This is a genomic window from Plantactinospora solaniradicis (assembly GCF_042658085.1).
Classification (GTDB): Bacteria; Actinomycetota; Actinomycetes; order Mycobacteriales; family Micromonosporaceae; genus Plantactinospora; species Plantactinospora solaniradicis.
This window is the reverse complement of sequence record NZ_JBHSPR010000042.1, coordinates 57,672-114,843: the sequence shown is the minus strand read 5'-3', so window position 1 is coordinate 114,843 and position 57,172 is coordinate 57,672. Positions and strand designations below refer to the sequence as shown.

At 68.5% G+C, this 57,172-nt stretch carries 50 protein-coding genes and 3 pseudogenes (2 of these 53 only partly in view); 31 read left to right on the top strand and 22 right to left on the bottom strand.

The features are described from left to right. Positions 1-306, bottom strand: the beginning of a protein-coding gene (locus tag ACFP2T_RS35290; protein ID WP_377429569.1) for a hypothetical protein. The gene continues 2,856 nt to the left of window position 1, outside the view; 306 of the gene's 3,162 nt are visible here — the first part of the coding sequence; it begins with the start codon at positions 304-306; its stop codon lies off the left edge, out of view. A 471-nt stretch (positions 307-777) separates the two neighbouring features. On the opposite strand from ACFP2T_RS35290, the gene ACFP2T_RS35285 reads away from it, so the two are divergent. Then, positions 778-951 (top strand): hypothetical protein, encoded by a 174-nt coding sequence (locus tag ACFP2T_RS35285; RefSeq protein WP_377429567.1) that lies wholly within the window; start codon positions 778-780, stop codon positions 949-951. Here ACFP2T_RS35285 and ACFP2T_RS35280 read toward each other — a convergent pair. Then, positions 915-2,210: a hypothetical protein gene (locus tag ACFP2T_RS35280; RefSeq protein ID WP_377429565.1), complete on the bottom strand. Its 1,296-nt coding sequence runs from the start codon at positions 2,208-2,210 to the stop codon at positions 915-917. The two genes, ACFP2T_RS35285 and ACFP2T_RS35280, sit on opposite strands and share 37 nt — an antisense overlap. Before the next feature lie 530 nt (positions 2,211-2,740). Between ACFP2T_RS35280 and ACFP2T_RS35275 the strand changes: the two genes are divergently transcribed. Continuing rightward, positions 2,741-5,188 (top strand): Hsp70 family protein, encoded by a 2,448-nt coding sequence (locus ACFP2T_RS35275; RefSeq protein WP_377429563.1) that lies wholly within the window; start codon positions 2,741-2,743, stop codon positions 5,186-5,188. A gap of 140 nt (positions 5,189-5,328) precedes the next feature. On the opposite strand, the gene ACFP2T_RS35270 is transcribed toward ACFP2T_RS35275, so the two are convergent. Genes ACFP2T_RS35270 through ACFP2T_RS35265 form a run of 3 tightly spaced genes read right to left on the bottom strand, consistent with a single transcriptional unit; the run spans position 5,329 to position 6,377 of the window. Beyond that, positions 5,329-5,895 (bottom strand): low temperature requirement protein A, encoded by a 567-nt coding sequence (locus tag ACFP2T_RS35270; RefSeq protein ID WP_465264281.1) that lies wholly within the window; start codon positions 5,893-5,895, stop codon positions 5,329-5,331. After that, positions 5,826-6,104, bottom strand: coding sequence for a low temperature requirement protein A (locus ACFP2T_RS48180; protein ID WP_465264282.1), 279 nt, complete (start codon positions 6,102-6,104; stop codon positions 5,826-5,828). Before ACFP2T_RS48180 ends, ACFP2T_RS35270 begins: the two co-directional genes overlap by 70 nt. After that, positions 6,105-6,377, bottom strand: a complete 273-nt coding sequence (locus tag ACFP2T_RS35265; RefSeq protein ID WP_377429561.1) for a hypothetical protein — start codon at positions 6,375-6,377, stop codon at positions 6,105-6,107. On the opposite strand from ACFP2T_RS35265, the gene ACFP2T_RS35260 reads away from it, so the two are divergent. The 7 genes from ACFP2T_RS35260 (at position 6,372) to ACFP2T_RS35230 (ending at position 13,610) form a co-directional block, all read left to right on the top strand. Continuing rightward, entirely contained in the window at positions 6,372-6,578 is a 207-nt protein-coding gene (locus ACFP2T_RS35260; protein WP_377429559.1) for a hypothetical protein, read from the top strand. The genes ACFP2T_RS35265 and ACFP2T_RS35260 overlap by 6 nt on opposite strands. Before the next feature lie 499 nt (positions 6,579-7,077). Beyond that, positions 7,078-7,611: a Chromate resistance protein ChrB gene (locus ACFP2T_RS35255; protein WP_377429557.1), complete on the top strand. Its 534-nt coding sequence runs from the start codon at positions 7,078-7,080 to the stop codon at positions 7,609-7,611. Next, a complete protein-coding gene (locus tag ACFP2T_RS35250) occupies positions 7,608-8,042 on the top strand; it encodes a chromate resistance protein ChrB domain-containing protein (protein ID WP_377429555.1) in 435 nt (144 codons plus the stop codon). Before ACFP2T_RS35255 ends, ACFP2T_RS35250 begins: the two co-directional genes overlap by 4 nt. A 15-nt stretch (positions 8,043-8,057) precedes the next feature. Then, complete coding sequence (chrA, locus tag ACFP2T_RS35245) at positions 8,058-9,485, top strand: chromate efflux transporter (protein ID WP_377429553.1); 1,428 nt, start codon at positions 8,058-8,060, stop codon at positions 9,483-9,485. Between the two features lie 298 nt (positions 9,486-9,783). Continuing rightward, the gene (locus tag ACFP2T_RS35240; protein ID WP_377429551.1) at positions 9,784-10,608 is read left to right on the top strand and encodes a sulfite exporter TauE/SafE family protein; all 825 of its coding nucleotides are present in this window, start codon (positions 9,784-9,786) and stop codon (positions 10,606-10,608) included. Between the two features lie 502 nt (positions 10,609-11,110). Next, positions 11,111-12,160: an NAD(P)/FAD-dependent oxidoreductase gene (locus tag ACFP2T_RS35235; protein WP_377429549.1), complete on the top strand. Its 1,050-nt coding sequence runs from the start codon at positions 11,111-11,113 to the stop codon at positions 12,158-12,160. A 712-nt stretch (positions 12,161-12,872) separates the two neighbouring features. Then, a complete protein-coding gene (locus tag ACFP2T_RS35230) occupies positions 12,873-13,610 on the top strand; it encodes a hypothetical protein (protein WP_377429547.1) in 738 nt (245 codons plus the stop codon). Positions 13,611-13,656: 46 nt separating this feature from the next. Here ACFP2T_RS35230 and ACFP2T_RS35225 read toward each other — a convergent pair whose 3' ends face one another. Then, positions 13,657-14,088 (bottom strand): DDE-type integrase/transposase/recombinase, encoded by a 432-nt coding sequence (locus ACFP2T_RS35225; RefSeq protein ID WP_377429605.1) that lies wholly within the window; start codon positions 14,086-14,088, stop codon positions 13,657-13,659. Positions 14,089-14,899: 811 nt separating this feature from the next. On the opposite strand from ACFP2T_RS35225, the gene ACFP2T_RS35220 reads away from it, so the two are divergent. After that, positions 14,900-15,397 carry a hypothetical protein gene (locus tag ACFP2T_RS35220; RefSeq protein ID WP_377429546.1) on the top strand — a complete coding sequence of 166 codons (498 nt, stop codon included), beginning with the start codon at positions 14,900-14,902 and terminating at the stop codon, positions 15,395-15,397. Then, positions 15,394-16,338, top strand: a complete 945-nt coding sequence (locus ACFP2T_RS35215) for an acyltransferase domain-containing protein (protein ID WP_377429544.1) — start codon at positions 15,394-15,396, stop codon at positions 16,336-16,338. Before ACFP2T_RS35220 ends, ACFP2T_RS35215 begins: the two co-directional genes overlap by 4 nt. A 118-nt stretch (positions 16,339-16,456) precedes the next feature. On the opposite strand, the gene ACFP2T_RS35210 is transcribed toward ACFP2T_RS35215, so the two are convergent. After that, a complete protein-coding gene (locus ACFP2T_RS35210; protein ID WP_377429542.1) occupies positions 16,457-17,134 on the bottom strand; it encodes an HAD family hydrolase in 678 nt (225 codons plus the stop codon). A gap of 446 nt (positions 17,135-17,580) precedes the next feature. Between ACFP2T_RS35210 and ACFP2T_RS35205 the strand changes: the two genes are divergently transcribed. From ACFP2T_RS35205 to ACFP2T_RS35195, 3 genes and pseudogenes are all read left to right on the top strand, one after another. After that, positions 17,581-18,684: a DUF6183 family protein gene (locus tag ACFP2T_RS35205; RefSeq protein ID WP_377429540.1), complete on the top strand. Its 1,104-nt coding sequence runs from the start codon at positions 17,581-17,583 to the stop codon at positions 18,682-18,684. Between the two features lie 395 nt (positions 18,685-19,079). Then, positions 19,080-19,520, top strand: a complete 441-nt coding sequence (locus ACFP2T_RS35200; RefSeq protein ID WP_377429538.1) for a hypothetical protein — start codon at positions 19,080-19,082, stop codon at positions 19,518-19,520. A 126-nt stretch (positions 19,521-19,646) separates the two neighbouring features. Continuing rightward, a pseudogene (locus ACFP2T_RS35195) lies at positions 19,647-19,946 on the top strand (transposase); the annotation flags it as partial. Positions 19,947-20,024: 78 nt separating this feature from the next. Here the strand turns inward: ACFP2T_RS35195 and ACFP2T_RS35190 are convergent. Beyond that, a complete protein-coding gene (locus tag ACFP2T_RS35190; protein WP_377429536.1) occupies positions 20,025-20,498 on the bottom strand; it encodes a helix-turn-helix domain-containing protein in 474 nt (157 codons plus the stop codon). Positions 20,499-21,234: 736 nt separating this feature from the next. Then, positions 21,235-21,744, bottom strand: a complete 510-nt coding sequence (locus ACFP2T_RS35185; protein WP_377429534.1) for a 2-thiouracil desulfurase family protein — start codon at positions 21,742-21,744, stop codon at positions 21,235-21,237. Between the two features lie 182 nt (positions 21,745-21,926). On the opposite strand from ACFP2T_RS35185, the gene ACFP2T_RS35180 reads away from it, so the two are divergent. Then, a complete protein-coding gene (locus ACFP2T_RS35180; protein WP_377429532.1) occupies positions 21,927-22,259 on the top strand; it encodes a hypothetical protein in 333 nt (110 codons plus the stop codon). Positions 22,260-22,310: 51 nt separating this feature from the next. On the opposite strand, the gene ACFP2T_RS35175 is transcribed toward ACFP2T_RS35180, so the two are convergent. Next, complete coding sequence (locus tag ACFP2T_RS35175) at positions 22,311-22,487, bottom strand: hypothetical protein (RefSeq protein WP_377429530.1); 177 nt, start codon at positions 22,485-22,487, stop codon at positions 22,311-22,313. A gap of 38 nt (positions 22,488-22,525) precedes the next feature. Further along, the gene (locus ACFP2T_RS35170) at positions 22,526-23,536 is read right to left on the bottom strand and encodes an alpha/beta fold hydrolase (protein WP_377429528.1); all 1,011 of its coding nucleotides are present in this window, start codon (positions 23,534-23,536) and stop codon (positions 22,526-22,528) included. Between the two features lie 77 nt (positions 23,537-23,613). On the opposite strand from ACFP2T_RS35170, the gene ACFP2T_RS35165 reads away from it, so the two are divergent. Next, a complete protein-coding gene (locus tag ACFP2T_RS35165) occupies positions 23,614-24,516 on the top strand; it encodes a helix-turn-helix domain-containing protein (RefSeq protein ID WP_377429526.1) in 903 nt (300 codons plus the stop codon). A gap of 336 nt (positions 24,517-24,852) precedes the next feature. Here ACFP2T_RS35165 and ACFP2T_RS35160 read toward each other — a convergent pair whose 3' ends face one another. The 3 genes from ACFP2T_RS35160 to ACFP2T_RS35150 form a co-directional block, all read right to left on the bottom strand. Next, the gene (locus ACFP2T_RS35160; RefSeq protein WP_377429603.1) at positions 24,853-25,548 is read right to left on the bottom strand and encodes a hypothetical protein; all 696 of its coding nucleotides are present in this window, start codon (positions 25,546-25,548) and stop codon (positions 24,853-24,855) included. Between the two features lie 631 nt (positions 25,549-26,179). Beyond that, a complete protein-coding gene (locus ACFP2T_RS35155; RefSeq protein WP_377429525.1) occupies positions 26,180-26,821 on the bottom strand; it encodes a hypothetical protein in 642 nt (213 codons plus the stop codon). A 152-nt stretch (positions 26,822-26,973) separates the two neighbouring features. After that, positions 26,974-30,306, bottom strand: coding sequence for an AAA family ATPase (locus ACFP2T_RS35150; protein ID WP_377429523.1), 3,333 nt, complete (start codon positions 30,304-30,306; stop codon positions 26,974-26,976). A gap of 537 nt (positions 30,307-30,843) precedes the next feature. On the opposite strand from ACFP2T_RS35150, the gene ACFP2T_RS35145 reads away from it, so the two are divergent. Further along, complete coding sequence (locus tag ACFP2T_RS35145) at positions 30,844-31,566, top strand: alpha/beta fold hydrolase (RefSeq protein WP_377429522.1); 723 nt, start codon at positions 30,844-30,846, stop codon at positions 31,564-31,566. 550 nt (positions 31,567-32,116) lie between these two features. Here the strand turns inward: ACFP2T_RS35145 and ACFP2T_RS35140 are convergent. Next, positions 32,117-32,332: a 2TM domain-containing protein gene (locus ACFP2T_RS35140; RefSeq protein ID WP_377429521.1), complete on the bottom strand. Its 216-nt coding sequence runs from the start codon at positions 32,330-32,332 to the stop codon at positions 32,117-32,119. Between the two features lie 123 nt (positions 32,333-32,455). On the opposite strand from ACFP2T_RS35140, the gene ACFP2T_RS35135 reads away from it, so the two are divergent. The 7 genes from ACFP2T_RS35135 (at position 32,456) to ACFP2T_RS35105 (ending at position 40,334) form a co-directional block, all read left to right on the top strand. Beyond that, a complete protein-coding gene (locus tag ACFP2T_RS35135) occupies positions 32,456-33,235 on the top strand; it encodes an alpha/beta fold hydrolase (RefSeq protein ID WP_377429519.1) in 780 nt (259 codons plus the stop codon). Positions 33,236-33,336: 101 nt separating this feature from the next. Further along, positions 33,337-34,581, top strand: coding sequence for an MFS transporter (locus ACFP2T_RS35130; protein WP_377429517.1), 1,245 nt, complete (start codon positions 33,337-33,339; stop codon positions 34,579-34,581). 282 nt (positions 34,582-34,863) lie between these two features. Then, positions 34,864-35,385 carry a monooxygenase family protein gene (locus ACFP2T_RS35125; RefSeq protein WP_377429515.1) on the top strand — a complete coding sequence of 174 codons (522 nt, stop codon included), beginning with the start codon at positions 34,864-34,866 and terminating at the stop codon, positions 35,383-35,385. Between the two features lie 597 nt (positions 35,386-35,982). Further along, positions 35,983-37,056: a serine/threonine-protein kinase gene (locus ACFP2T_RS35120; protein WP_377429513.1), complete on the top strand. Its 1,074-nt coding sequence runs from the start codon at positions 35,983-35,985 to the stop codon at positions 37,054-37,056. Positions 37,057-37,477: 421 nt separating this feature from the next. Continuing rightward, positions 37,478-37,921, top strand: coding sequence for a hypothetical protein (locus tag ACFP2T_RS35115; RefSeq protein WP_377429511.1), 444 nt, complete (start codon positions 37,478-37,480; stop codon positions 37,919-37,921). Positions 37,922-38,116: 195 nt separating this feature from the next. Then, positions 38,117-39,280 (top strand): FG-GAP repeat domain-containing protein, encoded by a 1,164-nt coding sequence (locus ACFP2T_RS35110; protein ID WP_377429509.1) that lies wholly within the window; start codon positions 38,117-38,119, stop codon positions 39,278-39,280. A 97-nt stretch (positions 39,281-39,377) separates the two neighbouring features. Continuing rightward, positions 39,378-40,334 (top strand): hypothetical protein, encoded by a 957-nt coding sequence (locus ACFP2T_RS35105; RefSeq protein ID WP_377429507.1) that lies wholly within the window; start codon positions 39,378-39,380, stop codon positions 40,332-40,334. A 381-nt stretch (positions 40,335-40,715) separates the two neighbouring features. Here the strand turns inward: ACFP2T_RS35105 and ACFP2T_RS35100 are convergent, their stop codons facing one another. Next, positions 40,716-41,639 (bottom strand): hypothetical protein, encoded by a 924-nt coding sequence (locus ACFP2T_RS35100; protein WP_377429505.1) that lies wholly within the window; start codon positions 41,637-41,639, stop codon positions 40,716-40,718. Continuing rightward, the gene (locus tag ACFP2T_RS35095; RefSeq protein WP_377429503.1) at positions 41,632-42,777 is read right to left on the bottom strand and encodes a hypothetical protein; all 1,146 of its coding nucleotides are present in this window, start codon (positions 42,775-42,777) and stop codon (positions 41,632-41,634) included. The genes ACFP2T_RS35100 and ACFP2T_RS35095 overlap by 8 nt, the downstream gene beginning before the upstream one ends. Positions 42,778-42,803: 26 nt before the next feature. Between ACFP2T_RS35095 and ACFP2T_RS35090 the strand changes: the two are divergent. From ACFP2T_RS35090 to ACFP2T_RS35075, 4 genes and pseudogenes are all read left to right on the top strand, one after another. Then, a pseudogene (locus tag ACFP2T_RS35090) lies at positions 42,804-43,081 on the top strand (DDE-type integrase/transposase/recombinase); the annotation flags it as partial. A gap of 688 nt (positions 43,082-43,769) precedes the next feature. After that, a complete protein-coding gene (locus ACFP2T_RS35085) occupies positions 43,770-45,044 on the top strand; it encodes a glycosyltransferase (RefSeq protein WP_377429501.1) in 1,275 nt (424 codons plus the stop codon). 301 nt (positions 45,045-45,345) lie between these two features. Continuing rightward, the gene (locus ACFP2T_RS35080; RefSeq protein WP_377429499.1) at positions 45,346-46,545 is read left to right on the top strand and encodes a glycerophosphodiester phosphodiesterase; all 1,200 of its coding nucleotides are present in this window, start codon (positions 45,346-45,348) and stop codon (positions 46,543-46,545) included. Between the two features lie 80 nt (positions 46,546-46,625). After that, positions 46,626-46,805, top strand: a complete 180-nt coding sequence (locus ACFP2T_RS35075) for a hypothetical protein (RefSeq protein WP_377429497.1) — start codon at positions 46,626-46,628, stop codon at positions 46,803-46,805. Positions 46,806-46,949: 144 nt separating this feature from the next. Here the strand turns inward: ACFP2T_RS35075 and ACFP2T_RS35070 are convergent, their stop codons facing one another. Then, complete coding sequence (locus ACFP2T_RS35070) at positions 46,950-47,525, bottom strand: universal stress protein (RefSeq protein ID WP_377429495.1); 576 nt, start codon at positions 47,523-47,525, stop codon at positions 46,950-46,952. 49 nt (positions 47,526-47,574) lie between these two features. Between ACFP2T_RS35070 and ACFP2T_RS35065 the strand changes: the two genes are divergently transcribed. Continuing rightward, positions 47,575-48,969, top strand: a complete 1,395-nt coding sequence (locus tag ACFP2T_RS35065) for an APC family permease (RefSeq protein WP_377429493.1) — start codon at positions 47,575-47,577, stop codon at positions 48,967-48,969. A 193-nt stretch (positions 48,970-49,162) separates the two neighbouring features. On the opposite strand, the gene ACFP2T_RS35060 is transcribed toward ACFP2T_RS35065, so the two are convergent. The 3 genes and pseudogenes from ACFP2T_RS35060 to ACFP2T_RS35050 form a co-directional block, all read right to left on the bottom strand. After that, positions 49,163-50,038, bottom strand: coding sequence for an alpha/beta fold hydrolase (locus tag ACFP2T_RS35060; protein WP_377429491.1), 876 nt, complete (start codon positions 50,036-50,038; stop codon positions 49,163-49,165). A 158-nt stretch (positions 50,039-50,196) separates the two neighbouring features. Then, a pseudogene (locus ACFP2T_RS35055) lies at positions 50,197-50,370 on the bottom strand (CBS domain-containing protein); the annotation flags it as partial. Positions 50,371-50,540: 170 nt separating this feature from the next. After that, positions 50,541-53,534, bottom strand: coding sequence for a leucine-rich repeat domain-containing protein (locus ACFP2T_RS35050; protein WP_377429490.1), 2,994 nt, complete (start codon positions 53,532-53,534; stop codon positions 50,541-50,543). A 374-nt stretch (positions 53,535-53,908) separates the two neighbouring features. Here ACFP2T_RS35050 and ACFP2T_RS35045 point away from each other — a divergent pair, with 374 nt between their 5' ends. After that, a complete protein-coding gene (locus tag ACFP2T_RS35045) occupies positions 53,909-55,735 on the top strand; it encodes a bifunctional metallophosphatase/5'-nucleotidase (protein WP_377429488.1) in 1,827 nt (608 codons plus the stop codon). A 355-nt stretch (positions 55,736-56,090) separates the two neighbouring features. Further along, the gene (locus tag ACFP2T_RS35040) at positions 56,091-56,801 is read left to right on the top strand and encodes a helix-turn-helix domain-containing protein (protein ID WP_377429487.1); all 711 of its coding nucleotides are present in this window, start codon (positions 56,091-56,093) and stop codon (positions 56,799-56,801) included. On the opposite strand, the gene ACFP2T_RS35035 is transcribed toward ACFP2T_RS35040, so the two are convergent. After that, positions 56,783-57,172, bottom strand: partial view of a dihydrofolate reductase family protein gene (locus ACFP2T_RS35035; protein ID WP_377429485.1) — the 3' portion only. The gene runs 189 nt beyond the window's last position; only the last 390 of its 579 coding nucleotides appear in the window; its start codon lies beyond the right edge, outside the window — the gene reads right to left on this strand; the stop codon is at positions 56,783-56,785. The genes ACFP2T_RS35040 and ACFP2T_RS35035 overlap by 19 nt on opposite strands.

Genomic DNA, 57,172 nt, shown 5'->3' with positions numbered 1-57,172 from the left:
CTGTGCCTGTTCGGCCGTGGCGTTCGGGCGCAGCCGGTGCCACTGGAGGAACTCGGCCGACAGTACGGCGGCCTTGATCCGATTGGCACCCTGGATATGACTCTCGGTGACCTGGCCGAAGGCTCGGTCGGTGAGCGCCGATTGGGGGACGGGGACTGGATTGGCCGCCGCGGGTGTGCCGAACAGCACGCTTGCCGCTGTGACTGCGATCATGGTCGCGACAGCAGTTCCGCGTCTCGCTGGCCAGGAACGTTTAATTGTCATAACGCGAAAGTATTCGGTAAATGTATAACGGTACTGAAACAATGTTGATTGGCCAGCTCAACGGCCGGTGTCGGGGAACAAAACTCCCGTATCGACTCGGGCAAGCCAGCGAAATCAACCGGGGAGTGGGAGGGGTGGTCTATTTCCTCTCGAGTGGTAGAAGTTCGGCGAATTGGGGCGATCGGGGAAAATGATCTCGTCGCCGAACGATGCGCGACCCTCTCGTGGATGGCCTGTTCATGTCATGGTTGGCCCATCGGATGGCTTGGGTGAGGCTCGGTGTTATCCCCTTGCCGTACCGTGCCGCGATCGAGCTCCAGGTGACAACTCCCCTGAGGGTGGAGATGCCATCGTTGATAGACATGAATGTCTGAATTGAAGTTGTTTTCGGCCGGATTGATGTGGTGGGCGGGGTCAGCTGCTGTGATCGCGGAACGGACAGCGGCCTCTTGGATTTGTCTGGGTGTCTTGGCTTCGGGGGTACCTATACCAATTAGCGACAGGATGTACGACATGACTTTCAGTGATTCGTCCCGGCCGCCGGTGTCGCTGGAGGATGCCGCGACCCTCGTGGCCGCGGTGGCGCATGTGCTGCGGCTCGGGCTCGGCGCCGCTTCTCCAATCAGCAGCCGGCGACCCACGCCCACCGGTCAGGCCACCGCGCTCGTCCGGGAGCGGGCCAGATAGAGGCCGCGGCCAGGGACGGCGCCGTTCCACATAGTGAACGCCACGAGGAACGTCGCGGCTAACACAGCCATCGTCGGGTCGGCGTAGTACAAGGCGGTCGCGGCGACCAGCGTGACCGGCAGTGCGACGCCGAGGACGAGGCGCGTGACGGACCCTCCCGGCCGGGCGGCGGTGGAGTCGAACCGGCTGAGCGCGGAGGTGAAGGGCGGCGTCCGTCGGGCGGTGCTGCCGGGCCAGAGGCGGCCCACGCCGGGGACGTCCACCAGGTACATTCGCCGGAAGCCGAGGCAGCGGCGCAGCTCGATCGCGAACTCAAGCCCGGCCGGCCCGCCCGCCAGCCTCTCGACGAGACGGCGGTCCCAGAGGATCCGCTGGTGCCACCGCCCGCCCTGACTGTCCACAATCTCCAACCAGAGCCCCCACGGGCCGGACCCCCGCCCGAGCACGGGCGTGGCAACCTGGGCACGGGCGATGCCCGGCTCGGGCCGGCGCCGCAGGGCGCCGGTCGCCCAGCGGCCCAGCCGCCAGGTCCACACCACGCCGAGCGCGACGCCGAACAGGAACACGAACTGGCTCCAGGAGTCGCGTTCGGTCACCCACAGGACCTCGAAACGGCTCTCGTCGACCGGCAGCGCGAACCCCGGATCCCGCGGGTCGTACCGGAACGGCACGCGGGTGCCTTCCGCGTACGCGGCTGGATCAGTAGGGGTCACACGCACGGTCGCAGTGCGTCCGTCGGGGGCCGTCACCGTAACGCCGATACTGCGGTCGCCTCCCCATCGCACCCGGGTCACGACGCCGTCCCCGGTCTGGCTGAGTCGGCTCTCCTGCGTGGCGTTGTAGCGGTCGTACTCGGAGATCGCGACGGCCAGTGCGGCGAGCGGTAGCAGCCAGCCGACGACGACCGTCTTCCAGAGGACCCGGTTGGGACGGGGTGGCCCGGCCGCTGACTTGGCCGCACGCAGCCGGTCGACCATGTCCGCCGTCCGGACCGCCGGCACCTGACCCGCCGGCGCCAGGGACAGCCGCGTGGCCACCTCAGCCGCGGTGGCGGCCCCCGCACGAGCCGCGTCCCGTGTTCCGCTGCGGATGCGCAACAACACCATCCCGGAGACCACGAACCCCGCGAGCATGACGAGACCGACCCCGAGTGGTGCGGGGAACCGCTCGGACTTCAACCAGGCGGTGGTTCCGTCCGGGCCGCTCACCGACGCCCGCTCCGTGATCTCGCCAGGGTGGCGCCCCACATAGATCGGCATGATGTCGATCCCTACGATTCGGACAGCGCCGTCGTCGGAGACGAAGGTCCCGTCGCAGCTCCACTCGTCGGGATCGACCTCGTCGCACGTGCTGACCCGGACTTGTCCGCTGGTTCCCCCGTGGTGTGCGAGATAGCCGTCAAGGCCCCACACGGTCAAGGCGAGGCCAGCGACGAGGGTGACCACCGCAAAGGTGGCGGCCCGCACAACTCCCGTTTCCAATGACCGCCGCCTCCCCGCAGACACCGCAGCGACCACGATTGTGTCTGTGCGCCGCAAGGGATGGGCATCCGGCCGGCGCACTCCCGGCGTACGGTGCCCACCCATCGTTCGGCATCCGAGTTCGCGCGGGGTGCCTACGGTGGGGTCTTGATCACGTCGACGCCTTCGGCGGTGGACCCCGCGTCGAAGACGGCGGAGGCGATCAGCCCTCCGGGCGGAACACTCGGGTGATCGGTCCGTACGCGTGGACTGAGGCCACGGCCATCTTCGCATGGTCCCGGCCGACACCGGCGGCATAGAGTGACGGCGTGGCCGTCGATGGAGTACGAGTCGGCGTCGACTTCGGAACGTCGAGGACCGCCGCCGTGCTGGCCGGTCCGGGAGCACAGACCAGGGCGCTGCTGTTCGATGGCGCACCGCTGCTGCCGTCGGCGGTCTTCGTCGACTCGGCCGGCGGGCTGCTGACCGGTCGCGACGCGCTGCATGCGGCGCGTAGCCAGCCGGAGCGGTTCGAGCCGGCACCGAAACGGTGTGTGGACCACGGCACGGTGCTGCTGGGCGAGCGGAGCGTGCGGGTGGTCGACCTGATCGCCGGTGTGCTGCACCGGGTCGCGGCCGAGGCCGAATTGGTCGCCGGGCAGCGGGTACGCCGGGCCGTTCTCACCCACCCCGCCTCCTGGGGCTCGGTACGCCGGCAGACCCTCCTCGCCGCCGCGTCCGCCGCGTTCGCCGAGCCGGCCCTGGTTACCGAGCCGGTCGCGGCGGCGAACTACTTCCTCACCGTCGCCGGCCGCCGACTGCCGCCCAATTCCGCCGCCATGGTGTACGACCTGGGCGCCGGCACCTTCGACGCCACGGTGGTCCGGCGCGGGACGGGCGGCTTCGAGGTGCTGGCCAGCGGCGGGCTGGACGACGTCGGCGGACTGGACATCGACGCCGCTCTGGTGGCCAGCCTCGGCGAGGTCTACCGGACTCGGGACGAGGCGGCTTGGCTCCGGCTGCTCGGGCCGACCACCGCCGCCGACCGACGGATGTCCTGGCTGTTCTGGGAGGACGTCCGGGCCGGCAAGGAGATGCTCTCCCGCACCTCCGGCGCCACGCTGCACGTGCCGATCGTCGACGAGGAGGCGCTGCTGAGTCGGGAGCAGCTCGACCGGCTCGCCGAACCGATCCTGGACCGGACCGTGTCGGTGGCGGCCCGGGTACTCGCCGCCGCCGGGGTGGCGCCGACCGAGCTGGCCGGATTGTTCCTCGTCGGCGGGGCGAGCCGGATGCCGCTGGTCGGTACGCTGCTGCATCGGCGGCTCGGCGTGCCGCCGGTGCTGGTCGAACAGCCGGAACTGGTGGTGGCCGGCGGCAGCGTGCACGCACCGCTGCCGGCCCAGCTCGATCCGCCGGCACCGACCCTACCGCCGGTCCGGATCGAGGAGCCGGCGCGGACTCCACCACCACCACCGCCGGCCGCGCCGACGTCGGTTGTCGCGGTTCCGCCGGAGCCCGTTGTCGCGATTCCGCTGTCGACCACGCCGCCGTCGGGTACCGGTGCGGTGCCGGAGATCCGGTCCGCGACTCCCGACGTACCGGGAATCCATCGGGGTCGGCGACTCGTTCTCGTGGCCGGTGTCGTGGTGGTGCTGGCGCTGCTTGGGTACGCGGTGTGGAGCATCGTGCCGGTGGACCTCACCGGCCGGTCCGGTGGTGCGCCATCCGGGGCCCCGGCTACCTCGGCGTCGTCGCCGCTACAGCCGACCGTGCTGGAACTGCCGGCCGGGACCGAGGCGCACACCGTGGTGCTGAGCCCGGACGGCGGGCGCCTCGCCGCGGTCGACGAGTACACCATCCAGACGTTCACGTTTCCCGAGCTGGCGCCGGTCGGGCGGCCGTTGCGGGTCGGCACGGAGAGCTACGGAGTTCCGGGCGGTCCGGTTCCGCCGGACACCAGGGTGGACTTCGCGGCGGCGGTGTTCAGCCCGGACGGGCGGACGATGGCCACGTACGCCTCGGAGCCCTTCCGGCGCGTCCAGGTCTGGGACGTGGCAACCGGCCGGCAGTTGAAAACGCTCAGCGACGACTGGTGGGCCTTCTGCCTGGCGTTCAGTCCGCGGAACGAGCGGCTTGTCGCCTGCGCCGGCTCGTATGATTCTGCGGTGCTGTGGGGTGTCCCCGGCTGGAACCGGCTCGGCGGGGTACAGAGCGGATCTCCGGAATCGATGCGGCACGCGGTGTTCAGTCCGAACGGCCGGCTGCTGGCCACCGATGGCGGTGGGGGAGCCGTCGTGATCTGGGACGCACGTACGCTCCGGCGGCTGGGCAGTTTCGCGGCCAGCGCGGTTCCGTTGTTGAACATCGATCCGCAGGCCGAGCCCGGGGTGGCGATCGCGTTCAGCCCGGACGGTGCGACCCTGGCTACCGGCGGGCGGGACGGCACCGTCCGGCTGTTCGACGTCGGCAGCCGCCGTCAGGTCGCCGTACTCGGTCGGCACGTCGGCGTTGTTACCGCCGTGGCCTTCGCCCCGGACGGCACGCTGGCCAGCAGCAGCGGACCGGAACGGATGATCCGACTGTGGAACCCGACCGCGCGCCGGCAGGTCGGATGGGTTCCCTGGGGTGGGCCGACGGGGGTACGGGGAGCGGGGCTGTCGTTCAGCCCGGACAGCCGTACCGTGCTGTTCTGCGTCGGCGACAGGGTGCACCGGTGGGACGTGCCGAGCCTGCGGGCGTACGCCGCGGCGTCTCCCGAACCGAGCGGCCCATAGGTCTCCACATCGTTCAGAACATTTCTTGACGGGCAGGGCGAACGCCGCGAGGGCCCCGACGACACCGCTGCTGGTGAGGGTCCAGCCAATCCTGCGGTTCGTCGCCGTTCGTCTGGTCGTGTGGCTGGTTCGGTTGGGCATCATCGTCGGCCCCTCGCGCCGGACAGGACGACAGTGGCGAGGACTGCGGCAACGGCGGTAGCGGCCAGTAGTGGTGGGACGAACAGCAGCGGTGCCGACAGTACGAGCAGCGTGAGCAGGGCGATCGGACGGTTTGGCGACACACGACCGAACACCGTGTGTTGTAGTCGGGCTCGTCCCAGTATGAACAGCGCGGGTCCGCCGAGGAGGACAGCGACCCACGCCGGGTGGCGGTGGTCGAGCGGGTGGTTGATGACGAGTTCGTTGCCGACTGCGCTGACGACGATGCCGGTCACCATCGTCAGGTGGGCGAGTGCCATGGGACGGGTCAGTCGCACGGGATCAGTGGCGGCGGCGATGGCTTCGTCCAGTACTTCTCCAGCCCGGTATACGTAGATTCTCCAGAAGAGCATGCTGGTGAGGATCGAGGTTGCGAAGGCGCCGGCTCGGTCGGCGGTGAACTCCGTCCGGGTGAATGTGAGCCCCGTGACGGTGATCAGCTCGCCGAGGGCGATGATAAAAGCTGGCGGTGACGGTCCGCCAGATGCTCGGCGGCGACGGGCCATTCGGATGCGGTCACCCGTCCGAGCCGTGGTGTGGGATACCGGAGTGTGAATGCGGCGAAGTCGACAGTTGCGGCGAGGGTCCACAGCACCGCACGTGCGGTGCCGACGGTGACACCGCCGGCGAACCAGAGGGCGGCGGTGCCGGTGGACCAGAGGAGTAGTCGCCATGCGGTGCGCCTTGTTCCTTCCTTCGCAGCGCCGTTCTGGATCTACGGGTAGCCGGAGCTTTGCTGCTGCTGTTCGGCATTCACATGTCCCGGCTGGTGCAACTCGGCGTTGATGTGGTCGTCCGCCGCGATGACGTGGTCTACCTCCACGCTGGTCGCGTCCCCATCCGGATACCAACGCCACTCGACCGACTGCTGATCCGCCTGATCGCTGAACCCATCGACCCCAACCCCATCTCCGCAGCCGTAGGCCCACACCCGTTCCTCTTCCCAGGTGCCGCCCCCGGACAGCCGATCACAACGAGTGCCATGCACCAACGGCTCCGCCGCCACGGCATCACCCCTGAACCGGGTCGGCAGACCGCGCTGCTCACCCTCGCCGCCGACCTTCCCGCGCCCATTGTCGCGGACCTGCTCGGCATCAAGGTGGACACCGCCCTGCGCTGGGCCGACCACACCGCACCCGAGTGGGCGTCGTACCTCAATGCCCGCAGCAGCACACCCACCCCAGACTAGGGCCGGTGATCGCCACTGCGCCTAGGCCGGCGCAGCTCGATCCGCCGACTACGAGTGCGTCCTGTCCGAGCCGCTGGTTCTGCGCGTCAGGATAGGTAGTCGATCTACGACGTGCTCCCGCTGCTGACCGATTGACCGCCGGTGACGGCAGGCGCATCCGTATCTGTGGCATCAGAAAGATTGCGGTCGATGTGGTCGGCGTGGAACAGCGCCTGCCCGAGTAGTCTCGAGACGAGGTGTGGTGTAGCGCGGGATCCGTCAGGGCTGCTTCCGACTGAACCTGTGCCGCTGAGGAGCCAACGGAGCCGAGGCACGGCCGGAGTTAGCGATGGGCTGAGAGATCCGCTGGAACTTGGTCGCCGAGCAGCCCGAGCGGAGGACAAGTACGGCGATCCGGACTAACGCCACGTCGACCGAGGTCATTCTGGCTGCGCCCGACTGACTAGCCGATCCAACGCGGCGCTGGACTTGCCGATGTAACCACGGTTACATTGGCGGGGTGCGAGATGTCAGGAGCGGGTCCGGGCCTGTCGGCGAGTGGGTCTTGCTGGCATACCGAGTGCCGCGGGAGCCGTCGACACCCCGGATCGCGATCTGGCGCAAGCTCAAGAATCTCGGGGTGGCACAACTCGGCGACGGCCTGGTGGCACTGCCCGCCGACGCGCGCACCCGAGAGCAGTTGGAGTGGACGGCCGACGACGTGTTGGCCGCCGGCGGCACGGCCAGTGTGTGGCTTGCCCGGCCCGGCTCGGCGGCGGCGGAAAAGGACCTCGCCGCGCAGATGGCCGCCGCCCGCGCGGGCGAGTACACGGCTGTGACCGCCGCCGCCCACACCTCCGAGAACCTGACTGGCGCTGCCCGGGTGGCTGTGGTGCGAAAGCTGCGCAACGAGCTACGCCGCATCGGCCGGCGCGACTTTTTCCCACCGGCGGAACGCGACGCCGCCCATGCCGCGGTACGCCACCTGGCCGAGACTGGCACCGACGTGGCGCGGGCAATGACGAACGTTGACGCGGCGCAGGGCCTGCCGTGAGGTGGGCGACCCGGGCCGGGGTGCACATCGACCGGGCGGCGTGTGCGTGGCTGATCCGCCGCCACGTCGACCCGGACCCGGAGTTCATCTTCGTCACGGATCCGGCCGAGGTCCCGACGGACGCGACTCCGTTCGACATGCGCGGGGTGGACCTGTCGCACCACGGCAGCGACTGCACCTTCGAGACAGTCCTGCGCCGCTACGCCCTCGACGATCCGGTGCTGTGGAAAATCGCTGAGATCGTGCATGAGGCCGACATCGACGATGCCCGCTACGACGCCCCCGAGGCCCCGGGGCTGGACGTCGTGCTGCGCGGGCTGTCCATGGTCAATGCCAATGATTATCGCGTTCTGGAGCTGACCGGCCCGTTGTTCGACGGCTTGTACGAGTACCACCGCCGGGCGCTGCTGCTCGGCCGCCCACCCGCCTGACCCGGAGAGACTTCAATGACGACGACCGACCACGACATGAACGCCGAACCGATCGGCCCGCCGCCGTCGGCCTCGGCGCAGCGTGCGAGCGGTGATGTGGTGCCGTTCGGCGCTGCCACGCGGGCCTGGTTCGCCATCTCGTTGCAGACCTTCGGTGGCCCGGCCGGGCAGATCGCTGTCATGCAGCGCCACCTCGTCGACGAGCGCCGCTGGATCGGGCAAAACCGATTCCTGCACGCCCTCAACTACTGCATGCTGCTGCCCGGCCCGGAAGCGCAACAGCTCGCCATCTACGTGGGGTGGCTGCTCAACGGTCTGCGCGGCGGTCTGGTCGCCGGCACTCTGTTCGTCCTGCCCGGCCTCGTCGCGCTACTCGCCCTGTCGGTGATCTACGTCCGTTTCGGTGACACCACCGCCGTCACCGCACTGTTCGCCGGGCTCGCCCCGGCCGTGGTTGCCGTCATCGCCCAAGCCGTGTGGCGCGTCGGCACCCGCGCCCTGGCCAACCCGGTGCTGATCGGCTTCGCCGTCGCCGCGTTCACCGCTCTGGCCGTGTTCGGGGTGCCCTTCCCGGCCGTCGTCGCCCTCGCCGCTCTCGCCGGATGGGCGCTCTACCGCTGGCGCCCCAGCCTGGCCGCCTCCGGTGGCGAACGCAAGGCCAGCAAGGACGGCCCGGCGCCGCTGATCCCCGACGACGCCCTGCACCACGATCAGCCGTCAGCCCGCCGCACCGCCACCGTCCTCACCGTCGGCCTGATCGCCTGGTTCACACCGGTCGCCCTCGTCGCCGCGACCACCGGAATCGGCAGCGTCTACACCCAGCAGGGACTGTTCTTCTCCGGCACCGCCGTGGTCACCTTCGGCGGCGCCTACGCCGTCCTCGCCTACGTCGCTCAACGGGCCGTCGAGGACTACGGCTGGCTGTCCGCCGGCGACATGGTCCGCGGCCTAGCCCTGGCCGAGTCCACCCCCGGACCGCTGATCATGGTGGTGCAGTTCGTCGCGTTCCTCGGCGCCTACCACCACCCCGGCATCCTCAACCCGTGGACCGCAGGCGTCGTCGCGTCCCTGCTCACCACGTGGGTCACCTTTGTGCCCTGCTTCATCTTCATCCTGCTCGGAGCCCCCTACGTCGAACGCCTCCGGGGTAATCGATCGTTGTCCGCGGCCCTGACCGGCATCACCGCCGCCGTAGTCGGCGTGATCGCCAACCTCGGTCTCTACTTCGCCGTCCACACTCTCTTCGGCGTCAGCCGCACCCTGACCACCGGGCCACTGCACCTCGAACTGCCCGATCTCACTTCCCTACGGCCGGTGCCGGTCGCGATCGCCATCATCGCCAGCGTGCTCATCTTCGCGCTCAAGTGGTCCGTGCTGCGCGCTCTGGCTGTCAGCGCCGCCCTTGGCCTCGCCGCCACACTCATCGGGCTGCCCGTCACGTGACGGCCGAGCGACAAGCTACCTTCCACCGCGGCAAACCAGCTCAGAGGCGGCAGCCGCCTCGACGCCGTGGCGCGCCCGACCGCCCGATATACCCGACGAACGTGTCACCCGCAACAAGCGCGCCTCCTCTCGATGGGGGCCAACTGCACCTGCCCGCCGCCAGTTGGGCAAGACGGCGGGCGGACGTGCCATGTCGCGCCGGAATCGTCGTCAGGCCGCCGCAGGATGGTCCGCGCCTGTCTCGATGATGCCGCCGACCGATCGACGATTGCCCACTGCTGCGCCATAGGGTTCAACCGTGCAGACCTCGCCGGCGCCCGGCCGCCGCGCTGTCCGTTCCTCGCTGCCCCTGGCGTTCGTCGCTGGCGCGGCCGTCGGCGTGCTCGGCGGGATGATCGGTCTCGGCGGCGCTGAGTTCCGCCTGCCTCTGCTGATCATGCTGTTCGGGTTCGCCGCTCTGCAGGCCGTGATCCTCAACAAGGCCCTCAGCCTGGTCGTCGTTCTCACCGCCCTGCCCGCCCGGCTCGCCGCGGTCCCGCTGTCCACACTGCTCCCGCACTGGAGCGTGGTCGTTAACCTCCTGGTCGGCAGTCTCGCCGGCGCCTGGGTCGGGGCCTCCTGGGCGACCCGGATGCGCTCGTCGACGCTCTACCGGATCCTGGCGGTGCTGCTCGTGCTCATCTCCTTTGCCCTGATCGGCAACCACGTCGGCACGCTCCACCACATCAACCTGCCCCCGGCCACCATCCTGATCGTGGGCGTGATCGCCGGGTTCTTCATCGGCATCGTCGCCGCGATCATGGGCGTCGCCGGCGGTGAACTGCTCATCCCCACGATCGCGCTGCTGTTCGGCACCGACATCAAAGTTGCCGGCAGCCTGTCCCTGGTCGTCTCGCTGCCAACCATGCTCGTCGCCTTCGCCCGCTACAGCCGCGACGGCAGCTTCACCGTGCTGCGCCGCCATGCCCGCCTCACCGCGGTGCTCGCCGCCGGATCGGTCACTGGCACCGTCCTCGGCGGGCTGCTGCTCGGCGTGGTCCCGGAGACGGTGCTGGTTCCGTTCCTCGCACTCCTGCTGTTGCTCTCCTCGATCAAGGTCTGGCGGCACGCCACCTCCGAGTAACGCAACCACCAAGCAGGTGCCTCTACTCCGTAGTCCGGTAGAGCTGCAGCTAACGCCTTCGGGCGACGGCACCGGCATGCCCACAGCATCCGGGCCACCTCCGACCTCCCACCGCACAGGCACACCAGCGCGGCGACACTCGCATTCACCCGAAATCAAGATCCGGGAATACCGCGCATCCCAAATATTCCTGCTGCCGGCCCACGCGACGCGAATCCTCGCCCGCGCCCGGCTGCACGTGGTCTGGCGCTGCTGGCAAGACGGCGTACCACACCACCGGCTGAGGTCGTCACGCTAAGTGGTCGGCCCCCCGGTGTCGGCCGACGTCCGGACATGCCGATGTCCGCACATGTGATCGAGGCGGCGGCGGGACGCTCGGAACTGCCGTTGACAGGGCATCCGATCAACATCGCTGGGTGAGCGCAATGCACCCTCTCCATAGCAGTATTGCCCTAGCTCCTCGGGTCGAGTCGATTGCTGCCGCTCAGGAATGGATCACGCCATGCCTCACTCCCAGCTCGCCCAGTCTGGCGGTGGCGACACTTCGGAGGAAACGGTCATCGTGGTGGGCGCAGGCATCGTCGGCGCCTCGGTGGCCTATCACGCCGCCCGGGCCGGTGCCGTCGTGACCCTCGTCGACGCCGGGCGGCCGGGTGCCGGCGTGACGGCAGACTCGTTCGCCTGGGTCGGAGCGTCCGGCGTACGCACCGGTCCAGCCGCCGCGCTGCGGGCGACCGCGACGGAGGAGTACCGCCGGCTCGAGGCCGAACTCCCAGGACTTCCGGTGACCTGGTCCGGCTCTCTGTCCTGGGGCACGGCGGACGGCGCGCCGGAGGCGGGGCCCGGGCAGGAGATTGTGAACGCGGCCGCCGTGGCGACGCTCGAGCCCACCCTGCGGCAGCCCCCGGAGTGGGCCGTCTGGGCACCCGGTGACGGCTCCGTCGATTCGGTGGGCGTGACCGAGCGGCTGGTCGCGGGTGCCCGCGCCCACGGCGCCAGGGTCCATCCGGACACCCCGGTCACCGCGGTCCGCCGGGACGCCGCGGGTCGGGTCGTCGGGGTCGAGACGGCCGCAGGACCCCTGTCCGGTGCGACTGTGGTGCTCGCGGCAGGGGTGGCCACGGCCGCGCTGGGCGCGCCGCTCGGTATACGCGTCCCGGTCGACCCGTCGCCGGCGACGCTCTTTCGGCTCCGCGCTCCGGCCGGTCTAGTCCGCACCGTGGTCAACACTCCGGACTTCGATCTGCGGCAGGTCGCCGCGGACCGGCTACTCGCCGCCGCGGACTCGCCCGAACGGACTCTCGCCGCCGTCCGGTCCACCTTCCGCGGTGCCGCGAACGTCGAGCTGCTCAGCACCCGGGTCGGCGTACGCCCCATGCCGGTCGACGGCGAGCCGATCGTCGGCCCTGTCGCCCCGGTGTCCGGCCTCTACGTGGCGGTGCTGCACTCCGCGGTCACGCTCGCCCCGGCCGTGGGCCGCCTGGTCGCGCGGGAGCTGGTCGACGGCGCCGTCGAGCCGATACTGGCGGGCTGCCGTCTCGACCGCTTCTAGGCGGGGCTGACAGAGGTGTGTCTGTCTGGCTCGATGAAGACGCCGAGCCCTGCGCCAACTGGGTCAAGAGCTGAGGCGGGCCATCCGCTCCTGGTGAGCGCCGTTCGCAACCACGTCCGCCATTGAACGTCGGCGCCTGCCGCCGCATGGAGCGGATTGGAACACCGAGGGCCAAGGACGTGGGATCTTGACGCGCGCTCATACCGCGATCCGCCGCGTCCCGCAACGTGACGGCGCACCGCAGTCGCCCGGAACGCCGAACAGGGTGCGTCACCTGCGATCTTCCCCGCACGGCTGCCGCGTCCGCCGGACTGTTCCTGCCCGTCGGCCCTGATTCCCACGGCCGTCGCGACTCCACGTTCGCCGATGGCGATGTCCGAATACCGTTGTTTCTCCTGGAGCTCGCGTGGCGACAATTCCGTCTACCGGGCGACTGCCATATCCCTGTACCGGCGGTGATGTGTCCGGAGATCCTTGCCTTCGCCCTCTACAGTGGAACTTGCACCGATAGCGTCGACGGTGCGGTCCGATTACCAAGGACTCGAGCGAGGTGCCGGTGGGTGAAGCGTGTGAGTCGGTAGATTGGAATCCGCTTGGCTCGGCCGGGGCACACTCCCAGCTGGCCGGCGTGGTCGCTGGTCTCGTCTTCGCTGGCATAGTCATGCTAATCGATAGAGGGACGCCGAAACGTCCCTCGGCCGAGGCGTTGACCATGTTCATCGCCGGCCTGGTCACGTTCGCTCTAGACAGTTTTCTCTTTGGCGTCATCGCCGGTGAACGGACCTGCCCCCGGGTCTGGACGGAGACAACGGTGGCGGCCGGGATGCTTGGGGTAGGCTCGCTCACCCTGTTCACCGGCTTAGCATGGCTGATCGCCGGGCGCAGCGAGTTCGAATCCCCGCTCCAGTTCATCCGGGTGACTGCGTACGGTCTGTCCTTGGTGACGGTCGGGCAGTTGACGGTGACCGCGCACGACTATCTGAGGGATGTCCGGCCCGAGGGCACGTACCCCTGGCTCGACTGGCTGGTCCGGGCATGGTCGGCGCTGATCGCGCTGGTCGTCGTCGGGCACGCGTTTGCTCCCCGACTTCGTTACAAGGCGCATCGGGCGGTGAACCACGCGGCCTACCTCGGGATTGCCTACGTCCTCAGCTGTGCCCTCATCTTCGGTCTGTTGACCGCCGTCGACCGAAGCTACTGGGCGGACGGGGTCTCGCCAGGCGTATTCATCGCAGCCGCTCTCCTGTCGGTCATGCTGCCTGGCCTAGTGGTCGTCGTCCAGTTGATGGCCTTCCCGTCGGCGACGGTGGCGGTTCGACCGCCGGTCGCTCCGACGCTGCCCGCTTCCCGCGAGCCGTCGCCTCCGCATGGCAAGCCGCCGGCCGGGGAAGCCTCGGTTGGCTCCGAGTCGCCGTCGGCGGTTGGCCGACCTGCCGACAACATCGAGTGATCCGCCCAGGCAGCGGCGCCGTACAAGACGATCTGCCGGTCGCGAATCAGATCGCGCGGGCGAGTTCGGTGAACGTTGCGGCGACTCGCCGCTTGGGTGTTGCGTCGTGTCCGAGCTCGTAGTGTCCGCGTTGCAGGTTCTGCATGAAGGCGTGTCTGGCGATGATCGCTTGTGCGGTCTGGTCGGTCCGTAATCCGCACATCAGTCGTAACCGGTGTTTGAGCTGACCGTGGTCGGCCTCGACCGGGTTGTTGGCATGCCGCTCGACGTGATGCCAAGCCGTCGGAACGAGCTCGTCGAGTACGGCGGGGTAGACCGGCGCGGCGTCGGTGACTACCTCGGCGGTGTCACTTTCAGTGTCCGCAGTGCCCGTGGGAAGTAGCGGCGGGCCACGGCGGCGTCCCGGCGAACGGAGACGAGCACGGTTGGCACCGAAAACTCCCTGCGAAGGGCGGCAGGGAGTTCTACGCCTATACAGCGCCTGGCTTCCTGCCTATGACTGCCGAGCTGGTCTGCGCAGGGTGGTGCTGGGACCGCGTGGTCCGCCGCGAGGTGCGGCAGCCCGACCACCGGCTCGCATATGTGCAGACTCGGATGCGATACCGCGACGCCAGCGACGAGCGTCCAGCGCTGTCGCGAGGTGGAACAGGATCGTCTGCACCAGGTGGTAATAGGCAGGCCCTGTGACTGCGTCCCCGAGCTGGGTCAACAGCAGCTGCCGCGCCCGCCCGGTCGAGGTCGCCGGCTGCGTCGTTGCCCCAGACATCACCGTCGCCAGCCTGGCGGCAGCAGGGCTGTGACCGAGCGCCACCTCGGTGGGACTCAGGCTCTCCGGTACCACCGCGAGCTTGCGCAGCAGTGCTTCGTGTCCATCCGTCCTCTCGGGCGGAGAGGCAAGGTGCGAGGAGAGAGTCGATACTGCGGGGACCGGGTCGGTCGCCGAGTCGAGTGAGACGAGGCGGCGGGCGAGACTGCGGACCACGGCGCGTGGGGTGAAGAACTCCACCGGATCCGACTGCGTGGCTGCGGTCGCGAACAGGTGCGCGACCGTCGGGGACTTGCCTGACCCCGCAGCCAGATGAAGCACGGACGTAGCGACATCGGCGCTTCGCCGTGCTGCCGCGACCGCCGGATGGGCGCCGCCGAGAGAGGAACGGACACGATCCCACGCGTCCCACAGCACAACGTGCGCCGGTGGTGGATCGCGTTGCTCCCGATGCCACGGCAGGTCGACGCCGACGCCGACGCCGAAGACGTCAGGCGTGACAGTGACCGCCGGGGCTCGGTTCATGCGTTCCACTGTAGGGGACAAGGTCGCGTCAGCAGCGGCCTTTTCCGGCGTCCCACTGTGGGTCACGGCCTGCGCCACCACACTCCACTCGGTCGCCTCCGCAATGGCAACGTCATCTCCCGGCGGGCGGAAGCCCGACGCCCTCAACCCCTACGTCCTCGCCACCCTCCCCATGATGGCCTGCCCGTCCGTCATCACCGCCGGCGAGGCCGATGGCCAGCGACAAAATCTGAGGCCGCTTGTCACGCGACGCCTCTCCCTGGCCGCGGATCGGGCCTGGGTGATCACCCGACTCCAGCGCCTCCTCACGATGATCAGCCCCGCCCTCACCACCGTGAACAACCTGGAACTGGAAAACGGAGGAGTCATGTGGGCGTCCTGCCCAGTAACGGACACCAACTGGATCTGTTGGGTTGAGCGGACCGGGTCGCAGGGCGGTATTCGCCCCGGCGGTACCGGCGTGGATCTCACCTCGTCGGTAGGGTCGTCCGTGTGAATGTGGACGACACCGCCGCCCGGCTCGGGGTGCCCGTCGAGGAGGTCGACCGCGTGCACCAGCTCGCCGGTGACCGGCCGTCGGCTCCGCTGCCTGCCAAGGCCGACGCGCCCGCGATCCTCGACCGGCTCGCGGTGCGGCCGGACGACGCCGCCGAGATCATGGCGGGCTGGCCCGACCCCGGCTCCCCGCTGTGGACTCCGGAACTGCGCTGGCTGCTCGACCGCTCGATCGCCCTGGTCCGCGCCGATCTCGGCGGGCATGGCTGGCTGCCGCCCGGTCCGGAGCTGCCGCGCGACCGGGGCCCCGCCTGGCGACATCTGTACGTGTACGCGTACCTGGCCCTGGTCGACGTCGTCAGGGGGTACCACCGCGACCACGGCGTCGCCGAGGCCGTGTCGTGGGTGAGCCTCGCGGACCTGGGCCGCAACCTCGCGGTCGACCGGCGGATGCAGCGCGAGGGATGGCCGGTCATGCAAAGCTGGCTGACGCTGCACGCGCGTGGCGCCATCTACGAGCTGGGCCGGCTTCAGTACCACCGTGGCGGCGCCGTCATCGACCTGCACATCCCGGAGTCGGGGCCGATGAGCCCGGAGGCGGTCGGGGCGTCGCTCGACGAGGCCCGCGAGTTCTTCCCGCGCCACTTCCCCGACGAGCGCTACTCGGCGTTCGCCTGCGGCTCGTGGCTGCTCGACCCGCAGCTGCTGGAGTACCTGCCTGAGGACTCGAACATCGTCCGGTTCCAGCGGAGATTCGAGCTGGAGCCCTACGAGGAGCCGGAAGGGCTGGACGCCGACGTCGAGGTGCTGCGGTTCGTGTTCCGCACCCTGACCACGCCGCTCGACCAACTGCCGCGCCGCACCGCGCTCCAGCGCGCGATCGTCGACCACCTGGAGGCCGGCCGCCATTGGCAGATCCGACGCGGCCGCTTCCCGATGTAGCCACACTCCTGGGTTCTGTCCTGCGGATTTCGGCGGTCGGAGACAGCGTGTGGCCCGGGTCAGGACGGTCTGCGTCGCCGGCGGGGGAAGCCCTGTACGGCGATCTTCAGGTTCAACTTCAACGGTTCAGGGTGGTCGGCGTGCCCTCGGTGGCCGCCCAGGCGGTCAGCCGAAGGTCGGCCAGGGTGGTGAAGACGGCGTCCACGTCGAGGGTGACGCCGGGCAGCGACGGCACGCCGATCACGTACATGCCGGCGGCCCTGGCCGAGGCGACGCCGGTGGCCGAGTCCTCGAAGGCGACGCTGCGGGCCGGGTCGGCGCCGAGCAGGGCGCACGCAGCCCGGTACATGTCCGGGGCTGGCTTCGGGTGCGCCACGTCGTCGGCCGAGATGACGTGCGTTAGGAGGTTGTCGAGGCCGGCCGAGGTGAGGGCCGCGTCGACGAAGGGGCGCGGGCTGTTGCTGGCTACTGCGATCGGCAGCCGGCCGTGTAGGCCCAGTACCAGTTCTCGTGCGCCGGGCAGCGCGTCGGCACCCGCAGCCAGTTCGGCTGCCACGAGTTCGTGCAGGTGTTGTGCCAGCAGCGGGCCGTCGCCGGGTCGGCCGAAGTAGTCGGCCATCGCCGTCCCGGCCGCTGCCAGGGTCTTGCCGATGACAAACTTTTTCTGTTCCGGGCCGAAGCCGTGCCCGTGCTCGGCGAAGATCTTCGTCTCGGCTCGGGTCCAGCAGGGCTCGGTGTCGACGAGCAGCCCGTCGCAGTCGAAGACCACGGCATCGACGGTCAGCGGTAGCGGCATGTTGACGATCTTGCCAGGGTGGCGCAACCACTCCGGTTCAGAACGGCCCGTCCTTCGGCGGCCAGGTGGGGACGACGCCTCGTCCGGACGGACAGCGGATGTTCTTGGAGCGGACGAATTTGGCGGGGCGGTGCCGTGGCCGGGTGGTCGGGAGGTGGTCGTCGAGGGCGTATGCCGCAGTGCCCGTCGTTACCGGCCAAGCAGTATGGCGAGATCTTGTGGGGTATTCATGCTGAGCCGAGGGTTGCGGCCGGGCCGCTGGAGCGTGTCGAGCCGGATGTGCCGTTCGTCTTCGATATCAGCCGCCAGCCACCACCCGCAGTCCCGGAAACCGGGCCTCCCGTTCGTCCACGAGGTCCTGACCGACCCGCAGCCGGACGAGCCGGTCCCCGAGGCAACCGACCAAACTCTGGCGGCTTCCGGACGGGGATGTGAGACTCCGCCGGATGGAGATTGAGAAAGCCATCCGGCTGATGGGGCTGGCGGACGGGTTCAAGGATCCGCATTGGAACAGAGCGGTCAAGGTGACCGACAACGTTGTCCAGCGGGCGGAGCCGGAGTGGCTGACGGAGTTGCTGGCCGCCCTGCTCCAGGTGACCGCGCCGACCTACCCCATGTGTTACGGCTTCGAGGTCGCGCTACAGCGGCTGGCTTACGCGCCCGGCGACGCGGATCGCACCGCGCGGGTGCGTATCTTCGCTGCCGAAGGTCAGGCCTGGGGCAGGGTCCGTTACGAGTTCGCCGAAGTCGCCGCATGGCTGGCGATCGGACAACCGGCAGAGCATCTCCTGCGGGTCTTCGACACCGCGGATGTCACCGACGAACTGGCAGCATGCCTGCTTCAGGAGGTCGCGCTGCGTTACGACGCGACAGCGGCGGCCGGATTCGCCGGAAGGCTGCGGGCAACCGGGCATCCCCTCGGCAGGCTGCCGCTGCGCCGTACCGCGGCCGAACACCAGATCGTCCTGCGCTGCCACTCTGACCCGCCGAAGCCGGACTGGCACCCGCCAGGCGACGGCGCCGCTCCGGCCCCGGGGCCGGACGAGATCGACGCGACGGCGACAGAGATCCACTGGTCCGATGCCCACCGGGCGTTGAGTGCCCATCGGAGTTGGGTCTCGGACACCGGCGACACCACGGAGACCAGGCTTTTCCTGCTGGGCCGCCCGCTTTCCGCCGGCGACTTCGGTGCCTCGCTGCTGCGCGCCCTCGGTCCGCGCAGCATCGGTGACGCGATGACGAGGACGTGTCGGGTGACGACCGCCGACGTCCTACAGACGCTTTTCTACGCGGCCGCCGGCGGGAGCGCGTACGGCCGCCGCAGGTACGGGGCGTACGGGCGCCGCGCGTCCTGGCAGTCACTCGCCGCCCTCGTGGGCGTACCCGACGACGACACCTCGACGATCGAAGCCGCCGCCGGCCGGTGTGACTGGCTCCTCTACACCTCGAACTGGCATCTTCAGGTGGATCCCTCGATGGACGCCGGCATCGCCGTCCTCCGTCCCGATCACCGGACGGTCGCGATCCTCGCGGCCACCGACTCGGACTGAGCTGACCGCAAAGCGCTCGTGCTTCGAAGGACGGCGGGACTCCGTCCAAATCCAGGAAGGTTTCTCGTCGTCGAAGTCGGCTGCCCGTTCCCGGAACGGGTGGCCATCGGCCGTGCGCGTCCTCGATGGCGCAGATCCTCCCGTCACAAGGTCCAGATGAGGCGAGGGTCGGCGATCGGATGCTTGATTGTGCCAACGGTATGGCACTTTTGTCCCAGCCCCCGAGCCCAGGTTGCGTAGCGCACTTCGATCTTGCAGCAAACCTCGTGGATAGTGATCTTGACGATCCTCGGTGCAACAGCGCCGATCACTCGTTTGGCCGAATCCGTCGCTGATCGACGACGCCCTGGACTAAAATCGATCTCGCCAGGGTGCGTTCGCAGGGAGCAGGCAGCATGGCCACGATTCGCCTTCATCAGACGACCACGGCGACGCCTGAGCAGTTCGTCGCCGCGCTCACCGACTTCGGGCCCGGGCGTTCCGAGGTGTTCGGCCGGAGCGCCGACGGATATCTCAAGGTCCACAGCCGCGGCACCGACCAGGCCGATGTCACCGAAGGCTCCGGTGGCATCTGGGAGCGGCTGCACTACGACTGGTCCGACCCCAGCCGCGTCGTGCTCACGACCACCGACTCCAACACGTGGGGAGGCCGCTCGGGCCACACTTACACGTTCACACGGCGGCCTGACGGGAAGACCGATGTGGACGTGGTCGTGGTGCGCGATGGCAAGACGTTCAAGGGGCGCGCGATCGGCGCCGTGCTCAGCGTGGCCGGCAATCAAGTGCTAGGCAAGGAGTTCGAGAAGACCGTCAAGGCCATCGAGGCCCGCGGTTAGGGCGCGTGTCGAAGTCGGTGCCGGGGCTTGAGTTGGCGTGAGGATCTTCGCGTGTCGGAGGTCGAGATGTAGCGAGGTCTCCGCTAGATGGTCAGCGACCAAGCAGAACCTGAAACCGGAGACCTCGTGGACACCCTGGCGGTGACGAGGCGGTTCGACCTGACCGACGCCCAGTCGGCAACGCTGGAGCCGTTGCTACCGGCGCCGGAGCGGCCGGGTCGACCGTCGTTGTGGAGCAGACGCCAGTTGATCGACGGGATCCGGTGGCGGATTCGCATCGGCGCCCCGTGGCGGGACGTGCCACCGCGGTACGGGTCCTGGCCGGCGGTGTACGCCCTGTTCCGGCCCGGCGGGGTCACCATCGAGCCGGAGGACCACGCGCTGGGACGATCCGGTGGCGGGTTGACCACGAAGCTGCACCTGGCGCCGCTCTCAACGAATGGCTGTGATCGACTTCGTCACAGGCCCTTAGGCGGCACGTCCGGATCCTCGTGCGATGCGCTTCTACCTCTGCCCCGGTGTCGTTTGCGTCGGGGTTGAAACGGCTGCCTCGTACCTGAGCAAGGTATCGACGAATGTCCGTTGTTGCGCCGGGCTCAGCGGCGCGAGGGCGCGTCGCCACGCATGGGCACCCGGAGACAGCCACTGGGTGATGGCGGGACGGCTGTCAGGGCTGATGTCGATGATGCGGCGGCGGCGGTCGGCGTCGTCCTCGCGTCGCACCAGCACACCTTTGCGGCTCAGATCGCTCACGATCAGGCTCACCGTGGTCGGTGCTACGCCTAGCATCCCGGCCATTTCAGAGACGGTCAGCGGACCGTCGAGCAGGAGCAGGGACAGCATCGACAAGTGCCTCGGTGCCAGATCAAGTGACCTTAACTGTTCTGGCGGAGGCAGGCGTTTGACCCTGCCGACCAGCCTTGGCATCACCAGGAGCAACTCCCTGACGGTGTCGTCCGTGGCGTCGGGCCTTGACATCCAACCACCCCCCAAATACCTTTGCTAACAAAGCTAATTTGCGAGCAAACCTGTCACGGAGGATGGTATGCCCCACCTCAACGTTCACGTGCTCGAGAGCGACCTGGCCGGCCGTGAGACCGCCCTGATTCAGAATCTGACCGACGCGGTGGTCGCTGTCTACGGCGAGTGGGCGCGAAGCATCACGGTCGTGCAGTTGATCGGCCTGCCGCCCAACCGAGGGGCATCGGCGGCACGCCAGCACAAGCACCCTCGCCCAGCGTCACGTTCGGCATCAGGGAAGCCGCGTTCAGCCGACCCGACGCCGACGAGATCGTTGCCCGACTCGTTTCCGGGGTCACGGACGCCGTCGTCGACGTCTTCGGGGAACGCGTCCGCGCCGGCCTCACGGTCGAGCTCGTGGGCACTCCGGCCGGGCGCACCGGAATCGGTGGAGTTGTTGTCACGTCATAGCGGGTCAATCAAGCGCCAGAGCAGTACGAGCAGCCAACAGGATTCGATCGGCGCACTCTACTGCCGCGACCCGTGCGACACGCGCAGTGACGGCTGCCGGTGCATCGCAGGTGCCCGGATCTGCCGACATCATGCGTTAGTTGCCTGGAGTGCCGAGGCCGGGTCGACGGTTCCGCCTGAGTTGGTGCCTCCTCCACCGCTGCGGCACCCGGAACCCTGTCCACCGCGACAACCGCGTCGTGGCCGTGGTCGACCTACCGACCGCCGACGACGTTGGTGCTCGTTACCCGGCCGAGCGCTCTGACTCCTCCATGGCGGCGAGCATCGCTGCGGCTTGCTGAAGCTGCCCTTCGTGGAACACCGGAATGCCGTGACGCAGCAGTTCCTCTGCGGCTACTCCCCGTCCGGGTACGGAGCGGCCGGTGAACGAGCCGTCATAGATCACGCTGCTGCCGCAGGTCGGGCTGCCGTCGACAAGGACCGCGAGCGCGACGCCTGCCTCGACCGCCCGATCCAGCGCTCGTCGAGCGGCGAGCCGAAACAGACTGGTGACGTCTGCGCCGTTGACTTCTTCAACCCGCGCGATACCTGCGAGAACGTCTCCCGCGGTCCCGCCGACTATCTCGGCTGGCGGCCGAGGGACGGGAAACCCCACCGCGACCTCCGGACAGAACCGCACAAGGCGCCCTTCGGTCGACCAACGATCCCAAATCAGCGAGCTCAGAGGTACATATGTCGCGTTGTAACGCAGTGCCCGCCCCTGTAGGCATCCGCTGACGAGTACCTTCCGCACGGGGCCGAACGGTATCACTGGGCCGACAAGACCTCCTGACAAGCTGGCTCAGGGCTGGCTCCGCGCACCGCCTACCGAGCGTCACGGTACGCGGTGGAGCGGCGACGCACGGCGCGCGGTCTTGTCGAAAGCAGTGGGCGTCTATGCTCTTGAGGGTCCCGGCGATCGGAGCGCTGTTCAGGATGACAGGTGACCGCATCAAAGCTGTTGCCAAGCTCTGGGCGGCGCACATGGAAGCCGCGTTTCCGGCCGGTTTGAGAGGCGTCGACATTGCGGGGATCGAAATGGTCATGTTCGACTCCGATGCCGCCGGCTGCCTCAGCACTTGGCTGAACAATGGCGGGAAGTTCGATGATTGGCGGTGGGATGTCCTTGCGGAATGCGAGCAGGACCTGACCCGGGTGATACCGCAATTGGCCGGCTACGAGGCGAGCTATTACCAACGGCTGTTGGACATGACCGTACCTGTCTTGGATCTGCCGGACGCCCTCGCACCTGGCACCCCCTCCGACTGAACAACGCCCTGGTCTGCCGCGACTCGCGCAGCGCCCAACGGCGCGACTCTGTCAGCGCGCGTACGACGAGTCGGGCAGGAGCAGCTGAAAGGCCGGCCCCGGGCGGGACGGCTGCCAGCCGGCAGCCAGGGCCTGGCGGACGCCCACAGCCACCGTGCCGGGCAACACCGGGTGGCTCGGTAACCCGATCCAGTTGCCGGGATGAGCGCAGGACAGCGATGCCACCATCAGGGCACCTGGCTGCTCCGCACGCTCGACGACGAAGGTCAGCGGTGACCAGCCGTTGAGCTGATGAAGCTGAGGAGAAGTCCGGCTGTACGCGGAGGATCTTCGAGCATGGGTGAGTGGCCGACACCCGGCACCAACTCGACTTTCGCACCTGTGATGGAGCGGTACAACGCCGCCGACGAGGGTCGCCACCTCTGGTCGAGCTCGCCGAAGACGACCAGCAGTGGTTTGCCGAGGCTCGTGAGCCGATCCGGAAGTGGTCGCTGGGTCAGATAACCGTCGGACGCCCGCGATGTTGCCGTGAGCGCGTGGTAGGTCATGCTGCGCGTGTCGTCGACGAGCTGCCGCGGGACGTGGAAGCCTGGCGCGAAGGCGGAGCTCAAGCCCCGGCGCAGCATCCCATCGGTCCGAAGTCGCCACAGTAGTTGACCCAGCACAGGGACGAAGACGAGCTTGCCCACCGGCCCGTCCGAGATGAAGGCGTCCAGGCGAGGACCGGTGTTGATGAGCGCGAGCGCGGTCACCAGGTCGCCTCGTTGCTCGGCGAGCGCGGTGGCGACGTAGCCGCCGGTGGAGTGGCCGATCACCGTGGCGTGTTCGACGCCGAGCTGGTCCAGTGCCTGCCCGACGCGGCGTCCTTGCTGTGGGATCGCATAGCCGCCGCCGGCCGGTTTGGCGGACCGGCCATGTCCGAGCAGATCGATTCGGATGACACGAAAGGAGGTTGCCAGCGTCGGGACTATCGGACTCCACCACTCGGTCGAGGCGCCGAGCCCGTGGATCAGCACGAGTGCGGGGGCGTCGCGGGGTCCGTCCTGGCTGACGTGGATCTCGCCGCCGTCGAGATGCAGGGTCGAGTCTCCGGTGGCAGGGGCGGCCTGCCAGCTCACCATTGCCGCGTTCGCCAGGAGCAATCCGACGACCGTGAGCAGGGTTGTCGAGGCGATGATGCGGCGCCGCCGGCGGGTGCGACTCCCACGCGGCTGCTGGTCGGGCGAGCGCGGGTCAGCCTCGTCGAGCTGGTTGCCGGGGGCTGGCGATGTCGTCATGAGCTCACTGTCGTTGCCCTGCGGCACCGCTGGCTTGAACAAATGTTCCGGTCGACCGGCGCGGGTAGCATCCGATGATGCGTTCCACCGTTCGCGGACGTGGCGATGCGACCCTCTGGGAGGTCACCCGCCCCGCGCGGCCCAGCCGGGTGGCCGGTGTCAGTATGGCCGGATTTCGTGATCGCGGCGTGACCGCGGTCGGCCAGCGGGTGATCCCACACCCGGCGGTGACGCTGGCCCTGGAGTTCGGCTCCGGCCCGCTCATCGTGGACGATGCCGCAGGGCGGCAACAAAGGGGGAGTCTCGTCGCCGGGCTCGGATCCGGATCCGACGCGCTCTGGGTGCGCGGCGAGAATTTCGAGGCCGTGCAGGTACGCCTGTCCCCGGTCATCGCTCGCGCGATTCTAGGCGTGTCGCCGAGCGACCTGAGCGGTGCCGTAGTGACCCTGGACGACGTCTGGGGCCGACAGGCGTCGTACGTGCGTGAGCAACTGTGCAACGCCTCGTCGTGGGAGGACCGGTTCGCGTTGGTCGACGCGTTGCTCGCCGACCAGTGGCAGGCTGGCTCGCGTACCGCAGGATCAGCCGTGGATCCGGAGGTGGCCTGGGCCTGGAAGCGGATCCTCGTCAGTCGTGGCCAAGCTCGGGTCGACAGGCTGGCGGCCGAGGTCGGCTGGAGTCGTAAGCGTATGTGGTACCGGTTTCACTCGCAGATCGGCGCGGCGCCCAAACGCGTCGCGAAGCTGGTCCGCTTCGACCACGCCATCCACCGCCTGGTCGCGGGTGAACACGCAGCCCGAGTCGCCGCCGACAGCGGCTACTCCGACCAGTCCCACCTACATCGCGACGTCGTGGCGTTCACCGGATCGACCCCGGCGACGGCAATCGGTCAACCATGGCTGTCGGTTGACGGCATCGCCTGGCCCGATCGCGATGCATGCCAGCGAGCAGCCGCTCGCACTCCCGGGCGGCTACGGTAACGCCCCGGCACCGCCCACCCATCTGGCGCCGAGAAAGCCTCCGCACCACCGAACGCCATGGTCAGGTGCGCACTCATTCCGCGTGGCGTGCGCTCGCAGTCGGAGGCCCCGAAGGCGACGGGTCAGGCTTCGTCCCAGCGCCCGGCGTCGGCTCCCCACCCGGACGGCGCTGCCTGACGTACGTCGTCTCGGCTCACCACCTGCAGGTCGGCCGCTCGGACCTTCACGACCGGGACATCGAATGCGAACTCCACGTTCGACCCGTCCGCGAACGAGACCGTCACGTGAGTGCCGGGACCTGCTGGATGGTTGTCCATCCATTGCACGTGGACGACCTCAGCCGTCAGGGATCCGTCCGGACGCACCAACACGAATCCCTCGAGATCGCCCTGGACGACATCCGGATGGAGCCGTCCACGCTGCTCCGCAAGCTGCTGCTCTCGCCAGCGCCGTCGTGCGTCGGTGTTCGCCACGGAGTGCATTCTTCAACGGGCCGCGCAGCCGCAAAACCCACGGCGTGCGGCTGGCGGGGACAAGCCGATCGGTGCGTCGGGCGCAGGCGTCGGCTGGTCGTGGCGACATTCGCTGACGGCGATCGGGTAACGGGCAGCCGTCGGTGTCGTACGGGCCGGCGCCGGAGTGTCCGGCATGGTGCGGCTGCCACGGGACGAACTCGTCGCGGCCCAGGTCGCGATCCTCGCTGACCGTCGACCGGCCGGAGGCCACCGCCGGCACCGTCTCGAAGATCAGTTCGCCGATCGCGTCGATCGTCGTGCGCCCCTCCGCGATGCCGCCAATCTCAAGATCCATGTCGTCTCGCAAGCGCTCGAACATGGCCGTGTTGGTGGCGGTCTTGATCGACGACACGGGTTTGGTGCCCAGCACAGTGCTGCGGCTGGTGGTGAAGCAGACGACGGTCGCGCCATCGGCGACCAGGCCGGTCACCGAGAGGGGGGCGAATCCGGGCGTGTCCATGAAGGTGAGACCCGTCGTGGTCACGCGCTCGGCGCACTCGTAGACCGTTGTGCGCAGGCCGCGACGTGGCCGCGGGTATCGAGGTTGATGAGGCGCGGCGCCGGGAACGTATGCGTAACCGCCGAGATGTGCACGCCAGACCCACTAGCGTCGCCACGGACGGTGACGGACACGCTCAGCCTTTTTGATCGACGATGTGAAGCACAGGTGACCAAAATAGTGCAACCGCTTGCACCGTTGTCAACGGCACCGGTGGCCACGAGTTCACAAAACGAGCGATTCGGGAGCCCTTTTTCTAGATTAATTCGGACAGACGCGTACAGTCGATCTACCCGGGATCTGCAAACGTTTGTTGGTGACCCGGGCCGGCGAGCTACCGATGGCCGGACCCCCGAGTTGCCCGCCGCGATGGTGTACGTGATGCCGGCGCTGATCGAACGACGGACGGCGGCGTTCAGCGCCGAACTCGCCCCGCCGCCCGGGCTGAGGTTGGCCACCGCCGGTCGGACCGGGTTCGCGGTGATCCAGTCGATGCCGGTGATGACTCCGGCGGTGGTACCGGAGCCACTCTTGAGTTTACGAGCTGCACAGGGTCGCGCCGGAAGCGCCGGCGTACCGAACATCGGGGCGCCGGAGGCGTCCGGGGCCCCGAAAAATCCACTGCGCCGTATCAGCGGATGTCAGCGACTCAGTTCTGATTCACCGGCCACGCCGCCGCTGGGTCGCAGCGATTCGGGCAAGCGAACAGGTAGATCTCGTTGCCCAGGAGTAGGCCGTACTCGTCCGTGCTGAAAGCACCATCCTGCTCCGGTACCTCGGGCCGTTTCGGGAAGCCGAAGTTCTCCGGGATCTGGACGAGAAACTCCAAGTCGACGCCGCAGGCACAGGTGTGGTACATAGCATCCTGGATCCACGTGGGCTTCCCGCCGACCCGGAACGCCCACTTGTCGTCCGGACCGGCGTCGCGAAGCACCAACCGGGGCGGTTGCAGGAACTCGTCTGCCGACTCGGCGACGATACCGCCGCGATGCCGCAGGATCCGCCAGTGCACCATCTCGTTGCCGTACGGCGGCGGCGTCTCCCAGTACCGTTCCGGGAGCTGTGCTCGGCCGAAGCAGGCCTCGTTGTGCACTGGACACTGGAAGACCAGCAGATGCTCGCCTCCGAAGCCAGCGATGTCGTCCGGGACGTCAATCTGAAAGAAGAGCACCATCCGCTCGCCGCAGGCACAGCCCGGCCAAGACTGGCCCGGTTCCAGAATCGGCCAGCCGCCCACGGTGTTCCGGTCCCCCGCGATGGCCGGCTCCGAGGTCATCTGGATTACATGCATCGGCGACGATATCACGGCCCTTTGATGCGGAGCGGGGTTGAGGTGTCTGCGGTGCCCATGCAGGTCGACCTGAACCGATCCCCGGAACACCGGGCCATCGCCGTTGCACCAGTTTTGGCACGGTGCACGTCTCAAAATACAGCAGATAGGCGCTAGTCGTGATTTGTGTGCAGGCCCAGAACGTCGTCGATGACATGGCCAGGAAGCTCGGCGAGCAAGCTGTTGGCGCGCGTCGCGAAAAGGTGGGCCTCGCGTTCCTGGGAAAGGATGAGCGCTCGACGGGCGGCGCGCACGGCGGACTGGACGTCCCCGCCGGCTCGGAGTGCCTTCGCGCGGATGAGGAGAACCAGGCCCTCCGCATACCGTTCGCCGTACGTGTCGATGAACGTCTCGGCCTTGTCCAATGCGGTTGTGGCGGCGGAGGGATCGTCGGCGCAGAGCTGAATCTCGGCAAGAAGTGCGTACCAGGTGGCCAGGTTCGATCGAGGTGGGTCGACCAGTTTCGTCTCGATGATGCGTTCCACTTCCATCGCCGCCGTGACTGGATCACCGCCGGACATGGCCCTCGCCCAGTGCCTCGCGAGCCGCGGGTAGCTGCCGGAGAACGTGAAGGAGAAGTCCGGATCAGCGTTGATCGCCGTCTCGGCGGCCCGCAGCGCCCAGGCGAAGTCTCCCGCAGCGGCTGCTGCGGTGACAACGAATGAACCCCAAATGCTGATGGCATAGGGGTCGTCGCCGGCGTCGGACTCCACCACGTCAAAAAGCCGGCGCGCGGCGATCAGGTCGCCGTGCAGCGCGGTGTTCAGCGCTAGCATGACCGGGGTCATCATCTGCAGGCGGTGTCGCAGCGGCTCGGCGTCTCGCTGGGCACGGATGAGCGCATCGGACTGGCGCAGGTTCCGGTAGGCCTCACCGACGTTGCCAGAGCTCCACTGGTGGACTCCCCACGCGTGGTGACCGGAAGCCTGGACGACGGGGTCCGAGGAGCGCTGACCATGATCCAGCAGGCGGCGCGCGAGGCGCCCGGCAGCCTCGAGCCGGATGCCCTGGGCATGAGCCAGGAACCGGGAGAAGAGGAAGTCGGTAGCCTCCCGTTCGTGGCCGAGAGACCGCGCGACCTCCTCGGCGCGGCCCAGATGATCCATGATCGCTCCGACGAAGCCGGCGTGGATACCCGCGACGGCAGTCAGCTCGGTGAGCGCGGTCAGCTCGAGGTCGAGGAGTCCAGCGCTGCGTGCGATTCGGGCCGCGGCGTCGAGGTGCTTCTCCGCAGTCTCGTAGGCAGATCGCCTTGCGGCAATGCGTGCGGCGACAACGAGTGCTTGCGCCGTCTGCTTCGGTTCGGCGAGCGGGCCGGCCGAGCACAGGTGGTGGGCGAGTGCCTCACCATGACGCTCGGCCAATTCCTGGCTCTGTGCGAGCGCGGCCGCGATGTCCAGGTGGAACTGGCCGGCGTCTGATCGGGTCGTCGAGCGGGCTACTGACTCGCGGACGAGATCGTGCACGAACCGCCAGTCACCCAGGGAGCCAGAGGTCGCTTCGACCAGGCCGAGTGCTTCGAGGGCCTCCAGGCGAGTGAGGCACTGCGACGCGTCGAGGTCGGACGCGCTCGCCAAGAGGCGGACGTCGATGTCGCGGCCCATCAAGGCCGCGATTTCGATGAGGCGACGTTCCCCGTCGTCGAGCCTGCTCGTCCGGTCCCGGACGATGTCGCGCACCGTTGACGGGACGGCGGCTTGGGCCGCCGCCTGGTCAGACAGGTGGTCCTCTTCGGCCAAGAATCTCGCGAGCTCGCGCACGAACAAGGGGTTGCCTTCGGTGCGGGCCTGGATGCTTCGGGCGACCCCGGGACTTGGCGACTGTCCGGTCTCTTGGCGCACCAACTCGGCGACATCGGATGGGTCGAGGGGACCGAGAGCGATGCGCCGGTGGCGTTCTTGTCGCGCGACCGCCGCCAACATGCGCCCCACGTGTTGGCTGGGCGTCGGTGCATGGCCACGCAAGCTGCCCATCAACACGCTCCGGGCCGGGAGCGACTCGGCAAGGTGTGCGAACAGTTGAAGCGAGGCCTGGTCTGCCCAGTGAAGGTCATCCACGACCACCACCAGGGGCTGGCGTGCGGCGGCCGCGCCGAACAGTGCGACGACGTTGCTGTACAAACGGAACTGCGCTCCGGCGTCTGGCCGCGTCCGGACTTCGACACCCCGCGCGGGGCGCTGCAACAGGTCGGCAAGTTCGGCGGTCCAACGCGCCCGGTCGTCCTCCGGCAGAGCCGCAATCAGGGCCTCGACAATCTGGACCCACGGCCACATCGACGGGGTGCCTTCACCGTCCTGGCATCGACCCCAGAAGGCAAGGGCACCGCCTGCGGCGGCCTCGTCGGTGACTTCGCCAAGCAACCGGCTCTTGCCCACTCCTGGTGAACCCTCGACGAGTACGACCTGCCCTCGGGCGGAGATGGCCGAGTCGACGGCATGACGGAGGAGGGCAAGTTCCTCTTGCCGACCCACGAGGTGATCAGGCCGGCTGTCGGCACGTTCTCGCGCTTCGTTCGTGGAGCGCACGCCGGACTTGGAGTTGGGCGCGACTTGTGGGAGAAGGCCGGCGAACCGTGGTGTGGACACGGCCTCGTCCTGTTGAAGAACCTGTCGCTGCGCCTCGCGAAGCGCTAAACCGGGATCGACGCCCAGCTCGTCGACCAGCCTAGTTCGTACCGTGTCAAATACGGACAGGGCCTCCGCCCGTCGTCCCGACGCCGCCAGGGTGGTCATGAGCGTCGCCTGGATGGTCTCGTCGAAGGGCGCGATCCATGCGGCCAGGCGCAGGGGTTGCAGGATGCGTTCAGCGTGACCGCGAGGCACGATGACGCGAGCGGCCTCGACGCAGGCGTCCAGCAGTTCTCGGTTGACCGAGGCGAACAGGGGGCCGGCGGTGACGCTGAGGGCTAGCCCGTCGCCCGCGGACCCTCGCCACCGCGACAGAGCCTCCTCGTACGCATGGACTCCCTCCTCGAGCCGGTCGGCCTCCAGTGCGGCACGGGCAAGGCCGAGGAGCTGACGAAACTCAGTCAGGTCGAGTGCCACCTGGCTGTCGTCGAACTGGTAGCCGCTGCTGCGGCGGTGGAGGTAGGAGCCAGGCGCCCGGGCGGACAGGTTCGGTTCGAGCAGCCGCCGCAATGTCCCAACGTATTTGTGTACGATGTTCAACGCCGACGTCGGCATGCTGTCGTCCCAGACCAGGCTGATGAGCTCGGAAGCGCTGATCGGTCGACCCGCATGCATCAGCAACAGGGCCAGCAGGTAGGTCTGCTGCCGCGATCCGGTGTCGAGCTCGACGCCGTCACGCCACACCCGCAAGGGACCGAGGACCTGGAAGGTCAGCGAAGCGGCGCCACCTCCCGGACGGGCCACGGGTCCGGCAACAGCAGGTACCGCGAGTGTCGGTTCGGTTCCGACGCTCCGTCGGGAGGGGGAGGCGTGCGCCATTGAGCTTTCCTCAGACCGGGTGGGTGGTGAGGAAAGGCTACGCGCTGGCCTCGGCCGTTCAAACGCTGCTGGCCTGCGCATGCCGGAGTCGTAGGCTCGGCGAACGCAGCCGCGAACTGACGCTGCGGGCACCTTCCAATGATCATTGTCATGGCGGATGGGCGGATCGTGGCTGGCCGCGACCGGGCTTGTCCACTCCGCGCGCGTGACGCGCGCGCAGCGCCCCCCACGGCAGGAGCACTCGTCCAGCCGGAACGCCTAGGCCCGGTTGTGATCGACCCGACATCGCGGTTGTTGACCGGCACGCATGCGGAGAACCCGTCGCCACCGTCAGGGAGGCCGGCGAACGGGCGCGAGCGCTGTCCGCCGAACGGGGGGCCCACCTCTTCGCCCGCCGCGCCGAGCACCTGCTGGCCGACTTGACGGCCACTTGACGGTCCGGCGTTCCCGTGGACCAGGCGTTCAGTCCCTGTTCACAACAGGTTTCTAGCGTCGATCTCGACGAGCACCGTCAGGACCGGAGAAAAGAGGGACGCCATGGTGGCTGGACAGACGAAACCGACGATCGTGCTCGTGCACGGTGCGTTCGCCGACAGCAGCGGCTTCGATGCGATCATCCGGAGGCTGCTGGCCGACGGGTACCCGGTGATCGCCGCACCGAACCCACTGCGCGGCGTCGCCTCCGACGCGACCGGAGTGAAGGCGCTGCTGGACAGCATCGAGGGTCCCGTCGTTCTGGTCGGCCACTCCTACGGTGGTGCCGTCATCTCGACCGCCGCCGCCGGGAGCGAGCACGTGCGGGCGCTGGTTTACGTCGCGGCGTTCGTACCGGACACCGGGGAGGCCGTCGGTGAACTGGTCGCCCGGTTCCCGGGCAGTACGGTGAACGAGTCCCTGAAGACCGTGCCGTTGCCCGACGGGCAGGTCGATCTGTACATCGACCCGGCGGTCTACCATCCCCGGTTCGCGGCCGACGTGCCCGCCGGCGACGCCGCGGTGTACGCGATCGCGCAGCGCCCGGCCGCCGCCGCCGCGTTCGGCGAGCCCGCGTCCGGCCCGCAGGCGTGGAACACGATCCCGGCCTACAGCCTGATCAGTGGCGCCGACCTGATCATCCCGCCGCAGGCGCAGGAGTTCATGGCCAAGCGGGCCGGTTCCATCGTGCAGCGGGTGGAAGGCGCTTCGCACCTCGTGTTCGTCTCGCATCCGGACACCACGGTGGCGTTCATCGAGCAGGCGGCCGGAGAAACCGTTCGCTGACTGCGCCGACACCGTCGGCGGGCCGGTCTGGGACAGCTCCTCGGCGAGCTGCTTCAGGCCGGCCCGCACGTATTCAGGGCCGCCGCCCTGGAACGACTCCCGCACCTCGCGGGCCCGCTCGAACCCTGCCGTCCGCCGTCCATGTCGCCCACCGAGACCAGCAGCTCCGACAGACTGGCGACCGCCTCGTCGAACCGCGACTTCCAGCGATTGCAGCAGACGCCACGCCGGCGGCGCCCAACGGGTGTGCACGTACGCGAACGTGGTGAACACGCCGTGCGGCGGTAGCGCGGCAACCACCGCGGACGGCACGTCGCGCCGGAGGCACTCGGCGAACGCTGCCCACGGAAGGCCGCTGACCACGATATCGGCGCGGCCGAGCCCGCGCTGCGCCAGTACCGTGGCGAGGCCGGTCGCCTCCGCATGCACCACGCCCACCGCCGGGTTGCGGGTGGCCCGCCGCTGCGCGAACCGCTGATTGACCTCGTCGGCGCGAGCGCGCCGACCGTCATCGGGTCACGCGCGAACTCGAGGGAAAAACGACACGGCGTCAGTACCGCCGGCTGCCACGGGACGGGGAGGCGACCGCCCAGATGTGGAAGGCCAGCCCGACGCCCCACCCCACGATCGACCACACGGGCCAGAAGTGTTGCTCGGGGGTGAACAGCCACCACACCAGAACCTGGATCGCATTCGCGGCGACATAACCGAGTACGTGGATCCGCAGACCCCATCTGACGGCGGTTCCGCTTTTCGTCGAGTTCATGGCAGCACGCTAGGTCGCCGTACTTGACGGCGAGTGGATCGTCCGTTCAGTGAGCGTCAAGTACTCCGAGCCTACGCTGCCCTCCGATCGACCGCTGACGACACCTGACGAGAGGTCATATCGATGACGGCACGACGAACCCTTCTGACCGGTACCGCCGCCGTGGCGACAGGCGCATTCCTCGGCGCGCCCGCCGCACACGCTCACAAGTCCAAACCCACTGTCGTACTGGTGCACGGCGCGTTCGCCGACGCCTCCGGGTGGAACGACGTGGCCACCCGGCTCATCCGCGATGGGTACCCGGTCATCGCACCGGCGAATCCGCTGCGCGGCGTGTCGGCCGACGCGGCCTATCTGGCGAGCATTCTTGCCACCATCAGCGGGCCGGTGGTTCTCGCCGCGCACTCGTACGGCGGGATCGTCATCACCAACGCGGCGACCGGCAACGCGAACGTCAAGGCCCTGGTCTACGTGGCCGCGTTCGTCCCCGACGCGGGTGAGACGCTACTGGGCCTGCAAACGAAGTACCCGGGAAGCAGGCTGAACGAAGCGGCGCTGGACTTCCGTCCCTACGGTGAAGGGCTCGTCGACGGCTACATCAAGAAGGACGTCTTCCGCGACGTGTTCGCCGCCGACGTGCCGAGGGCGACCACCGCCCTGATGTGGGCCGGGCAGCGGCCCGCCGACGCCCGCACGCTCGGCGAGCCGTCCGGCGCGCCGGCGTGGAAGGCGATCCCCTCCTGGTACCTGGTGGCCCGCAACGATCAGGTGCTCCCGGCCGCGGCGCAGCGGTTCATGGCACAGCGGGCCGGGTCGCAGGTCTGCGAGGCCGGCGCCTCGCACGTCGCGATGATCTCGCAGCCGGCAGCGACGGCCGACCTCATCACACGCGCCGCGCGCTGAATTTCCGACGCCTGGGGAGGGTCCCAAGGTTCGGGCGGTGCCGCCCGGGTCCGAACCGCGGCCCGCGGCGTCCGTACCCCATCGGCTGACGAGGACTGACCATGCATCAACGTGCCAACGAAGGGCAGTGCGCCGCCGAGGAGGTGCGGCACACCACCGCGACCTCGCCGATCCGCAACCCGAAGCTCGCGCTGTTCGCGCTGGCGCTGGGCACCTTCGCGATCGGTACCGGCGAGTTCGGCAGCAACGGCATTATCCAGCTGTTCGCCGCCGACCTGGACGTGTCGATCCCGATCGCCACGTATGCGATCACCGCGTACGCGTTCGGGGTGATCGTCGGCTCGCCCGCGATCACCCTGCTCGCCGCCCGGGTCAACCGGCGTACCCTGCTGCTCGGCCTGGTCGTGCTGTTCCTGGCCGGGAACGGGCTGTCCGCGCTGGCCCCGGACATCACGCTGCTCGTCGTGTTCCGGTTCCTCGCCGGCAGCGTGCAGGGTGCGTTCTTCGGCGCCGGGGCCGTCGTCGCCGCGTACGTGTACGGCCCCGGCCGGGGTGGCAAGGCGTTCGCCACCGTGATGAGCGGGCTGACCGTCGCCACCATCGTCGGGTCGCCGCTGGGCACCTTCATCGGCCAGCACGCCGGCTGGCGCGCCATGTACTGGACGGTGGTCGCCGTCGGCCTGCTCGCCGGCGCCGCCCTCGTCGCCTGGCTGCCCCGCACCGAAGACCTGCACGGCAGGCCCTTCACCGACGAACTGGGTGCGCTGCGCCGGGGCAACGTCTGGCTGATGGTCACCGTCGCGGCACTCGGCATCTCCAGCATCTTCGCCGTGTACACGTTCATCGGCCCGTTCGTCACCGACGCCGCACGACGCGACGCATCCCTCATCCCGATCGCGCTCGCCGTCTTCGGTCTCGGCATGGCGGTCGGCAACCAGGTCGGCGGGCACATGGCCGACCGGTACGAGCACCGCGGCCTGATCTGGGGCTATGGCGGCGTTCTGGCGCTCCTTGTCCTGATCGGCGTCGCCGGCAGCAACCTGGTGGTACTGCTGCCCTGCCTGTTCGGCGTCGGCGCGACCATGATGGCCGCGATCCCCACCATTCAGGTCCGGCTGACCGGGTTCGCGCCGGACGCACCGACGCTCATGGGCGCCCTCAACCTCGCCGCCCTCAACCTCGCCAACGCCCTCGGGGCGATCGGCGGTGCGCTCACCCTCGACGCGGGCTGGGGAACCCTGTCCACCGTCTGGGCCGGCCTCGCCCTCACCACCGGCGGTCTGCTCCTGTATGCCGGAACCCTCGCCCCGGCCTACACGCTGCGGCGTGATCGGGCCGCCGCGTGAACGACGACGACGCGGCGGCGCGCGGGCCGGTCCTCGACGACGGGCCGTTCCGCCAGCTCGGGGTCTGCTCCGACGGGAGGGACCGTACTCGTCGCACATCGTCGAGTGGCGGTGGGCCGGTGACGCTGGCGCCCCGTGGGGCGGCGCACAAGCCCTGGCAGCAACTGCAGCCATCAAGACCTGTGCCGCCGCGGCGTTGCCGTGTTCAGTCGACGTCAAGTACCCATTCAGTACCGCTACCTAGATTCGGTCTCATCGCACATCAAGCCAAGGAGAGCTGTGATGCCTACCCGCGTCAATCGGCAGACCGTCGACCTGTCACCGTATCCGGACCTCGTGGTCGTGTATCTGGGCATGCGCGTCAACCGGCTCTACGGCCTGCGAACGCTGATGGGCTACGGCCCGCAGATCGGCCGGTCCGCGACCGACAAACCTGAGGGCCTGCTCCATCACGAGCCGCTGCTGTGGTCACTGTTCCCCATGCATGTCGGCATCCGCCAGTACTGGCGGGACCTGCCATCACTGCTGTCATGGGCACGCTCTGAACCGCACCGGCATTGGTGGCGTAACTTCCTGCGCGACAGCGGCGGCACCGGGTTCTGGCATGAGACGTACTTGATCCGGGGCGGAATGGAGGCGGTGTACGACGATATCCCACGACAGCAGGGTTTCGCCGCCTTCGCCCCCGTACATCCGGCGCGTGGGCCCATGTTCGGCTCGGCAGCGCGGGTCGGGCGTCCTGAGGACACCATCGCACCGGTCGTCAGCGAGGATGAGCTTTACACCCAGGGCTCCGGCCGCTGATCAGGTGTTCCATGGTCAGAGCGGGCACGTTGACTCTGGGCATGGCAATCTGGCCGCCGGGAAGCCCGGCATCGACGATTCACCATCGATCTCCCGGACGGGCTACGACGTCCCTGCTCGCCGGAACGGACTGTCCTCCGCACCTGCGGGCGCTCCACCGTGCGCGGGGGCCAGCAGCCGTGGCGAACGCTGCCCGCATCCCGTGCCGCGATCGTGCGGAGATGGTGCCTGCCGGGTGCGGGTCCTGGCCGGCAGCTACGAGACGGACGCCGGAGATTGTTCTCCCGCCGAGGAAGGCCGGCGGCCTCGGCCCGGGACGCGGCGACGCTGCCGACGCCTTCCCTGTGCCGGACGACCCACAGGTGATGCGGTTCCGCCATGCGGCTCCCTCGCGCAGGCGCGGTCGCCGGTAACCGGGACCCGGACGCGGTTGCCGGTTGCCGGGAGCAGCTCCGTTTGGACCGTTGGACGCCGGAGTCGGGGTGTTGACCGGCCGTTTTGCCGAAGATCGCGGTTTGTATCGGGCGGACCGGGGGTAGCGCTGTTCCCGACCGTCGTCGCTCCGGACCGGCGGGGGAGAGGTGTCGGGAGCGCGGGATGCCGGTGTTGGACGGGCGGTACCGCCTCGATCAGCGGATCGGGGCAGGGGGCATGTCGGAGGTCTGGCACGCCCATGACGAGGTGCTCGATCGGCCGGTCGCGGTGAAGCTCATCACCCTGCCGTACGCCGATCCGGCGGCCGGTCGGGCGATCGTGGACCAGGCCCGGACGGAGGCCCGCTCGGCGGCCCGGCTGGCTCATCCCAACATCGCCAGCGTGCACGACTTCGGCCTGGCACCCCTGCCGGATGGCCGGGCGGCGCCGTACATCGTGATGGAACTCGTGGAGGGTGAGACGCTGGCCGTGCATCTGCGGTCGGGGTCGCTGGACTGGCGGATCGCCGTGCGGGTCTGCGCGGAGGCGGGTGCCGCGCTGGCCGCGGCGCACCTGGGCGGCATCGTGCACCGGGACGTCAAGCCGGCCAACATCGTGCTTACCCCGACCGGGGTGAAGGTCCTTGACTTCGGCATCGCGGCACTGATCGGCGAGCGTGACTCGGTCGTCGGGGGCGAGGTGGTGGGCACGCCGGCGTTCGTCGCCCCGGAGCGGCTCAGCGGGGTCGGCGCCAGCCCGGCCACCGACGTGTACGCCGTCGGCGTGGTGTTATATCTCAGCCTGGTCGGGCGGTTGCCGTGGCCGGTACGCACGGAGCAGGATCGGCCGTTGTCCCACGTCTACCGGCCAGCGGATCCGCTTCCGCCGGTCGCCGGCCTGCCCGCGGACGTGGCCGAGCTGTGCCTGCGGTGCCTGAGCGTCGATCCGGCCGACCGGCCGACGAGTGTCGCCATGGCGCTGCTGCTGGCCGAGGCGGTGGAGGCGCAGGTGTACGTCCCGGTCGGCGTCCTGCCGTCACCCTCCCGTCCGCCCGCCCCGGCGTCCCGACAGCCGGTGACCGCCAATGATCCGGCGCTGGACGAGGTGACCCAGGCGGGGGCCGCTGAACCGTTCTCGCCGCCGACATACAACGGTCGGCGCGGTCCGGCCGGGGATGCGCCGGATCCCGGGTGGCCCGTGCCGGCTCCGGCACGGTCCGGTTCGCAGGCCGTGCGCCCGGGTCGGCACCGCGCCTGACGCCTGTGGGGGTGCCGAGACTCGGCCATCTCCTACGAGCTGGGCATTCCTTGAGGGCACACGGCACGTTCGAGCAATGACTTGAATACGTCGATCCATAGGGTGCTGGGGCGCAGGCCAGACCTGTGCCGTCGGGCGTCACACGCAGTCGCGCCGAACTCTTTGGTCGGTCCTCCGCCGATATCGATCGGCTTCTCAGTTCGCTGCCGCATATCCTCGTCCGGTCGAACCGACTGCGTTGTTCAGCGTTGATTGATCGACGGCCAGGTTCAGGGGCCAAACAATCCAGAATCGGATACACAGAATCTGCTGGCCGGGGGGCGCCGACCACAGTCCCTCAGGTGGAGCGCCACGGGAGAACCCACCGCTCGGTCCATCACATTGAATCGGCTTCCAACTACGAAGAGGGTGTGGGTTGCAGATGACAACCGCGAGAAGGATTTCTGGAGCTGTATTCGCTGCGGCGCTCGGCGTCGTCGCCGCCTTGGCGGTGTCCGGGCCGGCGAATGCCGCCGGCCGGCACATTGCCGACGGACGCGGCGCGGAGGAACGTTGCTACGACTTCTCCCTCGGGAACACCGACCCCGTGCTGTGTCTGTACTGGGGGACCTGGGATACGGCGATGTTCGTTACCGACGTCAGCATCCCAAACCTCGACGGTAAGCGTTTCTCGGCCTGGGATGGGGGGACGACGGGGGCCAACGAGTACGTGAAGAACAATGCCGCGACAATGAGCTGCATGGCTAGTTTGTGTACGAGCTTCTACAACGAAAACTACTCCGGCAACTACGACTACCTCTACAGGTGGCAGACCGGCGGCTTGTACTACACCTGGAACGACGGAGCGTCGGTCAGGATGTCTTGACCACCAACTTCCTCAGGTCGCGGCACCTCGAACCGATCGGTCGTCCCGGCTGATTGTCCATCATTGATTTATCGGTCACCTGAGCCGGGGGCCTGCTCCGGGCCGGACCGATTCGGCTTGCTCTCAACCCCTTACGGCAGAAGGGAGCCATAAGTGATGACACTGCGACCGCAGACTCTGTGGATACGAGTTTTAGTGACCATTTTCGGCGTCACACTCTCCGTGGCAATCCTGCCGCCCGCCGCGCCCGCGCACGCTGACCCCGCCGTCGATCCATACCCCGTATGGACCCAGCCAGTCTGCCAGTCCTTCGTTGAACAGCCTGGCGTCAAAGAGTTCCGGGACATGATCCTGAGCCGCATCGGCGGGACGAGCGGTGGTATCCATGCGTGCAGCGGCTTCGAACACGGCGAGGGTCGTGCCTGGGACTGGATGATGGACGCACCGGATCCAGCAGAGGCGGCCAAGGTACGACAGGTGCTGGACTGGCTACTGGCGACAGATGCTGCCGGCACCCCGCACGCAATGGCACGGAGACTCGGCATTGGCAACATCATTTGGAACAGGCAGAGTATCGAGCTCTGGAGCTATGATCCTGACAAGGTTTGGGAGCCCTACGGCTGTTCTGGAAACCCCACGGCGGGGAATTGCCACACCAACCACGTCCACTTCGCGTTCTCCTGGCAAGGCGCGCGGCGGCAGACCACGTGGTTCACTACCAGCCCCAAACCCCCTGCGTGGTATCCAGATCACGCAGACCACCGGGACAACACAGGCAGACTGGGCGACTTTAACGGCGACGGCAAGGATGACGTGCTGGCCGTCGACGGGTCCGGGAGCATGTACGTCTACCCCGGCAACGGCGTCGCTCTCGGCACCCCCTACTACGTCGGCAACGGCTGGCACAGCATGAGCTCCATCAACGTCGGTGACTTGAACGGCGATGGGAGAGACGACGTACTGGCCGTCGACGGGTCCGGGAGCATGTACGTCTACCCCGGCAACGGCGTCGCCCTCGGCACCCCCTACTACGTCGGCAACGGCTGGCACAGCATGAGCTCCATCAACGTCGGCGACTTGAACGGCGACGGGAGAGACGACGTACTGGCCGTCGACGGGTCCGGGAGCATGTACGTCTATCCGGGGAACGGCACTGCTCTCGGTGCGCGGTATTTCATCGGTAACGGCTGGAACGGCGTGGCGTTCGTCAACGTCGGTGACTTGAACGGCGATGGGAGAGACGACGTACTGGCCGTCGACGGGTCCGGGAGCATGTACGTCTATCCGGGGAACGGCGCTGCTCTCGGTGCGCGGTATTTCATCGGTAACGGCTGGAACGGCATGGCGTTCGTCAACTGATGCAGGATCGTATTGGCAACGGCTGAGAGGTGTTTGAGAAGGCGGCTTGCTATGGGCGAGCCTTCTCAAACACCCTGTCAGATTTTGAGGCGAATCCATGAGCGTCGAATCACCGAGCGGCAGGCTTCCCGGCCTGATCCCAGCCGCCCTCCTCCTCCTCCTGCTCATCACCAGTTGCGCTTCGGGTCCAACGGAGAACGTGGACCGGGAAGCGGACGCTGCGAACAAGGCGAGTGTTGACGAAGTCGTCCTGCCGATCGACGCGTATGAGTTCACCAACGAGCAGATCAGCCAGACGGAGCATGCCCGAGAAGTTCTGATCAGCTCGTGCATGCGGCGGTTCGGATTCCAGGTCAGCCACGCCTCCGGCCCGGCGCAGGACTCCCGGCCGGTCGAAGAACTAGCCCTCGACCTCGGCGTTCACGGCAACCAGCGCAGGTACGGTGTCGTCGATCTGGCGATTGCATCGAGATACGGCTACCACCTGAAATCCGTCGCCGGCACCGACAACCGGCGTACTCGGAGCACGAGGGATCCCGGCGCGGCGAACCCGGACGAGTTCGCCGTCCTGACCGGAGCGACGAAGGACGGCCGGGAACAACTTCGGTACAACCACCGTCCCGTCCCCACGGGCGGCTGCGTAGGCTTCGCCACCAGGGAGATCGCCGGGGACGGCGGCCTGGGCGAAGCAGACCTGGTATCTCGGATCGCCGCGGAGTCCTACGAGCGATCCCTTGTCGACCCCGAGGTTGTCGCCGGGTTCGCCAAGTGGGTGGCGTGCATGAAGGCGAAGGGCTACGACTATGCAAGTCCCCGCGACGCTGGCATTGGCTTCGACATCGACTCGATACCGGTCACACCACGGGAGACTGCGGCAGCCGAGACAGATGTGGCCTGCAAACAGCAAACCAACCTGATCGACATCTGGCATGGGTTCGAGGCAAATTACCAAAATGCTCAGATCGCACGGCACCTGCCCGAGCTACGTAAAGTCCAGTCAGCACGCGACGCTCAAATGAAACGGGTAGCCGACATCATCGCCAACCAACCCTGACGAGCGGGTACCGGATCCACGAAGTGACGCTACGTGTCGGTGGCCGGGACGGGCGGGCCGCCCGGTCGACCGAGCCGGGCCTGCACGGCGAAGGCAGCCTTCTCCGCGGCGGACGGAGAGCCAGCAGCGATCGCCTGCGCGGGCCAGCCACGCGGTTGAGTGACTTCGCGACGGTCGTCGCGGCGTACCGGACCCACCCCCGGCTGGGGGGATTCCTCCCCGGCGGGAGGGAGCACCGGTGACCGTGGGTGCGGCAGATCCGATGACCTTGGGCTGGCTACCGCCACTGGCCGCCGGAGTGGAGTCGGTCGTCGCGGCGTCGACCCGCCCGGGGGAGCCCGCGGCCACCGGCCGGCGGAGCCGACGCCGGCCGCGGTCAGTTCACCGGGCCGGCTTGTTGCTGGGTAGATAGGCTTTCGCGCACCGGGCCCTGTCCGCGCGGCAGTCCGTCCGCGTCCAGTTGCTCCCTTGCAGGTCGTACTGCACCTGGTAGTCGGCGGGACGGGCGGCGGCGGTCATCTGGAACGGTGGCCGATCCGGGGCGGGCACCAGCAGCGTGTGGTCGGCGCCGCGGTAGTGGTAGGTCATCCGCAGCCGCCAGGTGCAGTAGCACTTGTCTGTCCACGACGTCACCCGGATCACGTGTAGTTCGCCCCTGGCCAGTGCCAGGTGATGGGCGGCGAAGTACGGCGCGCCGTCCGTGCCCAGCGGCACGCCCTGCGGATCGTCGAGCCTCAGTTCCAGGAGGGTGTTGTCGATCTGGCCCTCCGCCCCGCCGCCGACGAACGTGCCGGTCAGCGGCGCGCGACGCTCGATCACCTCGGCGGCCAGGCCGGTGATCGCGACGCTGCCGGAGCGCCGACCCTCCAGGGTCAGGATCTGCTGCGAGTCGCCGACCGACACCCACTCCGGTTCGACCAGCCCGGTAACGACCAAGTCGGGCTCGGTGTGGACCGTTTCGGACGCCACGTAGAGGCCCGCAGTAGGCCCGTAGGTCTTCACGTCGACCCGCAGCGCCGGATTGTTGACGAGGTCGAGGGCGCGGTCCGCGACGTACGGGATCGCGCCCGGTACGGCGGCGGCGATCGCGGTGGTGGTCAGCAGTGCGACGAGTACCCGGGTTCCGCGGGACAGCCCGCGCCACGCCGCGCGCAGGACCGCCGTAAGGGTCGTGGACGTCGAGGTGGACGAGTCGCGTGCCGGCGGGGCGGCTGGTGTGGGTGTGGCCTTCGCCGGCTTGGCGCGCGGTCGGGGGGTTCCCGGGCTGTTCGGCGATCGGGTCCGCGCCGGGCGCCGCTTACTCATCGCCCTCGTCCGTCGACGGCGGCTCGTCGCCAGTGGTAGCCGCCGATTCCCGGGTCGTCGTGGAACTGAGCAGGGCGATGCTACAGAACAGCGCGATCATCGCCGCGATCGCGACAAAATAACCGGCGGCGGCGTGTAGCGCGGGGTTCACCCAGTTCACCACCCGGTCGCCCACCGGGTCGCCGCGCCGCAGTGCGCCGAGACCGACCAGCAGGATCGCCACCACGGCGGTCGACACCATCATCCCGATGGCCCGCAGCAAGGTCGCGGCCCGGTACGCGCCGCCCTGGGCTGCCACCAGCGTGGCCACGTACAGCAGGATGCCGGCGATCAGCCCGATCCGGTACGTCCCCTGCCACAGGTGGATGTCACGCACCGTCACCACGACGACCATGCCCTCCGACCGGCCCGTGGCGGGGAGCTGTCGATACCACGGCAGCGCGATCGAGGCCACCGCCAGCCCGAGGGCGAGCAGGGTCATCACCCAGCGCAGGGTCGTCCGCAGCACGGCGACCGCTTTGGCGAACTCCGTCGTCCGCGAGTCCTGCACCAGCGATTCGGGCAGCCGTACGGAGGCCATGGTGCCGAGGGCCAGGAGCATCGCCCCGAAGACGTACAGGATCGCACCGGCCAACGGCGTGACGCTCTGCACCGTGATCTCCACCGTCGAGCCCGCGACCTGGTCGACGATGTCGAGGGTCTGTCCGCGCACCAGGTACACGGTGATGGCCACCGTCGCGACGGCCCCGAGCACCAGGATCAGCACGGTGACCGAGCGCAGTATCGCGCCGAGCCGGCTCCGTGAGGCGAAGGCGACCCCGGCGAACATCGCCGACATCACCAGCACCGCCGCGGCGGCCGGCCCCAGCACGGGGCCGAAGTCGCTCACGTAGACGAACGTGGGCCGGCCCGGACTGCTCGAGCTGAGCCCGGCCCAGGGCAGGGTCAGCCCGACCACCGCCAGCGCGCATCCGGTGCTCGCGGCGACCAGGCCACCGATCCAGGCGCCACTGATCCCGGAGAGCGTGGCAGGCAGCATCGCGTCGCCGTCGCGGAGGTAAGCCTCCGGATCCACGAAGGTGTCGTCGCCCTCGTCGGGATCGACCAGCTCCGTCGCATTCGGACCTGCCTCCGGCACGCCCAAAGCCTAGTCATTCGCGGCCCCGACAGGGCACCCGATTACTGGTTGAACGCGGGATCGAGGTCGACCACGTCACCATCTTCCGGTGGGTGCAGCGGTCTACCCCGCTGCTGACCGACGCCGCCAGGTTCACCCGTCACGCACCGGCGACCCGGTGGTTTGTCGACGAGACCTATGTGAAGGTCAACGGCGTAGGCGGTACGTCTACCGTGCCGTCGACCAGCGTGGGCAGGTCATCGCCGTCCTCGTCTCCGCCCGCCGGGACGCCGCCGCAGCCCACCTCTTCTTCCAACGGGCACTGCGGACACTGAGAGTCTCACACGAACGGGAAGATGCCCGATCTGCGGCAACAGGCGACTGGTTCCGGCCGACGGCCGGCGTGGGGTGTCGCCGGTTGTAAGGATATGCGGTGCCGGCCTCGTCGACGGAACCCGAATCGCCCAGGAAGCCGTAGGCCTGGTCTACCTCACGGACAACGACGACTGGCTGGTCGATCTCCAGTGAACAGCGCCGCGTGCGATCAGCGTTGCAGTTGTCCAGAGTGACGCACAGCTTTCCGTCGGGCCACCAGCGGCGCAGAGTCGGCGCACACAGTGGTGATTGCCTCAACAGCCCGTTGCGGTGCGCCATCGGGCGACGTAGCATGGTGACGCATATCGAGACTCTTCTATTTGATTTCGATATGGGTAGTTCAGCGATGCGCGGACTACCCGCCCCTGAGCAACCGTGTACGCGTCAACGGCCAGCTCAAAGACTCCCCGTTTTCCCAGGTTGACGCCGCGTGTCTCATGGCACTCGCCGTCTTACCGAACCTGGCCGATCGGATCCGGCTGGCAGTTCGCCACACCATCCGCCCGGCCTCTTCGGTGACGCATGTCTGGGTCCCGCCCGCAGGCGGTGCCCGATTCGACGACGAAAGGAAGAGTCGCTATGAGCAAGGGGCGTACGCGGTGACCGCCGAATCGAATCCGCGCTGGGTGCGGCAGCCCGTGAGTTCCGACCGTCCGCTGCTGGTCCACGTGAACACCACCTCAACCGGCGGCGGGGTCGCCGAGCTGCTCCACCGGCTCATCCCGGCACAGCGCGACGACGGCACCGCAGTCGGGTGGGCCGTGGTCTCTGGCAACCCCGAGTTCTTCGCCCTGACCAAGACCCTGCACCACCTGCTGCACGGTAAGGGGGACCCCGCACCGCTGCACGGCACCGAGGCGGGGACGCTGTACCGGTCGGTGCTGCGCCCACAGGGGCACTGGCTGGCCGGGCAGCTACGGCAGGGTGACACCGTCGCCCTGCACGACCCACAGACGCTGGGGCTGGCCCCCGCGCTGGCCGCGCGCGGGATCCGAGTCTTGTGGCACTGCCACATCGGCACGACCGACGGGTCAGCCACCAAGCCGGACCACGTGTGGCGGTTTCTCGCCCCCGAATTCGACGACGTGGACGTCGTGCTGGCCACGCGAGCCGAGTTCGGTCCGCCCGGGTTCTCTCGGCGACGGCACGTCGTCACCCCGGCGATCGACCCCGACTCGCCGAAGAACCGGCCGCTGACCACCGCCGAGGTCGACGCGCTGCTTACCGGAATCGGGCTGGTCGGGATGGCGGGGGGAGACGACTCGTCCGCCACGGTCGACCAGGTCGGGCCGATGCCCCGGAACGCGCCGATGGTGTTGCAGGTGTCGCGGTGGGACCCGCTGAAGGACATGAGGGGCGTACTGCGCTGTCTGCCCGGCCTGCCGCAGGACGCCCACCTGATACTGGCAGGGCCGGATCCGCATGAGGTGACAGACGACCCGGAGGGAGCCGTCATCCTGGCGGAGGTCCGCGCCGCGTACCGCGATCTGCCCGAGACCGAACGGCGGCGGGTGCATCTGGTGACCCTGTCGATGCGGGACCCCCAGCGGAACGCCCTGCTGATCAACGCTCTGCAACGGCGGGCCGACGTGGTGCTGCAGAAAAGCCTTGAGGAGGGCTTCGGCCTGACCGTCACCGAAGCCATGCACAAGTACCGTCCGGTGGTGGCGTCGGCAGTCGGCGGCCTGGCCCTGCAGGTGGTCGACGGGGAAACCGGGTTGCTCGTCGACCCGACCGATTACGCGGGCGTGGCCGCCGCCGTACGCCGCCTGCTCGTCGACCGTGACCTTAGCCGCCGGCTCGGCTCCCAGGCGGCAGCCGAGGTGGCGCGGCGCTACCACATCTCACGACTGGTCGCGGACTACCGTCTGGTGATCGGCCAGCCGCAGACCGGAGAGGAAGTCTTCTCCTGACCACCTAGGGAAAGATCCTGCTCGGCCCTAAGTAGATCTTGACTCGGATCCGTCCTCGCCTCGAGGTCGGCGGCGTTCACGGACCGATCGAGGGCGGCCCGTTCGGTGGGATGCATCCGGCGCCCGGTGCCGGTTGTCTTTGGCCCAGCGGAGAGTCAGCTTCCGGTCCGTGGAGAGATCCCGGCTTGCGCCCCTGGCAGAGGTCAGAGACGTGCCGTTCGCTCGACATGCGCGATTCACCCGGGTGTGCGGCAAGCGCCGAATACTCGGGACCCAGTCAAGATCGTCGAGAGGATCGGGCATGTTTTTTCATACCGCACGTCGAGGGGCCTGCTCGCTGGTCGCGGCGGCCGTGGTAGCCGCCGGGCTGCTCGTCGGCGGCACCAGCGCGTACGCCGACGAGGACCCCCGGATCGAGCAGTACCGGCAGGCGCTAGCCGCGTTGAAGCCGCTGGTCCGGCAGCCGGTCTGCGACCAGGTCCCGGAGCCGGGCCGCTGGCTCGACGCCGGTGAGCCGGACGAGGGCGCCGACGACGTGATCATCTCCGCGCACCGGGGCGCTCTGACCCTGGCCCCCGAGAACACCCTGAAGTCGTACGAGTACGCCTTCGCGTACGGCGTCGACCTGGTTGAGGTCGACGTGCAGCAGACCCGGGACGGTCGGTTCGTGGCGCTGCACGACTCCACGGTGGACCGGACCACCAACGGCACCGGCAACATCGCCGACCTGACCTTCGCCGAGGTACGGGCGCTCAACGCCGCCGACTACGACCCCTGGCGCGGCGGCGAGTACGACGGCTCCCAGGTCGCCTCGCTGGACGAGATCCTCGACCTGGCCCGGCGGGTCGGCGGTGGACTCGAACTGGACATCAAGGGGTCGGTGACCGAGGAGGGCCAGCTCGCCGAGCTGGTCGGGCGGTACGGCCTCGTCGAGGAGTCCATCTTCAACTCGGCGGATCCGCGGATCCTGGTGGCCGAGCCGGGTGCGCGACTCATCTACAACCGAGACCTCTGGGAGCCGGGCTTCCTGATCTACGAGATCGGGCAGGTGTTCAAGGTCTACGGCTCGCGGTTGGATGAGTACTCGCCCGAGTCGGTGGCGGCGGCGCACGACGCGTGCGCCGTGGTCATGCCGCACGCGTACGACGCCGGGCCCGACCAGGAGGTCGCCCAGTTCCAGCTCGCCCGGTCGATTGGCGCCGACGGCGTGCAGACCAATCAGCCCGCGCTCATCGTGGGGGCGGCAGGGGAGGCGGTGGACTCCCGAATCGTCGTACGCCGGGACCGGACGGGTGATCGGGTGTGCCTGGTCAACGCCGACAACGGACTCGGGTTTCCGGGCAAGTCGGTGCACCTGGCGAAGGGCCGGGGCTCGAAGTCGCTCGACCTGGTCACCGGCAACGCCGGCTGCGTGACCGCGCCGGGCCGGAACTGGCGGGGCGCGTCGGTGTCGTTCGCCGGGGACGACGCCGTACACGGGTCTGCCGGACGGCTGCACTGAGCCGGGCCGGGGCCGGGGTCCGACGGCGCGCTGCCGTTGCCAGGACCCCGGCCCGGGTCCGTCCGACGGGCGAGCCGCTGGTGGAGTTCGCTGAGACCGACCTCGGCTCGGGGCTGAGCGTCGCCATCGTCCCAAGCCCGAACTGCTTCGTGGCGCGCTCGGGCCGCAACGCGCGCGAGGAGTGCATCGACCACCTCGTCATCTACGGCGAACGGCGGGCCAGGACAGCGCCGACCGGAATACGTCCGACGCTTCAATAATCACCGGTCACACCAAGGCAAGAGGCAGCTGCCACCCAACCTCGCCCCGGACGTCGCTTGAACGGATCTCCGAAGTCGCAGGTCAGCATTTGGCAGCCAGTCTTGGCACCAACAGGCGCGCCGGTTTCGATAACCCCGTGGCCGTCAGCGAGGACGGTGCGGGTGGGTGATCACCAGTACTGGCCGCGGCGATTTCTCGATCAGTGCCAACGGCAGGCTGCCGAGCAGACGTTCTGCTACCGCGGGTCGGGTGCTGGACCCCACCACGATCAGATCGGCCTGCTGTTGGTCGGCGAAGTCCAGGATCTGTTGCAGGGGACGGCCGGACAGTACCGTTTGGCTCGCCTCGATCCCGACTGCGGCCAACCTCTGAACCGCTGCTGAAGCGGCCTGTTGCGCCCGCTCGGCGAAGACGCTGCGGGGCGCCGCCGCCAGGCGCTCGAGCTCCACCTCGTCGACGGCGACCACGGCGACCGACCCGCCGCTCTGCCGGACCAGATCCGCGACGGCGTCGGTGATCCACGGTTGATCGGCCTCAGGTTTGGCGCCTAGCACGATGTGCATGTCGTCCTCCGTTGCGTACGGCAGTGGCTCCTGCCCTGCTGATGGCGCCGGCGTTGATGCTGCGCCACACCGTGCGCCCGAACAAGACTGCTCTCGTACCGCGCCTGTGCGGTGGATCGAATACGGTGTGCTCTGCACATCGATGATGTTTACCACGCTTCGCGCCGAGTCATCACCTCGGAGGCGAACGTCGAGGGGAGAGCCTGTGGCGGACGCAGGGGCACCTGAGGGAACCATCGAGCGCGGCGAGCCGACTCTCAAACGGGTGATCGGCCCCGGCCTGCTACTGCTGTTCGTGGTCGGAGACATTCTCGGTACCGGGGTCTACGCGCTCACTGGCAAGGTCGCCGCCGAAGTGGGCGGAGCGGTGTGGCTACCGTTCCTGGTGGCCTTCCTGGTGGCGGTGCTGACCGCCTTCAGCTACCTGGAACTGGTGACGAAGTATCCGCGGGCGGCGGGTGCGGCGCTGTACACACACAAGGCCTTCGGTATCCACTTCCTGACCTTCATGGTTACCTTCGCGGTGATGTGTTCGGGCCTCACCTCAGCGTCGAGTGCGTCGAAGGCGTTCGCCAGCAACTTCGCCGAGGCGTTCGACCTATCGATCGGCGAGGGCGTCGGGCTTACCGCGGTGGCGGTCGCCTTCATGACGCTCATCGCTCTGGTCAACTTCCGGGGCGTGTCCGAGAGTGTCAAGCTGAATGTGCTGCTGACCTGCGTTGAGCTGACCGGTCTGCTCATCGTCATCTTCATCGGGGCTTGGGCGCTGGGCGGCGGCGACGGCGACATGTCCCGTCTGCTGGAGTTCGAATCACCGCCGGGCGAAAACGCGTTTTTCTCGGTCACCGCGGCCACCGCGCTGGCGTTCTTCGCGATGGTCGGCTTCGAGGACTCGGTGAACATGGCCGAGGAAACCAAGGAGCCGGTGCGAATCTTTCCGAAGGTCATGCTGGCCGGGCTCTGCATCACCGGACTGGTCTACGTACTGGTGTCGATCTCGTCGGTCGCCCTGGTCTCCCCGCAGGACCTCAGCGAGGGCGACGCGCCGCTGCTGAAGGTCGTCGCAGCTGGAGCGCCGGCATTTCCCATCACCATCTTCGCCTTCATCACCATGTTCGCCGTGGCGAACTCTGCCTTGATCAACATGCTGATGGCCAGCCGGTTGCTCTACGGCATGGCCAACGAGGGCGTGCTGCCACGAATCCTCGGACGGGTTCACCCCACCAGGCGCACCCCCTGGGTCGGCATCGTCTTCACCACCCTGATCGCTTTCGGGTTGATCTGGTTCGCCGACCTGACCGCGCTGGGCGGCACGACGTCGTTGCTCCTGCTCAGTGTCTTCACTGTCGTGAACATCGCCGTACTGGTACTGCGCCGCGACCCCGTGGACCACACCCACTTCCGGGCCCCCACCGCCATCCCCGTGATCGGTGCGATCGCATGCGCGTATCTTGCCAGCCCGCTGTCCGGCCGGGCGAGCGACGACTACAGGGTGGCTGCCGTGCTGCTCGTCATCGGGGTGGTCCTCTGGGCCGCCACCTATGTGGTTAACCGGTTCATCCTGCGTCACGACACCACTCCCGGCCCCGAGCCACAGTAACGATCCGCTGCGCGATTGGTTGAATCTTTGACCTGCGTATGCGGCTCGGTCACTGCATGCCGGGCGTGGTTCTGTCCGCCCGGCAAGCGGTTGATGAACCTCGGCGACCGGCAGTTGCACAGCTGTCTGGCCCACCGATTACGGCCGGCGTCTCGGTCAGGATCCTCGCTGCGAACGAGCCGATCGACTCAAGTCACACGTTGTCGAGCATGAACGCCCGCATAAGCTTGGCGCATTCTTCCGCGTGCGTCTCCATCAGGAAGTGTCCGCCGTCGTAGATGTGCGCGTCCATGCGCTCGAGAGCGTGGTGGTAGGCGAGGACCTCGTCGACGTCGAAGTACGGGTCACGTCGTCCCCACAGCACGAGCGCCGGCGGCTGGTGAGTCCGGTGGTACGCGGCGAGTTCGTCGAAGCGGGCAACGTGGTTACCGTAGTCGCTGAACAGCGCGAACTGCGCGTCGATGTTGCCGGGTCGGCTCATCCGCTCCCAGTCGAGGTGCCACGATTCAGGAGGGTGCAGCGCGCGCAGGTAGTCGGGCAGCCCGGCGAGGTACTGGTCGCGGGTGCCGGCGAAATTCAACCAGTCCGGCAGTTCGGCACGCCTGTCGTCGGTGGGGTTGGCCCAGTACGCCTTCGCGCTGTCCCACTGCTCGCCGAGGCCGTCCTCGTGCGCGTTGCCATTCTGCACGATAAGGCCGCGGATGCGGTTCGGGGCACGGGTGACCAGGTGGTATCCCACCGGCGCACCGAAGTCGTGCAGGTAGACAAAGAACCGCTCGACCCCAAGCTGGTCGAGTAGATTCTCGATCGTCCGCGAGAGGTTCTCGAAGGTGTAGTCGTATTTGTCGATGGTCGGCGACGAGGACATGCCGAAGCCGGGAAGATCGGGCGCGATCACGTACGCGATGTCGGCCAGTGTGGGCATGACCTCGCGGAATGTGTGCGACGAGCTCGGGAACCCGTGCAGCAGCAGCACGGTCGGCTGACCAGGGCGGCCGGCCTCGCGGAAGAACACCTCCAGACCGTTGACGTCGGCCTGTCGATGGCGGACCTTCTGAATCGCCTGCATCGCGTCCTCCTCCTACCGCCGACCGCGCTCCATGGACGGGTTCTCCTCTTCGCCACGTAGCTCCTGACGAATTCGTCGGGCGGGGTACCCACGCCCCAGATCACTCATCAGCTCATCGTGCCAAACCCGAACCTATGCCGCCCGACTCGCCTCAACCCCACGACGGCGAGGTGGTGGCGTTCGCGGCGCATCTCGGTGAGGGCCGCGAGCACCCGCTTACTGCTCGGGACCTTCTTCACCTCGCGGGTGAGCTCGCCGATCGTGGTGCAGGCGTCACCGTCCGGTCGGAGCAGTACGTGGCGCGGGTGCACGAAGCCGGCGCAGAAACGGTGGTCGACGGAGGTGATCTACGCGAGCAGGATGCGTTGCCGGAGGAGCGCGAACCGGTGCGGCCGTACATCTGCCTTTTCAGGAATTTGACCTTGGCGTCGGCGTCCTCGATCGAGCCGTTGCCGTAAGGCCGACTCAGGCCGGCGCGGTGCCGTTCGGGCTGACCAGTGGGTCAGGTATAGGCGGCGCGGTGGTCGGCACAGAGGTAGAGGCTGGTGCCTTCGGGGGTGGGGGTGTAGGAGAGACCGCCCCAGTGGCGGCGCGGGTCGAGGTCGAGGAGGAGGGCGAGGACTTCGCGGAACTCGGCGTCGTTGGACGCCCTGCGTGCGGGAGTGGCCGGGGTAGCGAGGTCAGGGGCGTCCTGGGCATCCAGGTAGCCGAGATGGTCCGGGAGATACTGCTCGAGGAGCTTGCGGGTTTCCCGGATGTCCTTCTCGAGTTGGGCGTCGATCTCGTGGGCGGCCATGCTGAGTACCGAGCCGGCGTAGGGCAGCGCGGCGCGGAGACCCTTGAGCGTGCGCTGGATGTACGGGGCGGCCTTGCTGAGCCACTCGGCGAGCTCGGTGATCTCATAGCAGCCCGCGTCATCTGGAAGCGGGTGCCACACGCCCGGCTCCTCGCAGTACAGGCGCAGCTTGTAGGTGGTCTTGACGAAGCGGCGGCGCGACGGCACCAGGGTGAAGACGCTCGGGCAGTGGTCCTGCGCGAGCGCCCGCACGAGCGACTGGGTCCGCTGGAGCTGGACCTGGTTTTCGCGGGCGTAGGTGAGGAGCGTGGAGAGCGTCCCGGACGGGCGTAGCGGTGGATTGATGCCGAGCAGCATGGCCTGGATGTCGACCATCGGGTCGGTGCCCGGTCCGGCCTCGTCGCACTCGATCTCGGTGCGGCCGGCTTCGAGCCGCTGGCTGAGCCTGGCGTAGTCGAACAGCTTCGGGCACGCGGCACCGCCGTGACCGGGGCACGGCACCTGGCGGGTGACGTCCAGGCCGGGATAGCGGGCCAGCGTCACGTGCAGACCGTCGTCCAGGACGCCGAAGAACGTCGCCGGCAGCGGCCCGCGCACGGCCAGGTCGACTGTCGAACGCGCCTGGTCCGCGGTGAGCAGCCCGACGTGACGCCCGTCCGGATGGCGCAGCAGAGCGCCGTAGCGCCAGCGGTGAGCCGTCGCGAACCTGTGCTCCCGGGCCAGGAACCAGCCGGGGATCCCAGGCGGCAGCACCGACAGTTGGTACCGGATCCGGATTTCCGGGTCCGAGTCGTGGGCGTCCCACGCTCGCTGGTAGGCGGCCGCCCGTTGGGGCAGCCGGCCGACGATCAGCGCGACGTCCCGGCCCTCCCGGATCCGGTAGGACAGGTCGAACCGCTGCATCATCGCCAGCAGGAACTCCCGCTCGGCCCGGCCCAGCCCGGGCCAGGCCCGCTGGAGCGCCGTGGGCGTGACGAGCCCGGCGTGCGCCGCGACCTCGGGATGGTCGAGGAGGGCGGCGATCTGCGTGTTGAGCAGCTCAGGGCGGAGCACGACGGTGTCGGTGAGCTCCGGTACGTCAGCGAAATGCAGGATCTGCCCGCGATGGTGCAGCGCTTGCACCAGCACGTCCTGCTCGCCCTCGTCTCCGACCCCCGCCTCGGCCAGGAGCCGCCGCAGCCGCGGAACATCAACATAGGGCAAGGCGTGACCGGCCAGGGCGGTGGCCGCCTTGGCCCAGGAAGCGGGCCAGTCCATCCCCATGAGCGGCAGCCGCGAGGCGTGCTCGGCGACGGCCTCGCGCAGCGCGGGCACGCCCTCCCGGGTCGGGCACTCTACCGGGAAGACCCCGACGAGCTGCGGATACGCCGCCCGCAGCCCGTCCAGGTCGATGTCGAGCGGACGGCCGGTGCTGTGCGTGGCGACCAGCAGGATCGGCGCCGACGGAGCCCGGGCTGTCGTCACGTCCAGCCAGTAGCGCAGTCGTGCCGGCCCCTCGCCGACGCGGCTGTTCCATACCAGCAGGAACAGCGACCGGTCGGTGAGGAAGAACTGGTGGGTCGCGTGGTAGATGTCCTGGCCGCCGAAATCCCACAGCGAAAGCGCCATGCTGACGCCTGACTCCTGCGGGTGGGGGAGGGCGAGGTCGGTGACGCGCAGGCCGTGGGTGCTGGGCTCGGCCGGGTCGTGCGGCAGGCCCGACAGCGCCTTGGCCACGGACGTCTTGCCCGCCGCACCCTCACCCACGACCATCACCTTGCCGGCCCACTGCCGGGTGCTGCCCTGGCTGCTGGCACGCAGAAACGTCAAGACCGCCCGCTCGCCCGCCTCGACGACCTCCGGCGGCGGGTTGACCAGCGGATTTCCCTCGATGCGCAGCGTGCGCAGCGACGGGAGACGGCCCAGAAAGTCCGGCAGGTGGGTGAGCTTGTTGTCCGCGACGTCCAGATGGACGAGCTTGGTGAGCTTGCCCACCTCCGCCGGCAGGCTGGTCAGCTGGTTTCCGCGCAGGTTGAGATGTGTCAGCTCGGTGAGCCGGCCGATCTGCGCCGGCAGCCCGGTGAGGTTGTGCCGGGAGACGTCCAGATGGGTGAGCTTGGTGAGCGCGCAGACCTCCACGGGCAGCGCTCTCAGCCCGCGGGCCTGTGCCGAGAACGCGACAGGGATGAAATCCCTGAACCGGCCGGGAGTCCGCTTGAGAACCCAACGCCCGGCACGCCTCTGCGGCAGCGCATTGACCCGCCTGGGCGGCCGGGACCACCCAAACTCGTCGGCTCGGCCGATGTCGAGGTAGGTGAGGTTGACGAGCTTTTTGATTTCCTTGGGTACATAGGACGGCGTATTGCCGCCGAGGTCCAGGTGAGTGAGGTTGACCAGGCGGCACAAGGGCTCGGGAAAGCGTTCGAGCCGGTAACCCCGGACGCTCAGGTAGGTGAGGCCGGTCAGCTCGCCGATGGCATCCGGGAGCCTCGTGAAGGGGTTGTAGTCGAGGCTCAGCTCATTCAGTTGCCGCAGGCCCGCGAGCTGCTCCGGAAAGTCGGTCAGCCAGTTGGAGTTGAGGTTCAGCACCCGCAGCTGCTGGAGCTGGTAGATCTCGGGCGGCAGTGCCTCCAGCATGAGGTCGGCGAGATCCAGGACATTGCCGCCCGCGCGGCGCGCGGCCTTGATCCGCCGGATCGCCCACAGCTCCACCAACTCCATGCCAGCTGCTCCCTTCCCCAGAGACGATGGCCGACGCTACACGCCCAAGGGAAGGGCCAAATGCGGCATCCAGTCATCGTTTCCGATACGTCGCGGCCGGCACCATCTACTGGACGACACAGTGACTGATCGTTGTTTGGCAGATGCGGACCGTTATGGCGTCTGCGGCGGCTGGCCCTTCTCCGCGATATGGTGAGTACGGGTCTGGCCAGGCGCAACGGGCGTCACGGATTCGTCCGGCGCGATCCGGCCAGCTCAGCCGCTGTCGTCAGTGCATAGTCAGGTCGGGCACCATCGTAGTTAACGCAATGTTGATCAACTGGGCAGAGGCTGTCGGGGCGAACCGACCCGTACCATCCATGGGAGCCCGACACATGCGTGACAGCGCTCGATTGCTCCGGCCCAATCCGATGCTCCGGCGTGGCCGACCCGCCCTGGTCGCCGCAGTGATCGTCGGCATGCTGCTGGCCACTGGGGCGGTGGCCTCGCCGGCCGCTGCCCGGCCGGGTGCGCCGGTCCCGGTGCAACTGTTGTCCATCACCGACCTGCACGGCTACTTCGGCGACTACACCACGACCGTGCCCGGGGCGCGGGCCGGCGAGCCGGCCCGTCAGGTCGGCGGCGGCGCCTACCTGACGGCACACCTCAAGCAGCGCCAGGCCGGCCAGCCGAACTCGATCCTCTTCTCCGCCGGGGACGACTTCAGCGGTTGGCCGAACGAGACCGGGTGGTTCTGGAACGAGCCGACCATCGAATACCTGAACTCGATCGGGCTGGACTTCTCCACGGTCGGCAATCACGAAATGGACCGGGGCTACGAGTTCCTCCGGCACATGGACGACGGCACCTGCCGGTGGCGGCCCGACAACGACATCTGCTTCACCGACTCCACCGGCCAGCGGTTCCACGGCGCGGACTACGACTACTACTCCGGCAGCCTGGTGGACGACCGCAGCGGCAAGCCAAAGCTGCCGCCGTACCACGTGGAGTACGTCAGCGACGGACGCGGCGGTCGGCTGCCGGTCGGCTTCGTGCACGCCACCACCAAACTGATGTCCGAGGAGCAGATGTCCTACACCCCAAAGGGGTTCGACTTCCTCGACGAGGCCGACACCGTCAACAAGTACGCGGCGGTGCTGCGTCGGCAGGGCGTGCGGGCCATCGTGGCGGTCATCCACGAGGGCTTCTCCCAGCAGTCCGGTGCCGGGTACGACGAGTGTGTGAACCCGTTCGGCCCAATGGTCGACGCAAACGCCCGGATCACCCCGGACGTCGACGCGATCGTCACCGGGCACTGGCACGCCCTGGTGAACTGCATGCTCCCCGACCCGGCCGGCAACCCGCGCCCGGTAGTGGAGGCGGCCAACCACGGCCGGCTGTTCAACGAGATCAACCTCCAGCTCGACCCGCGTACCGGCGAGGTGCTGCGGGACCGGACGACCTCGGTCAACCACGCCAATACCCAGGATGTGACCCCGGACCCCGAGACCCTGCGGATCGCCGACTACTGGCGGGGGGAGCTGGCGAAGCGGTCGAACCTGCCGGTCGCGCGGGTGACCGCCGACCTGACCCGGGCCCCGGGCGACAGCGCCGAGTCGACCATGTACAACGTCGCCGCCGACGCGTTCCTCTGGGCCGCGAACCGGGACGGCAAGGCCGACCTGGCGGTCGCGATGCCCGGCATCCTGCGCCGGGACGTCCGGTACGCCGCCGACCCGGCCAACCCGGCCGACGCCCCGGGCCGGGTGCTCTTCTCCGAGCTCGCGCTGGGCACCGTCTACGACAGCGGCATCGGGGTCGGGCTGGTCCGGGGCGACGTGACCGGTGCCCAGCTCGACCAGCTGCTGGAGAGTCAGTGGCAGCAGGCGGCGGACGGCACGGTGACGTACCGGCAAATGGCGGTGTCGGGCAACGTCCGGTACCGCTACGACCTGTCCAGGCCGGTCGGCGACCGGGTGGACGCTGGCAGCGTGCGGATCGGTGGGAAGCCGCTCAGGCTCAATTCGACGTACCGGATCGCGACCCTGGCGAACAACTTCTTTGCCAAGAACGCCACACCCGGCTTCACCGCGCTGTTCGAGGCGCGCAAGCAGGACCGAAGCCTGTACAACGGCGGTGACGCCCTGTGGCGCTACCTGGAGAAGGTGTCCCCGGTCCGCCCGCCCGCACTGGACCGGGCGACCCCGGCGCCGCTCCGCTGAGGCGGGTCGGCGACGACGAACCGGCCCGGGTGCGGGCGGCCAGGTATCGCCCGCACCCGGGCTCAAACTTCGACACGTACCGATACCCAACACGGACCGCACCTTTCGGCGCTGTCTCCTCGGGCGACGCAGGAGGCCGGCTAGGAAGTGTGACGACTTCGGCTGGTAGTGACGCCCACGGTTGGCGGCAGAAGAGGATGCCCAAGTTCCCGATGCTGCGCGACCAGCAGCCGAGCGGCGAGATCCCCTTGATCCATCCTGAGGTGCCGGTGAACATGACCGCATGAGTCGATACTTCAAGGCTGGCGACCTGTCCGGCGAGCGACCAGAACGCGAAGCGACGTATCCTCCGTCCGTGGGACTGCGGTTCGAGACACGCCGGTCCGACTCGGTGTGGGTCGACACCGTGTGGACATGCACGAGCGAACAGGTCACTGAGATGACGTCCGTCGCGGGGGTGCGTTGGGGCCTGGTGTTCTGGGAGCAGGCTGGCCGGGCGTACGCGGGCATCACCGGTCCCGAGACCCGGACCGGCACGGCGCCGGTGACGGAGGGCGCGACCTTCACGGGCATCGAGTTCGCCGTGGGTACCTCGTTGCGGGCCGTGCCCACGCCGGCGCTGGTCGACGGCGGCATCGGGCTCCCCGACACCACGCGCCGGACGTTCCGGCTGGACGGCGCGCGCTGGGAGACGCCCGGCCCCGACGACGCCGAGGCCCTGGTCGAGAGTCTCGTCCGGGCCGGGATCGTGGTCCGTGACCTGCTCGTCGCCGAGGTGCTGCGGGGTCACCGCCCGGCCGTCTCGGAGCGCACGGTCGAACGCCGGTTCCGCGCCGCGACCGGACTGACGCGGGGCGGGGTCCGGCAGATCGAGCGGGCCCGCAGGGCGGCGGAGCTGCTGGCTGCCGGGGACCAGGGCGCCGACGTCGTTGCCAAGCTCGACTACTTCGACGAGCCGCACCTGGCCCGAGCACTGCGTACCTACGTCGGACGCACCGTCAGGCAGCTTCGCGAGGGCGTCGGCGGCGCGATCGCCCTGGACCTGGATCAGCGCTTGACGTCGTAGACCAGCTTCAGGATCCCGTTCGAGTAGCTCTCCGACTCCCGCAGCGCCAGCATGTGCTTGTCTCGGTCGGCCCGGCCGAACAGGCTGTTTCCGGAACCGAGCAGCACGGGGAAGACGAGCAGGTTGTACTGGTCGATCAGGCCCGCGTCCGACAGCCGCCGGGCCAGCTCCGCGCTTCCGTGGATGAAAATCGCGCCGCCCTCGCCCTCCTTGAGCGCGGCGACGTCCTCGGTCGAGCGCAGGATCGTCGTCGGCCCCCACCCGTTGACGAGGGCATCGTCAGCCAGCGTGGTCGACACCACATACTTGGGCAGCTCCTTGTAGCCGGCGTGGTCCTCCGAGCCGGGCCAGACCGGCGCGAACGTCTCGTA

Bases quoted from the DNA above. Each gene is read 5' to 3' on its own strand.
- ACFP2T_RS35285 (WP_377429567.1), top strand. From the start codon at position 778: ATGACTTTCAGTGATTCGTCCCGGCCGCCGGTGTCGCTGGAGGATGCC.
- ACFP2T_RS35280 (WP_377429565.1), bottom strand. From the start codon at position 2,210: ATGCCGATCTATGTGGGGCGCCACCCTGGCGAGATCACGGAGCGGGCG.
- ACFP2T_RS35270 (WP_465264281.1), bottom strand. From the start codon at position 5,895: ATGGCCCGTCGCCGCCGAGCATCTGGCGGACCGTCACCGCCAGCTTTT.
- ACFP2T_RS35260 (WP_377429559.1), top strand. From the start codon at position 6,372: ATGCACCAACGGCTCCGCCGCCACGGCATCACCCCTGAACCGGGTCGG.
- chrA (WP_377429553.1), top strand. From the start codon at position 8,058: ATGACGACGACCGACCACGACATGAACGCCGAACCGATCGGCCCGCCG.
- ACFP2T_RS35235 (WP_377429549.1), top strand. From the start codon at position 11,111: ATGCCTCACTCCCAGCTCGCCCAGTCTGGCGGTGGCGACACTTCGGAG.
- ACFP2T_RS35230 (WP_377429547.1), top strand. From the start codon at position 12,873: ATGTTCATCGCCGGCCTGGTCACGTTCGCTCTAGACAGTTTTCTCTTT.
- ACFP2T_RS35220 (WP_377429546.1), top strand. From the start codon at position 14,900: ATGCGTTCCACTGTAGGGGACAAGGTCGCGTCAGCAGCGGCCTTTTCC.
- ACFP2T_RS35210 (WP_377429542.1), bottom strand. From the start codon at position 17,134: ATGCCGCTACCGCTGACCGTCGATGCCGTGGTCTTCGACTGCGACGGG.
- ACFP2T_RS35205 (WP_377429540.1), top strand. From the start codon at position 17,581: ATGGAGATTGAGAAAGCCATCCGGCTGATGGGGCTGGCGGACGGGTTC.
- ACFP2T_RS35200 (WP_377429538.1), top strand. From the start codon at position 19,080: ATGGCCACGATTCGCCTTCATCAGACGACCACGGCGACGCCTGAGCAG.
- ACFP2T_RS35190 (WP_377429536.1), bottom strand. From the start codon at position 20,498: ATGTCAAGGCCCGACGCCACGGACGACACCGTCAGGGAGTTGCTCCTG.
- ACFP2T_RS35180 (WP_377429532.1), top strand. From the start codon at position 21,927: ATGACAGGTGACCGCATCAAAGCTGTTGCCAAGCTCTGGGCGGCGCAC.
- ACFP2T_RS35175 (WP_377429530.1), bottom strand. From the start codon at position 22,487: ATGGTGGCATCGCTGTCCTGCGCTCATCCCGGCAACTGGATCGGGTTA.
- ACFP2T_RS35170 (WP_377429528.1), bottom strand. From the start codon at position 23,536: ATGACGACATCGCCAGCCCCCGGCAACCAGCTCGACGAGGCTGACCCG.
- ACFP2T_RS35165 (WP_377429526.1), top strand. From the start codon at position 23,614: ATGCGTTCCACCGTTCGCGGACGTGGCGATGCGACCCTCTGGGAGGTC.
- ACFP2T_RS35155 (WP_377429525.1), bottom strand. From the start codon at position 26,821: ATGCATGTAATCCAGATGACCTCGGAGCCGGCCATCGCGGGGGACCGG.
- ACFP2T_RS35150 (WP_377429523.1), bottom strand. From the start codon at position 30,306: ATGGCGCACGCCTCCCCCTCCCGACGGAGCGTCGGAACCGAACCGACA.
- ACFP2T_RS35145 (WP_377429522.1), top strand. From the start codon at position 30,844: ATGGTGGCTGGACAGACGAAACCGACGATCGTGCTCGTGCACGGTGCG.
- ACFP2T_RS35140 (WP_377429521.1), bottom strand. From the start codon at position 32,332: ATGAACTCGACGAAAAGCGGAACCGCCGTCAGATGGGGTCTGCGGATC.
- ACFP2T_RS35135 (WP_377429519.1), top strand. From the start codon at position 32,456: ATGACGGCACGACGAACCCTTCTGACCGGTACCGCCGCCGTGGCGACA.
- ACFP2T_RS35130 (WP_377429517.1), top strand. From the start codon at position 33,337: ATGCATCAACGTGCCAACGAAGGGCAGTGCGCCGCCGAGGAGGTGCGG.
- ACFP2T_RS35125 (WP_377429515.1), top strand. From the start codon at position 34,864: ATGCCTACCCGCGTCAATCGGCAGACCGTCGACCTGTCACCGTATCCG.
- ACFP2T_RS35120 (WP_377429513.1), top strand. From the start codon at position 35,983: ATGCCGGTGTTGGACGGGCGGTACCGCCTCGATCAGCGGATCGGGGCA.
- ACFP2T_RS35115 (WP_377429511.1), top strand. From the start codon at position 37,478: ATGACAACCGCGAGAAGGATTTCTGGAGCTGTATTCGCTGCGGCGCTC.
- ACFP2T_RS35105 (WP_377429507.1), top strand. From the start codon at position 39,378: ATGAGCGTCGAATCACCGAGCGGCAGGCTTCCCGGCCTGATCCCAGCC.
- ACFP2T_RS35100 (WP_377429505.1), bottom strand. From the start codon at position 41,639: ATGAGTAAGCGGCGCCCGGCGCGGACCCGATCGCCGAACAGCCCGGGA.
- ACFP2T_RS35080 (WP_377429499.1), top strand. From the start codon at position 45,346: ATGTTTTTTCATACCGCACGTCGAGGGGCCTGCTCGCTGGTCGCGGCG.
- ACFP2T_RS35060 (WP_377429491.1), bottom strand. From the start codon at position 50,038: ATGCAGGCGATTCAGAAGGTCCGCCATCGACAGGCCGACGTCAACGGT.
- ACFP2T_RS35050 (WP_377429490.1), bottom strand. From the start codon at position 53,534: ATGGAGTTGGTGGAGCTGTGGGCGATCCGGCGGATCAAGGCCGCGCGC.
- ACFP2T_RS35045 (WP_377429488.1), top strand. From the start codon at position 53,909: ATGCGTGACAGCGCTCGATTGCTCCGGCCCAATCCGATGCTCCGGCGT.